41 protein-coding genes and 1 pseudogene (2 of these 42 only partly in view) are annotated in these 57,671 nt (G+C 61.0%); 13 read left to right on the forward strand and 29 right to left on the reverse strand.

Annotated features, from left to right (window positions below; genetic code table 11):
* Both AB4N82_RS22730 and AB4N82_RS22735 read right to left on the reverse strand, forming a co-directional pair.
* Nucleotides 1-2,519 carry the 5' portion of a hypothetical protein gene (locus tag AB4N82_RS22730; RefSeq protein WP_460103121.1) on the reverse strand. It extends 2,374 nt beyond the left edge of the window, so the window shows 2,519 of its 4,893 coding nt (coding positions 1-2,519); it begins with the start codon at nucleotides 2,517-2,519; its stop codon lies off the left edge, out of view.
* Between the two features lie 114 nt (nucleotides 2,520-2,633).
* Nucleotides 2,634-7,253 carry a hypothetical protein gene (locus AB4N82_RS22735; RefSeq protein WP_163034957.1) on the reverse strand — a complete coding sequence of 1,540 codons (4,620 nt, stop codon included), beginning with the start codon at nucleotides 7,251-7,253 and terminating at the stop codon, nucleotides 2,634-2,636.
* A 208-nt stretch (nucleotides 7,254-7,461) separates the two neighbouring features.
* On the opposite strand from AB4N82_RS22735, the gene AB4N82_RS22740 reads away from it, so the two are divergent.
* From AB4N82_RS22740 to AB4N82_RS22750, 3 genes are all read left to right on the forward strand, one after another.
* The gene (locus tag AB4N82_RS22740; protein ID WP_122765408.1) at nucleotides 7,462-7,752 is read left to right on the forward strand and encodes a DUF5629 family protein; all 291 of its coding nucleotides are present in this window, start codon (nucleotides 7,462-7,464) and stop codon (nucleotides 7,750-7,752) included.
* A complete protein-coding gene (locus tag AB4N82_RS22745) occupies nucleotides 7,739-8,914 on the forward strand; it encodes a lactonase family protein (RefSeq protein ID WP_032887222.1) in 1,176 nt (391 codons plus the stop codon). Before AB4N82_RS22740 ends, AB4N82_RS22745 begins: the two co-directional genes overlap by 14 nt.
* Nucleotides 8,915-9,070: 156 nt before the next feature.
* Nucleotides 9,071-9,250 carry a hypothetical protein gene (locus AB4N82_RS22750; RefSeq protein ID WP_032887221.1) on the forward strand — a complete coding sequence of 60 codons (180 nt, stop codon included), beginning with the start codon at nucleotides 9,071-9,073 and terminating at the stop codon, nucleotides 9,248-9,250.
* A 33-nt stretch (nucleotides 9,251-9,283) separates the two neighbouring features.
* Here AB4N82_RS22750 and AB4N82_RS22755 read toward each other — a convergent pair whose 3' ends face one another.
* The 12 genes and pseudogenes from AB4N82_RS22755 to AB4N82_RS22810 all read right to left on the reverse strand — a co-directional run bounded on the left by AB4N82_RS22755 (nucleotide 9,284) and on the right by AB4N82_RS22810 (nucleotide 25,728).
* Nucleotides 9,284-9,877, reverse strand: a complete 594-nt coding sequence (locus AB4N82_RS22755; RefSeq protein ID WP_122765407.1) for a glutathione S-transferase — start codon at nucleotides 9,875-9,877, stop codon at nucleotides 9,284-9,286.
* On the reverse strand, nucleotides 9,874-13,512 hold the full coding sequence (locus AB4N82_RS22760) for an AAA family ATPase (RefSeq protein ID WP_460103127.1): 3,639 nt from the start codon (nucleotides 13,510-13,512) through the stop codon (nucleotides 9,874-9,876). The genes AB4N82_RS22755 and AB4N82_RS22760 overlap by 4 nt, the downstream gene beginning before the upstream one ends.
* On the reverse strand, nucleotides 13,509-14,750 hold the full coding sequence (locus AB4N82_RS22765; protein ID WP_122765405.1) for an exonuclease SbcCD subunit D C-terminal domain-containing protein: 1,242 nt from the start codon (nucleotides 14,748-14,750) through the stop codon (nucleotides 13,509-13,511). Before AB4N82_RS22765 ends, AB4N82_RS22760 begins: the two co-directional genes overlap by 4 nt.
* Nucleotides 14,751-14,917: 167 nt before the next feature.
* Nucleotides 14,918-15,454 carry a hypothetical protein gene (locus AB4N82_RS22770; protein WP_032887214.1) on the reverse strand — a complete coding sequence of 179 codons (537 nt, stop codon included), beginning with the start codon at nucleotides 15,452-15,454 and terminating at the stop codon, nucleotides 14,918-14,920.
* Between the two features lie 181 nt (nucleotides 15,455-15,635).
* Nucleotides 15,636-17,275: pseudogene (locus AB4N82_RS22775) on the reverse strand (BatD family protein).
* On the reverse strand, nucleotides 17,272-19,011 hold the full coding sequence (locus AB4N82_RS22780; protein ID WP_032887211.1) for a tetratricopeptide repeat protein: 1,740 nt from the start codon (nucleotides 19,009-19,011) through the stop codon (nucleotides 17,272-17,274). The pseudogene AB4N82_RS22775 and the gene AB4N82_RS22780 overlap by 4 nt, the downstream one beginning before the upstream one ends.
* Entirely contained in the window at nucleotides 19,008-20,096 is a 1,089-nt protein-coding gene (locus AB4N82_RS22785; RefSeq protein ID WP_122765403.1) for a vWA domain-containing protein, read from the reverse strand. Before AB4N82_RS22785 ends, AB4N82_RS22780 begins: the two co-directional genes overlap by 4 nt.
* Entirely contained in the window at nucleotides 20,089-20,583 is a 495-nt protein-coding gene (locus AB4N82_RS22790; protein WP_032887208.1) for a DUF4381 domain-containing protein, read from the reverse strand. Before AB4N82_RS22790 ends, AB4N82_RS22785 begins: the two co-directional genes overlap by 8 nt.
* Complete coding sequence (locus AB4N82_RS22795; RefSeq protein WP_032887206.1) at nucleotides 20,580-21,512, reverse strand: DUF58 domain-containing protein; 933 nt, start codon at nucleotides 21,510-21,512, stop codon at nucleotides 20,580-20,582. The genes AB4N82_RS22790 and AB4N82_RS22795 overlap by 4 nt, the downstream gene beginning before the upstream one ends.
* A gap of 5 nt (nucleotides 21,513-21,517) precedes the next feature.
* Nucleotides 21,518-22,477, reverse strand: coding sequence for an AAA family ATPase (locus AB4N82_RS22800; RefSeq protein WP_017739127.1), 960 nt, complete (start codon nucleotides 22,475-22,477; stop codon nucleotides 21,518-21,520).
* Nucleotides 22,478-22,663: 186 nt separating this feature from the next.
* Nucleotides 22,664-25,237: a S8 family peptidase gene (locus AB4N82_RS22805; protein ID WP_122765402.1), complete on the reverse strand. Its 2,574-nt coding sequence runs from the start codon at nucleotides 25,235-25,237 to the stop codon at nucleotides 22,664-22,666.
* Nucleotides 25,238-25,374: 137 nt separating this feature from the next.
* Nucleotides 25,375-25,728: a hypothetical protein gene (locus AB4N82_RS22810; protein WP_122765401.1), complete on the reverse strand. Its 354-nt coding sequence runs from the start codon at nucleotides 25,726-25,728 to the stop codon at nucleotides 25,375-25,377.
* A gap of 501 nt (nucleotides 25,729-26,229) precedes the next feature.
* On the opposite strand from AB4N82_RS22810, the gene AB4N82_RS22815 reads away from it, so the two are divergent.
* Nucleotides 26,230-31,098, forward strand: coding sequence for an NAD-glutamate dehydrogenase (locus AB4N82_RS22815; protein ID WP_122765400.1), 4,869 nt, complete (start codon nucleotides 26,230-26,232; stop codon nucleotides 31,096-31,098).
* A gap of 196 nt (nucleotides 31,099-31,294) precedes the next feature.
* On the opposite strand, the gene AB4N82_RS22820 is transcribed toward AB4N82_RS22815, so the two are convergent.
* From AB4N82_RS22820 to AB4N82_RS22830, 3 genes are all read right to left on the reverse strand, one after another.
* Entirely contained in the window at nucleotides 31,295-31,981 is a 687-nt protein-coding gene (locus AB4N82_RS22820) for a GntR family transcriptional regulator (protein WP_032887200.1), read from the reverse strand.
* A gap of 16 nt (nucleotides 31,982-31,997) precedes the next feature.
* Nucleotides 31,998-32,699 carry a FadR/GntR family transcriptional regulator gene (locus tag AB4N82_RS22825; RefSeq protein WP_095184588.1) on the reverse strand — a complete coding sequence of 234 codons (702 nt, stop codon included), beginning with the start codon at nucleotides 32,697-32,699 and terminating at the stop codon, nucleotides 31,998-32,000.
* Nucleotides 32,700-32,846: 147 nt separating this feature from the next.
* Nucleotides 32,847-34,172, reverse strand: a complete 1,326-nt coding sequence (locus AB4N82_RS22830) for a C4-dicarboxylate transporter DctA (RefSeq protein WP_177326439.1) — start codon at nucleotides 34,170-34,172, stop codon at nucleotides 32,847-32,849.
* A 217-nt stretch (nucleotides 34,173-34,389) separates the two neighbouring features.
* Here AB4N82_RS22830 and AB4N82_RS22835 point away from each other — a divergent pair, with 217 nt between their 5' ends.
* Nucleotides 34,390-35,019 (forward strand): DNA-3-methyladenine glycosylase I, encoded by a 630-nt coding sequence (locus tag AB4N82_RS22835; protein ID WP_122753040.1) that lies wholly within the window; start codon nucleotides 34,390-34,392, stop codon nucleotides 35,017-35,019.
* 151 nt (nucleotides 35,020-35,170) lie between these two features.
* Here AB4N82_RS22835 and AB4N82_RS22840 read toward each other — a convergent pair whose 3' ends face one another.
* From AB4N82_RS22840 to AB4N82_RS22865, 6 genes are all read right to left on the reverse strand, one after another.
* Entirely contained in the window at nucleotides 35,171-35,572 is a 402-nt protein-coding gene (locus tag AB4N82_RS22840) for a cupin domain-containing protein (protein ID WP_122753039.1), read from the reverse strand.
* An 84-nt stretch (nucleotides 35,573-35,656) separates the two neighbouring features.
* A complete protein-coding gene (gene pdxR, locus AB4N82_RS22845) occupies nucleotides 35,657-37,090 on the reverse strand; it encodes a MocR-like pyridoxine biosynthesis transcription factor PdxR (RefSeq protein ID WP_032887192.1) in 1,434 nt (477 codons plus the stop codon).
* 70 nt (nucleotides 37,091-37,160) lie between these two features.
* Complete coding sequence (locus AB4N82_RS22850; protein ID WP_032887191.1) at nucleotides 37,161-37,928, reverse strand: SDR family oxidoreductase; 768 nt, start codon at nucleotides 37,926-37,928, stop codon at nucleotides 37,161-37,163.
* Nucleotides 37,929-37,951: 23 nt separating this feature from the next.
* Nucleotides 37,952-39,019: a phosphotransferase family protein gene (locus AB4N82_RS22855; RefSeq protein ID WP_095184592.1), complete on the reverse strand. Its 1,068-nt coding sequence runs from the start codon at nucleotides 39,017-39,019 to the stop codon at nucleotides 37,952-37,954.
* 129 nt (nucleotides 39,020-39,148) lie between these two features.
* Nucleotides 39,149-40,102 carry a 2-hydroxyacid dehydrogenase gene (locus AB4N82_RS22860; protein WP_122765399.1) on the reverse strand — a complete coding sequence of 318 codons (954 nt, stop codon included), beginning with the start codon at nucleotides 40,100-40,102 and terminating at the stop codon, nucleotides 39,149-39,151.
* Between the two features lie 139 nt (nucleotides 40,103-40,241).
* Nucleotides 40,242-40,436 (reverse strand): hypothetical protein, encoded by a 195-nt coding sequence (locus tag AB4N82_RS22865; protein ID WP_032887188.1) that lies wholly within the window; start codon nucleotides 40,434-40,436, stop codon nucleotides 40,242-40,244.
* 237 nt (nucleotides 40,437-40,673) lie between these two features.
* Here AB4N82_RS22865 and AB4N82_RS22870 point away from each other — a divergent pair, with 237 nt between their 5' ends.
* Nucleotides 40,674-41,951 (forward strand): serine/threonine transporter, encoded by a 1,278-nt coding sequence (locus AB4N82_RS22870; RefSeq protein WP_032887187.1) that lies wholly within the window; start codon nucleotides 40,674-40,676, stop codon nucleotides 41,949-41,951.
* Nucleotides 41,952-42,095: 144 nt separating this feature from the next.
* The gene (locus AB4N82_RS22875) at nucleotides 42,096-43,745 is read left to right on the forward strand and encodes a SulP family inorganic anion transporter (RefSeq protein ID WP_122765398.1); all 1,650 of its coding nucleotides are present in this window, start codon (nucleotides 42,096-42,098) and stop codon (nucleotides 43,743-43,745) included.
* A gap of 643 nt (nucleotides 43,746-44,388) precedes the next feature.
* On the opposite strand, the gene acnB is transcribed toward AB4N82_RS22875, so the two are convergent.
* Complete coding sequence (acnB, locus tag AB4N82_RS22880) at nucleotides 44,389-46,998, reverse strand: bifunctional aconitate hydratase 2/2-methylisocitrate dehydratase (RefSeq protein WP_032887185.1); 2,610 nt, start codon at nucleotides 46,996-46,998, stop codon at nucleotides 44,389-44,391.
* Nucleotides 46,999-47,394: 396 nt separating this feature from the next.
* On the opposite strand from acnB, the gene AB4N82_RS22885 reads away from it, so the two are divergent.
* Nucleotides 47,395-47,865 (forward strand): DUF1289 domain-containing protein, encoded by a 471-nt coding sequence (locus AB4N82_RS22885; RefSeq protein WP_122765397.1) that lies wholly within the window; start codon nucleotides 47,395-47,397, stop codon nucleotides 47,863-47,865.
* 72 nt (nucleotides 47,866-47,937) lie between these two features.
* Here AB4N82_RS22885 and AB4N82_RS22890 read toward each other — a convergent pair whose 3' ends face one another.
* A complete protein-coding gene (locus AB4N82_RS22890) occupies nucleotides 47,938-48,801 on the reverse strand; it encodes a universal stress protein (RefSeq protein WP_032887183.1) in 864 nt (287 codons plus the stop codon).
* Between the two features lie 150 nt (nucleotides 48,802-48,951).
* Between AB4N82_RS22890 and AB4N82_RS22895 the strand changes: the two genes are divergently transcribed.
* Nucleotides 48,952-49,554, forward strand: coding sequence for a MiaE family protein (locus AB4N82_RS22895; protein ID WP_032887182.1), 603 nt, complete (start codon nucleotides 48,952-48,954; stop codon nucleotides 49,552-49,554).
* Here AB4N82_RS22895 and AB4N82_RS22900 read toward each other — a convergent pair.
* Nucleotides 49,510-50,709, reverse strand: a complete 1,200-nt coding sequence (locus AB4N82_RS22900) for an MFS transporter (RefSeq protein WP_122765396.1) — start codon at nucleotides 50,707-50,709, stop codon at nucleotides 49,510-49,512. The two genes, AB4N82_RS22895 and AB4N82_RS22900, sit on opposite strands and share 45 nt — an antisense overlap.
* 157 nt (nucleotides 50,710-50,866) lie before the next feature.
* Between AB4N82_RS22900 and AB4N82_RS22905 the strand changes: the two genes are divergently transcribed.
* The gene (locus tag AB4N82_RS22905) at nucleotides 50,867-51,574 is read left to right on the forward strand and encodes a winged helix-turn-helix domain-containing protein (protein ID WP_095184596.1); all 708 of its coding nucleotides are present in this window, start codon (nucleotides 50,867-50,869) and stop codon (nucleotides 51,572-51,574) included.
* Nucleotides 51,575-52,852 carry an ATP-binding protein gene (locus AB4N82_RS22910; protein WP_122765395.1) on the forward strand — a complete coding sequence of 426 codons (1,278 nt, stop codon included), beginning with the start codon at nucleotides 51,575-51,577 and terminating at the stop codon, nucleotides 52,850-52,852.
* An 89-nt stretch (nucleotides 52,853-52,941) separates the two neighbouring features.
* On the opposite strand, the gene ampC is transcribed toward AB4N82_RS22910, so the two are convergent.
* Complete coding sequence (ampC, locus tag AB4N82_RS22915; RefSeq protein WP_163034958.1) at nucleotides 52,942-54,096, reverse strand: class C beta-lactamase; 1,155 nt, start codon at nucleotides 54,094-54,096, stop codon at nucleotides 52,942-52,944.
* A gap of 204 nt (nucleotides 54,097-54,300) precedes the next feature.
* Between ampC and AB4N82_RS22920 the strand changes: the two genes are divergently transcribed.
* Complete coding sequence (locus AB4N82_RS22920) at nucleotides 54,301-55,485, forward strand: DUF2252 family protein (protein WP_460103147.1); 1,185 nt, start codon at nucleotides 54,301-54,303, stop codon at nucleotides 55,483-55,485.
* Nucleotides 55,486-55,943: 458 nt separating this feature from the next.
* Here AB4N82_RS22920 and yghX read toward each other — a convergent pair whose 3' ends face one another.
* Complete coding sequence (yghX, locus tag AB4N82_RS22925; RefSeq protein WP_122680887.1) at nucleotides 55,944-56,831, reverse strand: YghX family hydrolase; 888 nt, start codon at nucleotides 56,829-56,831, stop codon at nucleotides 55,944-55,946.
* Nucleotides 56,832-56,875: 44 nt separating this feature from the next.
* Nucleotides 56,876-57,364: a PaaI family thioesterase gene (locus tag AB4N82_RS22930; protein ID WP_122765392.1), complete on the reverse strand. Its 489-nt coding sequence runs from the start codon at nucleotides 57,362-57,364 to the stop codon at nucleotides 56,876-56,878.
* 86 nt (nucleotides 57,365-57,450) lie between these two features.
* Here AB4N82_RS22930 and AB4N82_RS22935 point away from each other — a divergent pair, with 86 nt between their 5' ends.
* Nucleotides 57,451-57,671: the 5' end (the start) of a YceI family protein gene (locus AB4N82_RS22935; protein WP_032887173.1), read on the forward strand. The gene runs 337 nt beyond the window's last position; 221 of the gene's 558 nt are visible here — the first part of the coding sequence; the start codon lies at nucleotides 57,451-57,453; the stop codon falls past the right edge of the window.

Consider the following 57,671-nt stretch of genomic DNA (forward strand, 5'->3'; position numbering starts at 1 on the left):
CCGCCGGGCGGTTCGGCAGGCAAGCCGATAATGCCCCGTTGCACCACGGCCGGGGTCGAGATGGCCTGGCCCTGCGGGTGTTGCAATGGCAACCGTGGGATCTCCGCTTGCGCAGGGGCCTGCGCTACGTGGTCGCGTATCCCCAGGTGAATCAGAACCATGCTGGTGTTGAGCAGCAGGTCGACCCACGCCAGTTCACGGGCAATCGGGTCTTGGCTTTCCAGGGCTGGTATGTCCTGCTTGAGGCTCAGGGCCAACTGCATGAACCAGCCCACCGCTGCCAAGGGCCCACGCACCAGCATCAGCAAGGTGTTGAAGCCCAGTTGCACGCCTTCGAGAATCAGCGCCCAGCGGCTTTCGGCGTTGGAGGTCGAATCACGGTCGGCTTGCTCCTGCAGTTGCCGCGCTTCGCACTCGTACAGGTAGTCCATCAGTTGGTTGTTGCCCAGCGCCTGGAGGATTTGATCGCTGCTTTCATCACTCGGCGGGGCCAGCGTCGCGGGGCGTGGAATGGACGGCAAGGGGTCGAACTCGGAACCTATGCCGCTGACACGCACGTAATGGGGTTCCCGGAACCCGCCGTTGCTGTACACCGCTCTGGCAGGGTCTTCCATCCAGGCCAGGACGCTGTCCTGCAGCTCGCCGGGCTCGGCGATGGCGGCCAGCAGACTGGCGCGGTCGGTGAATTCCAACAGCGAATCCCGATACGCCGGGCGATACAACAAGCGCGGGCCCGGCTGCCCGTTGCGCGGCTCGATGATGAACATATTCTGCACCCCGTCCGCCTTGGCGCCGGGCTTGCGTTGAAAGGCGAGCACACGCATGACCACTTCATCCATGCCCGCCCAGCGCTCGGTACTGTGGGTGCCCAGCACTGCTTCGACATAGCGCAGTCCTCGCGACGTAAGCCCGGCTTGGCCTTTGATCTTGTATTCCAGGGCCTGGGTTTTCAGGTCGATGGGACGCTGCACAAGGAACAGCCGCTTGCGCTCTTGCGCCTGGGCGTCCTCGCCGAGCAGTGACTGGTGAAGGTAAGCCGGGTAGTTGCGCCCGACATCGATGCGCTGCACCAGCGCGAGCAGGTACTCCGGGGTCAGGCTGCTGTCGACCGGCTGGCCATCCGCATGGCGCACCGTCATGCGGCCGGCAGGTTTACCTGAAAGGTTCTTGAGCGCCAGGTCGACCAGGCTCATTGACACGCGGTCGATGTAGCCACTTTGCAGGGTGCCCACCGGCACTTCGAAGGTCAGTTGCAGTGCTTCGGCCCGGTAGGCGCCCTGGGCAAGTTCCTTGCAGCTGCGTTCGCCGTGTTCGGTGGCGTTGCGGTCCAGGCACAGTTGGTGATCCAGATGGCTGGCGGCATAGCTGCGAATATCCTCGAGATCATCGAGGTAGTGTTTGCCTTGATTCAGACGCCGAAGGCTGGCCTGTTCGAGCAGGCACTGAGAAAACGCGAAACGATCGGCCGCCGAGGCGTTTTGCAGCCAGCCGGGCAGGGCCGCCTCGATCGCCGGCGCGGGATGGCTGGCGATGGCGGGGGAGTCGGTGAACAGGCTCGCCAGGTCGGTGATTGCCGCAAACTGCTGTTCCAACGCCTTGACGCTGGTGCCCGCAGGCAGGCGCAGACTGGCCAGGTTCTCCAGTTGCCGATCCAATACCAGCGCCGCCTGCACTTCGAAAATATCGCCATCGGGCTCGTACAGGCGCCAAGTGATGGTGTCGGCCATCTCCTCTGCCTGGATGTGTTTACCCCATGCCTCGCCGAATGCATCCAGGCTGGCGTAGGAATCGATCCGGCCGGACAAACCGCACAGCAGCACGCGCGTGCCGCTGACCAGCAGAATATCGCTGGCCTGCTGCGTCAGTGATGTGCTGCCTTGTACAAGCTGGGTTTCCAGGGTGTAGGCGTGGATCGCATTGGCAGGCCATGGCTGCTCGGTCCTGGTTTCTCGGCTGGGATAGTCGGCCAGGGTGCTCAGTATCTGCAGTTGCTGGGTGTCGTCCCCCGATTGACGGACGGCGCTGGCCCTGAATGCGCCGCGCAGCACTTCGGCCAACCATTGCCAGCGACTGACGCCGGTATCGCTGTCCTGTTCCCAATACGCGGCCAGCGCCTCTTGGGCCCCGACAAACAGGATCAAGGGCAGTTCCCGTATCGCGTTTTCGAAGACGTTCAGGTCGTAGCTGCGCTCGCCATCGGCTTGAAACGTGAGTCGGCTGCCGGTGGCGTCGCTCAGGTAGGCGTCCAACCCGTAACTCAATGAAAGGTCGGGGAAATGGCCGTCGGCAAGGAATTGCAGCGCCACATCCAGCAGCGGCCGCAGTGCCCGGCCGCCCCCCTCACGGGGGAGCGCCATGTACAGATCCGAAGGGGCGATGGACAGGGGCGGGTAGTGTTCTTTCAGGGTGCGGGCCAGCATTTCTGCAACTACCGACCGCAGGGCGGGGCGCGTTGAAAACTGCCCCTTTATCACGGCTTTCAGCATGTTTTCCGCCGGGATCGGCGTGACGATTGGCATGAAAGGTATTCCTTTACGTTGGATAAGCGAATGCCCGTCTAACCTAACGCCAACGCCATGCCTGATGCGGTAGCCCGATAGTGCACACGTGCGCGAACGGCTCGGGCCGGTTTATTACGGGAACGATAAGAACCAGCGCTGCGCCAGCGCCTCGCCAATCAAGCCTCGGTGTACGTCGACCACTGCCTGCGGGCCCTGCGCCTTGGCGAGCAACGAGTAATAGCTTTGCTTGCGCTGTTCGCGGGTTTTCATGTGCGCGGCGGTGTAATCGGCCCCTGCGGTGTCTGCGGTGGGGTAGTGAAAATGCGCATACCACACCGGGTAGCCTTTGGGATCATTGATCGCGTACTCCTGGATGAAGTCCTGGCGCTCACCCTTCAATCGGGTCCGCCCGCCCAACTTGGCCACGTTGACCTGGCGCTGGTTGAGCAGGTATTCCAGATTGCCGTGGGTGGGCGGCAGTTCCAGGCTCAGTTGGTGCCGCAATGTCTGGCCCAAGGCACTCAAGCGTTCACCGGCCTTACGCATGTCGCTGGCCAGTGCCTGGTCAGCGGTGGTCCTGGCACTCTCGGGCTGAGCGGCGATGGCCTGGTCCAACTCGGTGGCGAGTTTGTCATAGCGAGCCGCTTCGTAATCCAGGACCTCCTGGACCTCCTGGGGGTGCCTGCTGCTTTTTTTGTAATGCTCGGCCCTGCGCAGATGATCATCCAGCATGGCCAGCAACTTGCGCGCTTCACCCTTGACCTGGCTCAGGCTGCGCGGTGGGACGGGCGCCTGGGGCGGCGTCTGCACCACATACTCGACCCATACATCGCCCTGCTGTGAATAGCTCTCGACCACTTGCCGGGTGTTCTCGTTGCGTACTTCGACCACTTCAACGTTGTGCACCCGCTGCACGTCGCCGATCAGCGTGCCCCTGCGCCGGGTCTTGATTACCCGTTTCGCCGATGTGGCCGCCGGGGCCTGAGCCGGCACAGGCCTGGGCGGCTGGCTGCTGGTGTGTGCAATCGGTCTGACCTCCCTGAACAGACGTTGTGTTACCTCGTCGTAAAGCCCGCGGACCAGGTTCAGCAACCGGCCGCTGAACGTCACGTCCAGGCCCTCGACGTCGACAATTTCCAACCCGAGCAACCCATCCAGCGCACGGCCGTAATGCTCCACCAGACTTTCCAACACACTCAGCCGATCACTGGATGACAGCACCAGGCCGTTGAGTTCGGCGTGGGTGCGTACCTGCTGCTGCAGCGGGCTGACAATGTTATCCATCGCCTTGAACAGCGGGTGCCCGAAATCCTTCACGCTCAGGTATTTCAAGGTGCGCAGTTGCAAGTCCTTGATGGACAGCGCGCTGATCTCGTTCACCCGATTGGCAGTCATCTCGTTGAATCGTTTGGCGCCGCTGGAGCCCATTGACTGCATGTGTTCAAGGTGGCGCGCCTGGCGTTCAAGCCAGCGGATACTGCGCTCATTGATGTCTGCCAGCTGGGACGTGAACTGGCGATAGCGGTTGCGTTCAAGCACGACTGCCACATTGAAACCGGGACCTTCACGCCGGAACTGCGGGTGGGCGCGGTACAGGTCTTCTCTGTCGAGCTCGGCAATGGCCACATGTTTACGGGCATTGAGAACGGCGTCGTGCAACAGGTCCAGGGTTTTTGTCAGCGATAAGGGAACGTTTAAGGCTTCACGCTCCTTGAGGCTGTCCAGGATCTGCTGCTGGTGCAGGCTTTGTTTCTCAAGGGCGGCATCGTACTGCTGACGTGCCTCTGCCAGTGGCTTGCCGCTTAAACCGGTCTGCCGGGCTTCTGCCTTGTCGACCTCGGGCTGAGTTTGCAAGTAGGCCTGAAGGTCATCTTCCAATGCCTTGACGCGGTTGGCCTTGCGCTCGCGCTCGGCAGCAATGCGCTTTGGCGGCATGCCACCGCGCAGGCGCAGCCGGGAGTCCACTGACCAGATGCCCTGGCCGTCGTCGCGCAGGTAAGGGCCAGGCCGTTGGGCATCGGTGGGGTCGGTAATTCGCACGCTGCCATCGTCCTCCAGGTTGACGCGGAACAGGTCGCTGTCGACCTGCGCATGCCAGCGGTTATCGATGAGGTACAAGCCCTTGCGGGGGCCATTCAAGACCGGCTGTGGCAGGTCACCCGGCATCGGCACCTTGAGTGACGCGAGGTTGGCGCGCTGGCTGGGCGTAAGGCGATAACGGGCCTGGGCGTAGCTGAAATCCACGGCGGTGTGCAAGCCTTGTGGCTGCACGCCGGGCAATGCAACGGTGCCTTGGCGAATCCGTGCAGGTGCGGGCGCCGGCCATGTCTGCAGGCGTCGCTGCGGCACGCGTAGCGCCACGGCTGGGGGCGGGGCAGTGGGGGCCAGCGGGGATTCCAGCAGCAGTGTTGCGACAGTGAGCAACAGGTCGATCGCGCCTTGCTCGCGAGACGTGGCGGATGAACTGTCGAGCAACTGAATGTCCTGGCTGAGGCTGCTGTACAGCGCCAACAACCATCCCACTATCATTGACGGGCCTGACAAAAGTGGTTGCAGCAAGCTGCCGAACAACAAACTCCCGCCCTCCATCAGCACCTGCCAGCGACTTTCACTGTTGGACGTGGACTCGCGCTCGGCCTGTTCAATCAAGGCCCGGCTGTGGTCGCTGAACAGGTAAGTCATCAGCCGCCCGGTGACCAGGCACTGGTGCAGTTCGTCGTTGGCGCCGTCGCTGGCGAATGTCGCCGGTGGCGGCGTGCGGCGCGGCGCGAACTCATCGCCCTGGCCAAAACGCAGATAATGGGGCTCCTGAAAACCGCCGTGGTCGTAAATCGGTCGGGCGGTATCGGATAGCCAGGTCAGGAGACTGGTTTGCAATTCACCCGGTTGCGCAATGGCCTGGAACAGCGCCGCTCGGCTGGAGAACTCCTGCAATGCTTGGGCATACAAGGGCCGGTAAAGCAGATGCGGGCCGCGTTCACTGTTCTGGAACTCGATCAAGTACATGGCGCTGACCTTGTCGGCCTTTGCGCCGGGGCTGCGCAAAAAGGACAGGTGACGGATCACCACCGGCTTGCCGTCGACCTTCTGTTCAGCGCTGCTCCCTTGCATCAACGCCGCCACCATACGGGCGCCTTGTGGCGTGATGCCGGCTTCGCCCTTGAGGCTCAGTTCCAGCGCCAGCAAGCACAGTTGCATCGGCTGCTGAGCGGCGAACAGTGTTTCCCGCTCCCGCGCCTCTGGGGTGTCGCTCAACAGCGCTTGCTTGAGCAACTCGGGGTAGTGCTTGCCGATGTCGACGCGCTTGATCAATCCGTTGCCGCCAATCACCGTTTCGCGGGTCAACCAGGCCGGTAATAGTGTGCCCTGGCGATGGGCTATGGATAACTCGCCGCTGGGCAGGCCTGCCAGGTTCTTGAGCGCCAGTTCCGTCAGGCTCATGTGGACACGTTCGACAATACCCACGGTGCCTGGGTAGCCCGCGGCAACGACGAACGTCAGTTGCAGGTCATCAGGGTGGAGGGCCACTTGCCCGGCGGTGTCACCGGCAGCGCTCGCCTCATGGTCAAGTGCTTGCTGCAGGGCATGCACGGTGTAGGTGTGGATATCGTCGATGCCGGTGAGAAAAGAGCGCCCACGCGCCCACTGTTTGGCGGTGGCCAGGGCCAGGCTGTATTGCCGGTATCGCTCGCGGTATCCGGGGGCCGCATCGCGCAAGGCATCCGGCAACCGAGCGCGCACGGCATCGAGGGTGCGGACGGCGCCGTCTTGCGCATCCAGGAAAAACTCGCCGGGGTCGGTGAGCCGCAGGTACAGCGCCTGCAGGGTTTCCTGGCGTTGTTCCAGGGGCAGTTTCAGAGCGGCCAGGCGTTCCATTTGCAGGTTAAACAGCGTCGTGGCCTGGTAATCAAAGATCGAGCCCTCGGGCTCGTAACGATTGCAGGTGATCGTCTCTGCCTCGTACTGGGCTGCGGCGCGCTCGCCCCAGGCAAGGGTGAAGGCATCCATGGACGAGAACCCCTCGACACGCCCGCCGGGGGAACACAGCAGCACCGGCGCTTTGCCGTTGATGGCACGCGTCAGTAGCAACTGCTCTGACAACACGCGCGTGGTTTGGCCTGCGTTATCCAGTTGTGTCTCCAGGCTGTAGGCGTATACCGCATGCTCACCATATCGCGCGATCCGCTGTTCGCGGTCCGGGGTGCCAATGAGTTGGTCAAGGGTCTGCCGCACGTCCGCATCCAGGTCGGTCTGACGCAAGGCGCTGGCTTGCAGGGTGGTCATGAGCATGTCGCTGAGCCAACGCCAGCGGCTGCCGCCCGTGCCCGAGGGCTCATTCCAGTAATGGGCCAATGCGTCCTGTGCGGCAATGGGCAGTGTCGAACACAGATCCTGGATCAGCGATTGGACCACCGTCATCTCCAGCTTTTCGCGGGTCAGGCCCGGCAGTTTCAGGCGTTTGGGCGGTACGTCCGAGAGGTAGTGATCGATACCGTACGCCTCACTGAGATCCAATGGCCCGATACCGGCGAGGTAATTGAAGATGACGTCCATCAATGGCTGAAACGTCCAGCCCTTAGTCGCTTGCGGGATTGCCAGGTGCGTAAGGGCCAGGTCAATGCTCAACGAGGGGTAGCGTTCGCGCAGGGCGTTGCCGAGCAGGGTCTGGACCAAGGGCATGAGGCTGGGGCGGGTGGCGAACTGGCGGCTGACGGCCTGGACGGTTAGGGGAGGAGACGATAACGGTTGCATAGGGATGAAAATCCTTTTCGTGCGGATGCGGGCTTCAATCGCAGTGGCCGGGGTGCTGGTCGGTGGGCCATGCGCCACGGATGTGGACCAAGAATGGCAAGTCGGCGCACGCGCTGGCGGTATCCGGATATCGTTGGGCAACGCGATGGGGGAAGGGCGTGAGGAATTGGCTTATCATCACGCTCTTTTCTTTGCGTGAACGATCCCGATGACTGCCGCTAGCCTCATTACTGAACTTGCCAACACCGATATGCTCGAAGTCGATGGGTTGCACGCCTTTGATTTCACCCTCGACGATCAGGCGCTGGTGATCACCTGCATCGACGGACGCGCTGAAAAGCGCTGGTCCTTCAGCGTGGCGCAAGTACAGGCCGCGACCTTTGATGAAACGTTGCAAAGCTGGACCCTCACCGGTGACTCGGGCGAGCACCGTCTCGTGTGCATGAGTGCTTTCACCGGCAACAATAACGACGAGGAAGACGAGCATGATGATGCGTAAATTCTGGCCCCTGTTGATGGCGGGCAGTGTCGGTGCGATGTCGGTACAGGCCGCGCCGGCCGAGACCTATGAACTGTTGGTAGGCAGCTACACCGCCGGCAGCAGCGAAGGGATTTACCGCCTGCAATTCGACAGCCGCACAGGCCGGTTTCAGGGCCAGCCGGTGTTGGCGGCCAAGGCGGACAATCCGTCGTGGCTGACCCTTTCCAAGGACCAGACCCATCTGTTCGTAGTCAATGAAAACGGCCCAGGCCAGAAAGACCCGGTCGGCCGCGTGAGCAGCTATCGCATCGACCCGAAGAATCAGCAACTGACCCTGATCAACCAGGTGCAGAGCCTGGGTAATGAGCCGACTCACTCCAGCATTGCCGCCGATGGACGTTACTTGTTTGTCGCCAACTATTCAGTGAAGGAGGATCCGGGCGGCAGCCTGGCGGTGCTGCCGGTGGATGCCGAGGGCAAGCTGTCGGCACCGGTGCAGTTGAGCGGACACCCCGCCAGCCGGGTCAACCCCGAGCGTCAGGCCTCCAACCATGTGCACTCGGTGGTGTCGGCGCCGGATGGCAAGTACGTGTTCGTGCAGGACCTGGGGGCAGATAAAGTGTTTGCTTACCGCTATGACCCCAAGGCCAACCACGAGCAACCACTGACGCCGGCTTCCCCGGCCTCGGTGCAACTGCCACCGGGAAGCGGGCCGCGTCACTTGCTGTTCAGCGCCGATGGCAAGCACGCCTGGCTGACGACCGAAATGAGCGCCCAGGTCGCGGTGTTCGACTACCACGACGGCACACTTACGCAGACCCAGTTGGTAGATTTCGCCGCCGGGCAACCGGTGTCGGACAAGGCCGGCGCAGCGTTGCACGCATCCAGCGACGGCAAATTCCTGTACCTGAGCAACCGCGGCACGGCCAATCAGCTGCTGGTATTCAGCATCGACCCGGCGACCGGGCACCTCAAGGAACTGCAGCGCCGTTCCGTAGAAGGCGACCATCCGCGCGAATTCAGCCTGGACCCGAGCGGCAGGTTCCTACTGTTCGCCAACCAGAAAAGCAATGAAATCGTGGTCGTCGAACGCGACCCCAAGACCGGCCTGCTGGGTAAAACCGTGCAGAAATTGCCGATCGATGCGCCCAGCGACCTCAAGTTCCTGGTGCGTCAATAAGCCACAGGCCCCGCAGTGCGGGGCCTGAGCCTTTGTATTAATTGCATTAATAGCGGCTAATGTTTCAAAGCATTTCTAAGGTTTAACCCTCGGGCGTAAGTTGGGTTCCAAGGCCTTCCCAGGCCACTCAACCAAACGAATACAAGGGCTACCGACATGAACTTCAATCTCTTCTCGATCATCGCCGCTTCCGCCGTTTCCGCCACCGTTGCCTTGCCTGCCGCCGCCAGCGTGGAAGTCAGCGGCAAACAGTCCGGCACCACCGCGTACACCCAGAAATACCTGCAACAAAGTGCCAACTTCTATGCGGCGCTGGATCACAAAACCCAGCACTGAGCGACAGGTGTGTGAGATCTGATGTGGTAGGGCTCAGGGTTTGGCCATCACCGCGATAAACAACGGCGATTCCAGAAAGCGTTGCAGCCAGGCCTGAAGCCGGTGATACGGCGTCCCCGCAAACCATTCCCGATCCACATGGGCAAACTGGCGCACAAACGGCGCCAGTGCCACATCGGCAAGGCTTAGGTGATCGGCCAGCAAGTAATCTCGCTGCGCCAGCAATCCTTCCAGCTTTTGCAAGAACACCTCACCCTCGGCCCGATAATGTTCCATCGGCTGCTCGGGGTAGCGTTCGGGGTACTTGTATCGATTCAAGTGCTGTTTGAACCCCAGATCATTCTCGGCGATCAGTGCCAGCGTGGCCGGGTTGCCCTGTAGCAACCAATCGTCAGGATCATGCTGCGCCAGGGCCCATTGCATGATCGCCAGGCTCTCGTCGATGACCACGCCATCCACCACCAGCACCGGCACCGTACCCTTGGGCGAAAGCGCCAGCATCTCGGCCGGCTTGGCCTTGAGGCTCACCTCGACAATACGCATCGACACCCCCGAGTAGCGCAGCGCCAGACGAGCGCGCATGGCGTACGGGCAGCGCCGAAACGAATACAGCAACACTTCGCTCACTTGACCTCCAGCGTGCTCAAACCATTGCCCTGGCGCATGACCTGGATCTGCACCGGGATGCGCTCGTGCATTTCCTGTACGTGGGAAATCACCGCCACCTTGCGACCTTGGGCCTGCAAACCGTCCAGTGCATCCATCGCCAACTGCAATGACTCGGGGTCCAGGCTGCCGAAACCTTCGTCGATAAACAGCGACTCGATTTTCAACGTGCTCGACGCCATCGATGCCAGGCCCAGGGCCAATGCCAGCGACACCAGGAACGTCTCGCCGCCGGACAACGAGTGCACAGAGCGAAGTTCATCACCCATTTCCGTGTCCATCACCAGCAACCCCAACATGCTGCCGCCGCGCTTGAGGCGATAGCGGCGCACCAGTTGGCGCGATTGCACGTTGGCGTGATGCACCAGCAGGTCGAGGTTGTAAGCCTGTGCGAGCTTGCGGAATTTGTCGCCGCTGGCCGAGCCGATCAGCGATTCTAGACGTGCCCAACGCTGCCATTCCTCATAGGCGTTGGCGGTGGTCAGCGCCAGCGCCGCGTTGGCTTCTTGGCGCCGCTGGTCTTCGGACTGGCGCGCGCGTAATTCAGCGACCTGTTTTTCGCCCTCGGCCAATTGCTGGTTGAGGGCGGCGAGGGTGCTGTCCAGTTGTTCGGCGTCGAGGTTGCCGTTGTGCAGGGCCTGGTGCTCGGCAAGGCGTTGTTCGCGCTCCAGCAGCAACACCTTGGCTTGTTCGACGGCCTTTTCGCTGGCCTGCAGATGCTGGCGCAGGGCGTTGACCTGAGCGTCGTCGAAGGCCAGCAGGCGGGTGAGGCCAGTGTCGTCGAGTTCCGGGTGCTGGGCACGCCACTCAGCCAGGCGCGTATCAAGGGCCTGTTGCTCGGCTTGCAGTGCTTGCGCACGCTCCTGTTGAGCCTTGAGATCGGCCGCCAGTTGGATCAGTTCGTTGTGCAGGACCTGCAACTGTTGGTTGGCGTCGGTTTCGCTCTGGCGCGATTGCACCACGGCCTGTTCCAGTTGCTGCTGCCACTGTTCGGCGCTGGCGTACTCGCCCAGCAAGGTGCCGAGAGTTTCCTGGGCGGCCTGTTGTTGCGCTGCCAACTCGCTGACTTGTTGGTTCAATGTCTCGAGCTGCGCCAGACGATGTTGCTGATGGGTGTGCTCTTTCTCGATGGCCTGCTGGCGTTCCTGCTGCTCGACCAGCTCATCGCGTTGTTGGCCCAGTTGTTCAAGGCGCTGACTGACCTGCTGGTCGAGCAGCATAAAGGTCGCGGCCGGTTCGCTGCGCAAGCCTTCAAGGGTCTCGGCCGGCAAGAGGCTGGCGAAGGCGTGTAGTTCTTCTTCAAGACGCTCGCGGTCGTTGGACAGTTCGCGCTGCTGATCCAGCATCAATTGGCGGGCCTGCTGGCTCGCATCCTGAGCGATCTGCAGTTGCTGCTGCAGGCGTCCGGCATTTTGTTGCAGGTTGAGCAGGGCGCTCTGGCGTTGCTCGTCCTGGGTGGTGCGTTCGGTCAGTTGGCTCAGTTGCTGGGTCAACCAACTGCTTCGCTGGGCCACGTCCTGGTTGAACAGCGAGGCGGACAATGGGTGCGCCTCAAGGCTGGGTGTGAGGCCCTGCTGCTGGTTTGCCAACTGCTCCTGCTGGTGCAGGAATTCCTTTTGCTGGGCGATCAAACCGCCCACTTCACCACGCAGTTCGTTGAGTTTTTCCTTGAGGGTATCGACGGTTTTCTGCGCGTTGGCCTCTTCGTTTTCATCATGGCGGCCGAGACTGTGCAGCAACGCTTCGGGCTGATGATACGGGTGCTCATGGCTGCCGCACACCGGGCACGGCTGGTCATCCTGCAACTGTGCGCGCAGTTCCTCGACGCTGGCACTGCGCGCCAGGCGCTGGCGTTCCAGCAGGTGTTTGGTCACCGTCAGGGTCTGTTCGGCAACGGCCAGTTCGGCCTTGGTTTGCAGGCCTGTCTGGTTCAACTGCTCCCGTTTCTGCGCGGCATCGGCGAGCTTTTGCGTGAGCGCAGCCGCTTGCTGGTCCAACTGCTGCTGGCTGTCCCACAGGCGTATCAGGTCTTCGAAGGCACGTTGTTGTTTGCGGTTGTCGTGCAACAGACTGGCCAGCAACTGCACCTGTTCGGCCACGGCGTGGGGTTCGGCGCCGGCTTCTTGATAGAGCAGGTCGAGGGCTTCGCGTTGCTGGGAAAATTTCTCTGCGGCCGTGGTGGCGCGCTGTTCCAGTTGAGGCAGTTCGGCCTGGCCTTTTTTCAGGCGGTTGCCGATCAGCATCAGCTGTTGCAGGCGGTCACGGTAGGCGTTCCAGGCATCGCTCAGAGGGGCGAGTGCGGCATTGCGCTCAAGCTCGGCCGACAAGCGTTGCAGCCGCTCGGCGACGTGGGTGTGTTTGTCTTGCAGGCCCTTGAGCAGGGCGTGGCCTTCGGTGCAGGCGTGTTCCTGCTGCTGTTTTTCCTCGGCGCGCTTGCTCAAATCCCGAGTCAAGTGAGCCAGGGTGCTTTGTGCTTCAAAGGCCTGGCGCAATAGCGGGACGGCGTCTGCCTGGTTTTTCAAGGCCTGGGCCAGGGCCGTTTGCGCGTTCGATTGTTGCTGTTGGGCTTGTTGCTGACGGCTATGCAGGGCGTTTTGCTGCTCGATATGCTGCTGAATCTGCACGGCCAATGGCTGAAGCAACGTGTCGAGTTCACTCAAGCGTGCGAAATGATGGCGCTGCGGTGCCAATTGCTCCAGGCGATTGAGGTCCTGGCGCTCTGAGCCCTGGTTAGCCCAATCTGTCTCTGCGCGTTGCAACTGCTCGGTGGCAGCGCGTTGGCGATCCTGCCACTCACGCAACTCCTTAAGCCAAGTGTGCTGCAACTCCAGTTGCTTGAGCTGGGCCTGCTGGGCCTTGAGGTGTTGCTGGGCGTCGGTCAGTTGCTGATCCAGTTCGGCGCGCGCTTCAGCGGCCAGGGGCACTACGCCGGTGGCCTGGTCCTGCAACTGTTTGTGCGCGTCCTTGGCCTCCTTGGCCTTTTCGAAGGCGCGACGGCCGAGTTGGGTGTACAACGCGGTATCGGTGAGCTTTTCCAGCAGTTCGCTGCGCTCGTTGTCGTTGGCCTTGAGAAACGCGCTGAACTCACTTTGCGCCAGCAGCACGGCGCGGGTGAACTGCTCGAAATTCAGGCCCAGGGCCAGTTCCAGCTGGGTCTTGTATTCGGTCTTCTGGCTGGCCAGCAGTTGGTCGCTGTCCAGGTCAATCAGGCTTTGACGGCTGTTTTGCAGTTTGCCACTGGCTTTGTCGCGGGCACGATTGGCTTCCCAGCGCGCGCGATAGCGACGGCCGCTGACACCGACAAAATCCACTTCGGCATAACCGCCGCCGGTGCCGCGACGGATCAGGGTGCGCGGGTCGCCGATGGAAATATCGCTGTCGGCATCCGGCATTTTCGCCTGGCCGGTATCGCCCAGCCGTGGCACGGCGCCGAATAGCGCCAGGCACAGCGCATCGAGCAGGGTACTTTTACCGGCGCCGGTAGGCCCGGTGATTGCGAACAAGCCCGCGCTGGCCAGGGGCTCGGCGGTAAGGTCGATCTCGAATGGGCCGGCCAGGGAGGCGAGGTTCTTCAGGCGGATGGCGAGAATTTTCATGGCTGTTCCTCCTGCTGTTGCACTTCCTGGAGCAGCACGGCGAAGTCCTTTAAGGTCTGCTCATCCACGTCGCTGCCGTAGCTGTCCTGCCAGGCGCGGCTGAACAGCTCTTGCGGCGTGAGTTGGTCGAGTTCGATCAAGCGTTCTTCGTCAGTGGCATCGCTGCCGCGTTTGCCTGCGTATTCAGCGGCGATGCGCACCAGGCGCACGGCCTTGCCTTGCAGGGCGCTTTCGATTTGCTGGCGCAGGTCAGGCTGCGGCTCGTCAAGGCGCACACGTACTTCGAGCCAGGGGTGGCGCTGGGTTTCGGCGAGCAGGTCGACATCGGGCAAGTCCGCCAAGGCTTTGAGGATGTCGGCCAAGGGCGCGGCCTCCAGCCGTTGCAGGTTGACCGAGCGCGGGATCAGGAGCGGTTCAACGCTGACCAGTCGTTCGCCCTGGAACGTCACGTCGAGAATCTGGTGTTTGTAGCCGATCTCGGAAAACGACAGCGGGATCGGCGAGCCACTGTAGCGAATGCGTTCTTCGCCGTTCACCTTTTGCGGCTTGTGCAAGTGGCCGAGGGCAACATAGCCGACACTTTTGTCGAACAGGTTGGCGGGCAGCGCCTCGGCATTGCCGATGATCAGGCTGCGCTCGGAGTCTTCCGACACTGAACCACCGGCCATATGGGCGTGGCTGATGGCAATCAGCGCCTGGCCTCTTTTGCGTTTGGCGTTGGCGGCGGCGATCAACCATTCATGTACCTGGCCGATACCGCGCAGGTAGTCGTCACCCAGGTGCGCGCCGGTCACTTCCGCCGGGCGCAAGAAGGGCAATGCCAGGCACCACGCGGCGATCTTGCCTTTGGCATCCGGCAGTGGAATCAGCAGGCGTTCGGCGTCCAATTGGCCGTCATCGAGCCACAGCACGCGCCCGAGGGCATGGGCGCGCAAACGGCGCATCAACGGTGCAGGCAACTCGATGCGCGAACCGGAATCGTGGTTGCCGGCGATCATCACAATGGTCAGCTTGGGGTTTTGCTCGTGGGCGCTGATGATGAAGTCATACAGCCGCTCCTGTGCCTTGAGCGGCGGGTTGACCGTGTCGAAGATATCGCCGGCGATCAGCAGCACATCGGGATGTTGGGCGCCGATCTGGCGCAGCAGCCATTCCAGGAAACAAGCGTGTTCGTAGTCGCGTTCCTGGCCGTGGAGGTTTTGGCCAAGGTGCCAGTCGGAGGTGTGGAACAAACGCAAGGCGAACTCCGTGAAAAAAATACAAAAGTGAATGGCCGCCGTATACAGAGAATGGCGGTGAAAAGGAGGGGAGTTTACCTTACAGAGCAGTGAACCTACTCAGCCAACGACGCAACTTTGTCGACTGAGTGAGGTGTCTGGCGGGGGCGGGCAGCTTGCTGGCTGGCTTACGCCGGAGTGAAGGGGGAAAACGGCAAACTTTCATTCAGGACATCCTTGCCTGTTCGCGTTCCTACAATGTATTGCGCGGGAATCGCCGTCAGGAAGGTGGCCTCCCGGGTATGTACCGGATGACAAAGCGCGATAATCGTTGCCGTCTCATAGGTGTTGCCGTTGTGAATGATGCAGTATTTGCGGGTGGTTCCGACGTTCGACAACGGTATCTGTCGTTCTCGATCGCCTTTGTTGGTCAGTTCCCACGCCATGAGCTCACGGTCGGGGATTGAAATCTTGTAGAAATAGCTTTTCGCGAATGCGCCCTCCTGCGTTTGAGCGGTGGCCACCAGCCCGCCAGGGGTTTGTTCGCGCCACGTCATGCCCACGTCATGGCATGAAAGGCGCATATTTCCTTTCATGAATTGTTGAGCGAGATATAGACGTGCCTGGTTGCCGTTCATGGTGGGGATAGGCGGTTTTGCGGTGAACCCTTGTTTACGAATCACGCTGTCCGCTGGGTTGCGGTCGTCACCTCGGTAAAAGTCCATCCAATAAATCCTCTGATTTCAAGCGTACGGCAGGTATTGCCGACCGCTGCAGAAGTTTGACTGGCGGGGAGGTATTTGCTGAATCGGACTAATCTGCTGGTTCAGAAAGCGTCAACTCCCGTGTAGGAAATTGACTGGCGTGTGGGCTCTCAATCGCGAGTTTTTTTTGCTGGGCAATGGCCTACTTGGGATAGAGCGGCGGCAGGCTGGTGGTGTCGGTCGTTGAGTCCAGCTCGCGTTCGGCGATTGGGATGGCTTTTATCGCGCGCCATAGGTCTTCGCCCAGCCAGTATTGGCCGCTCTCGCTGTACAGCGCGCCGTTGAGTCCATCCAACGCATCCGACAACGGCACAAACCGCGCCGCCATGTCGGCCAGGGTTTCCGGCTGTTGGCGGGCCCAGGCGTCGAGCGCCTGGCGGGTGGCCTGGGGGTCGTTGGCCTGGGTCGCGCGTTTGAGGTCGTCGAGCAAGGTGCGCGGGCTCGGGCCGGTTTGTGCAGCGCGCAGTACCGCCGGTTGCCTGCGCGCACGCCACCACAGGCCGAAGCCCAGCAGCGTGGTGCAGGCTAGGATCAGCGTACTCAGTTGCCACAGCCACAAACGGCTGTCGTCCGGCGCGGTGATGATGGTCGGCGTGGCGGGGGTGTCCACCACCAGGCTGGGGTTGTTGGCCACTTGCAGCGTGCGGGCGGGCAGGCTGGTGCGTTCGAGGTGGTCTTCGTGGGTGTTCCACCACACCACTTCCACGGACGGCAGTTCCAGCGGGCCAACACGGTTGGGCACCAGGGCTTCGCGGTCTTCGCGGCTGCCGATCAGGCCACGGTCGCTGGTCTGGTTGCCGAGCACCGGTTGGTCGGGATAGCGGCGCAGGCCATTGATGTCGGTGCTGGGCAAGGCTGGCAGTTGGGCACTGGACAGGCCCTCGGCCTTGACCGTGAGGCTGCGGGTCAAGGAGTCGCCGACTTGCACATGTTCAGGTTCTGGGTTCCAGGCCTCGGTCAGCGTCAGGCTGCGCGCCGGCAACCAGGGCGTGTCGGCGGGATACAACTCGGGCTTGGGTTTGACCTGCAACGTCAGCGGCGCCGAGCTCACGTGGATCAGCTTGCCGGGCTTGGTGCCCTGAAGGGTGTTTTCCTGAGGCGGGCGCGATTCCACCAGCGTGGCGCTGAAGGTCTGCGTCGGCAGTTCCAGGGCGCCGCTGTGCTGTGGGTAGATCGCATAGCGGGTTTCGATCACGCCATGGCGGATGCTGTTGATGACTTTTTCGTACGTGCGCGACTCGCCCAGTTGCTCCACGCGGGCATCCGGAATCTGCAACGGCGTGAGGCTGCTGTCGTCATACAGCGACACCGAGTGGTAAACACGCACGGTCAGCAGCGCCTGGGCCTGCACGTACACGCTGGTCTGGTCGAGGTTGGCTTCGATAAAGACGGGTGCCAATTCGGCATTGCTGTTCTGGCTGGCGGTTTCCACCACTTGCAGGCTGATGGGTTGGGTCGTGTAGTCGCCCACTTGCAAGGGGGGATCACCACCGTGCCGTTTTCCTTGGGCAGCAGGGTAATGATCCAGCGCGTGGTGGCGTGGTTATCGCCGCCCAGGGTGGTGAGCTGGTTGAGCTGGCGGGTGCCGCTGACTTCAAACTGCGCTTCCAGGGGCGAAAGGTCGGGCTTGCCGAATTGGGTGACGTCACTCGATTCCACCGTCAGTTCCACCGTTTCCCCGGAATTGAGGCGGCTGCGGTCGACGCTGGCGACCAGGTTCGCCGCCTGGGCGTGGCCTGCCGTCAACGCGAGCAGAAGCAGAAGGGTGGTGCGGCGGCTCATCGAGTCTTGTCCTGATGTTGTTGCTGTTCGTACCAGAATTTGCGTCGCAGCAGTTCGCCGGGGTTGTCCGGGATCTCCTGCAGCCATTGTTCCAGGGCTTGGCGACGTTCACCGTCGAGGCTTGCGTCGTTAGGGCGCAGCGGCGGGGTGGTGGTTTGCTCGTCGCCCAGTTCGCTGCCCGGCACTTCGTTGCCGCCGGTTTGCGGTGTGGCGCCAGTCTGGGTATCACCGGTGCCTGCTTCGCCTTGGCCCTGGGACGACTGCTCGCCGCCAGTGGCATTCTGCCCGCTGGCGCCCGGTTGCGCAGTTTGGCCGGGTTGGGTGGATTCGTCATCCTCGTTTTTTGCCGGCTGTTCTGGCTCGGGCTTTGCCTGTTCCTGCATCAGGGATTCCACCAGAGCCTTGTTTTTCAGGGCCGGTTGCAGGTCAGGTTGGGCTTCCAGGGCTTGTTCGTAGGCGTCGATAGCCGCTTCCAGTTCGCCGGATTTGGCCAGCGCGTTACCGCGATTGTAGTGAGCGTAGGCGTCATTGCCTTCGGCAAACCGCTTGATGGCTTCGGCATAGTTGCCAGCTTCGTACAGGGCAACGCCTTGCCATTGCACGTCCTGAAAGTGTTCGGCGGCTTCGGCGGGGCGTTTTTTCTTCAGCAGGTATTGGCCTTGCTGGTCGGGACGCAGCCACAAATCCTGGAGTTCAAAGGCGTAGCTCGGCTGCGGCGCTGCCATTAGCAGCAAGGGCAGGCAGAACAACCAGCCACGGCGCCCGGCGCAAGCGGCGAGCAGCAGCAACGGGAGGAGCAGCCAGTAACCCTGGTCGGCCCAGGTGTCGAGGTGCAGCAACTGGCCGTCATTGCGCAGGGCTTGCGGCGGGTCGAGTACGCCGAGCTGGCGCAGGTCTTTATCGTCGAGGCGTGCGGCACGGTAACGCCCGCCCATTTCACTGGCGAAGGCTTTGAGCGTGGGGCTGTCGAGGCGTGGTACCAGAATCGCACCGTGTTCGTCCTTGAGAAATTCGCCGCTTTCCTGGGTGACCGGCGTGCCTTCGCGGCTGCCGATGCCGAGGATCGACAGGGGTGGCGACTGGTTACTTTGCAGCAGCAGGCGAATGCCTTGGCGCTCCTGCTTGGACAGGGATGAACCGATCAGCAGCAGGCGCCCTTGGCCGAGACCGCTGTGCTTGAGCAGGTCGAGGGCTTTCTGTACTGCCAGGTCGGCGCGGTGACCGGGTTCGGGCATGATCGAGGGGCGCAACGCTTCGAGCAGGTTGCGGCTTGTGCCCAGATCGTCCGAGAGTGGCACCAGGGTGTGTGCGCTGCCGGCATACACAACGATGGCGGTTTGCGCGTCGGTGCGCGCTTGCAACAAGTCATACAGCTTGCGGCGTGCCTGTTCCAGGCGGTTGGGCGGGCTGTCGGTGGCGAGCATTTCCGGGGTCAGTTCCAGCAGTACCACCAACGGGTCGGACGGCTTCTGACTGGTCTGTTCAACCCGTTGCCAACTCGGGCCAAGCAATGCCAGCACGGCCAACAGCCAGGCGATACCGAGCACCACCCACGGCGATTTACTTTCGCGGCCGTTGCCACCGCTGAGTAGCACGGCGTGGAAGGCCGGCGGCAGGATCATCTGCCAGCGCCCGGCGCGTTTTTGGCGGTGCCACAGTTGCCACAGCAACCAGCCGAGCAACGGCAACAGCAACAGCCACCAGGGGCGGAACCAGTGCGGCCAGAGGTCGATCATCGACGCCTCCGCAAACGCAGGCGTTTAAGGCGCTGGCGCCATTCAGGGCTTTGTTGCAGGAAGATCCCCTTGCTCGACAATTTGCTGAACCAGCGTTGCATGGCGTTGTTCGGCCAGCGTTCCTGGATCACCAGCAACATGCTCAGGAGCAGCGCCAGGGCCAGCGGGCCGCTGTACAACGCCAGCGCCGGGCGCGCTTGGGTTGGTTGCTGTTCGACGGGCTCCAGTTGGTCGAGGGTTTCCTTGATGGTTTGCAGTTCTTCGCCGTCGCGGGCACGAAAGTATTGCCCGCCGGTGGCGTTGGCAATGGCCTTGAGCGCCGGTTCGTCGAGGTCCAGGCTTGGGTTGACGCCGAGAATGCCCAGGGATCCGGTTTGCTCAGGGTCAGCGCCGATACCGATCGGGTAGATCTTCACGCCTTCTTCGGCAGCCAGGCGCGCGGCGGTCAGTGGATCGATTTGACCCGCGTTGTTGGCGCCGTCCGTGATCAGAATCAGCACACGGCTTTGCGCCGGGCGCTGGCGCAGGCGCTTGAGGGCCAGGCCAATGGCATCGCCAATGGCGGTATTTTTGCCGGCGATGCCGATGCGCGCTTCATCCAGCCAGGTGCGCACGGTGCGGCGGTCAAACGTCAGCGGCGCTTGCAGGTAGGCTTGGCTGCCGAACAGGATCAGGCCGACACGGTCGCCGTCGCGATGCTCAAGGAAGTCACCGAGGAGGTTCTTGACCAGGGTTAAGCGGCTCACGTCCTCGTCCCGCCAATGCATATCGGGGAAATCCATGGAGCCGGACACGTCGACCGCCACCAGCAGGTCGCGACCACTGGCGGCAATCGGCAGTGGTTCGCCGAGCCACTCAGGACGTGCGGCGGCGGTCAACAGCAGCAGCCACAGCACCACAAAAGGGGCTTGTTGGCGCCAGCCCGGCAAGTTGACGCGGGCGCGGCGCTTGGCCAGCCCTTCGAGATCACTGAGGTAGCTGACTTTCAGTGCCGGCTCGCCGCTGTCGGCCACAGGCAGGATAAGCCGCATCAACCAAGGCAACGGCAACAGGACGAAGATCCACGGCCACGCGAACTCAAACATGTTTGCGAATCCAGGTGTCGACGGCTTGGGTCAGGCCGGCGATGGCCTTGTCGTCGAGTTTGCATTCGGGTTTATAGGCGCCTTCCACCAGTACCATCCAGCGGGTGAGGCCGGCAGCCGGGCAGCGGTTGTCGAGGAACGCCAGCCATTTGCGCCCATTGAGGGTGTGGCTCTGGCTGTAAGGGTAGTCGTTGCGGCACAGGCGCTTGAGCAGGCCATTGAGTTGTTGCAGCCAGGCACCGGCGGGCGCGCCGTCATAGGGTTTGGGCATGAGGGCCAGTTCTGCCAGTGCGGCGATGCGCAGCGGGTCCAAGGGTTGTTCGGCGCGTGCCACTGGGCGTCGCGCAGGGAGGAAGCGGCGCAAGGACCAAAGCCCCCAACCCAGCAACGGGATCACCAGCAGCAACAGCCACCAACCCGGTGCAGGCGGCCAGAAGCCGATGCTTGGCGGGGCGATCAGCGGTTGCAGTTGGTCAAGGCTGCTCATTGTTTTTTGGCCGGGCGTTGCGGGTTGAGGTATTCGCGCAGTTGCTCGACCATTTCGCTCTGGGTGCTCAAGGGCATCAGCAGTATTCGCAGTTTTTGAGCGAGCAGTTCCCAACGGGCGATGCGTGCTTCAGCTTGGGCCTTGTAGGCCTGGCGCAAGTCGTAATTCAGCGTGTCCAGTTCCAGTTGCGCCCCTCTTTGCGCAAAACGCAGCAGCCCCGCGGCGGGCAGGGCGTGGTCCAGCGGGTCGGAAATCGGCAACAGCAGCAGGTCGCAATGGCGTGACAGTAGGCTCAACTGTTGCTCGGCGCCCTCAGTGAGGGCGCGTTCATCGCAGATCACAATCACCAGGCTGCCAGGGCGCAGCACTTCGCGGCCACGGCGCAGGGCCATGCCCAAGGCATCGGCTTCGGGGCGGCTTTCGGTGTCCAGGCTCTGGTTGACGCGCACTAGGCGGTTAAGCAGTTGCAATAGGCTTTGTTTGCTGCGCCGGGGTTTGATTTCGTAGTGCTCATTGTCTCCAAACACTAGCCCGCCGACCCGGTCGTTATGCCCCAGCGCGGCCCAGCCGATCAGGCTCGCCGCCTGGGCCGCGAGCACGGATTTGAACATCTGGCCCGAGCCGAAAAACAGCCGGCAGCTTTGCTCGACCATGATAAAAATCGGTCGCTCGCGCTCTTCGTGGAACAGTTTGGTGTGTGGTTCCTGGGTGCGGGCAGTCACGCGCCAATCGATGGTGCGCACATCGTCGCCAGCCTGGTATACGCGCACCTGGTCGAAGTCGACTCCGCGCCCGCGCAGTTTGGAGTGATGCAAGCCGATCAGCGGGCTGCGCTGGCTCGGCGTGGAAAACAGCTGCACTTCGCGCACGCGGTGGCGCATCTCAATCAACTCGCTGAGCGTGACGCGGATTCCATCGCTGGCATTCATCGAGTTCAAGCGACGGCAACGACGTCGAGGATGCGTTGCACCACACGGTCCTGGTCGATGCCAGCCGCTTCGGCCTCGAACGACAGGATGATGCGATGGCGCAGTACGTCGAACAACACCGCCTGGATATCTTCCGGGCTCACGAAGTCCCGTCCGGCCAGCCAGGCATGGGCGCGGGCGCAGCGGTCGAGGGCGATGGAACCGCGGGGGCTGGCGCCGTAGGCGATCCACTCGGCCATCTCTGGGTCGAACTTGGCCGGGGTGCGTGTGGCCATGACCAATTGCACCAGGTATTCCTCCACCGCATCGGCCATGTATAGGCCGAGTATTTCTTTGCGCGCGGCAAAAATCGCCTGCTGGCTGACGCGGCGTTCGGGCTTGGTTTCACCATTGAGGGCTTCGCCACGGGCTTGTTGCAGGATGCGCCGCTCCACGGCGGCGTCCGGGAAGCCGATCTTGACGTGCATCAGGAAACGATCGAGCTGGGCTTCGGGCAGCGGGTAGGTGCCTTCCTGCTCGATGGGGTTTTGCGTGGCCATCACCAAAAACAGCGGCGACAGCTCGTAGGTGCTGCGTCCTACGCTGACTTGGCGCTCAGCCATGGCTTCGAGCAAAGCCGATTGCACTTTGGCCGGGGCCCGGTTGATTTCGTCGGCCAGGACCAGATTGTGGAAGATAGGCCCTTGCTGGAATACGAAGCTACCGGTTTCCGGGCGATAGATCTCGGTGCCGGTGATGTCGGCGGGCAGCAGGTCTGGGGTGAACTGGATACGATGGAACTGCGCTTCGATGCCTTCGGCCAGCTCTTTGATGGCCTTGGTCTTGGCCAAGCCTGGCGCGCCTTCGACCAGCATATGGCCGTCGGCGAGCAGGGCGATCAGCAGGCGATCAATGAGTTTTTCCTGGCCGAGAATCTGCGTAGAAAGAAAGGTTCGCAGCGCGAGCAGCGCTTCACGATGTTCCATCGATGACGGTTCCTGGAGAGATGAGCCTCTACGTCATGCAGCAAACGTCGGGCTGGGGCGACTACTTTAATGCATGGCGGGGGGTGGCGACTAACGGCGCGCGGGGTATTTTCAGGAAAACTTGTAGGAATTTTGTTTAGGAAGCAGGAATGGGGTGAGCGGGCTTGTCCGCTCACCCCGGATGCTTCAAGGGCATGGCACCCCGATTTTCCATTCTTTGCCCCATTGTGCGGAGTAAAGGTCTGGCGGCTTGTTCTGGCTATAGAAGTTATGTTCGTAGACCTTGTCTTTGTACAAGACTTTCTCCCAGGCGGTCTGGTAGGTCTTGGTCGGCGACCACGCCGGGGTGTTTCTGCAGTCATCGGAGTCCGATGCTGCTTTGACGGTGATCGGCCGGTCCAGCCTTAGCGTACCTCCGCGCCCGTCACTGACCGCCACGCTGATGGTCGCGCGGGTGTCGCTGCTGACCGGGCGGGCCGTCACGCTGATGGTGCGGGTATTGAGGGCGGTGGCGGTGAGGACGGTTGGGAGCGTCCAAGCGTACGTCATGGGGTCGCCATCCGGGTCGCTGGTGTTGGCGGTGAAATTCGCGGTTTTGCCCGATTCGACCGTCTCATCGCCCAGCAGGCTGCCCACCGGCGGCCGGTTGACGGGGGCGCTGGCGTTCACTTTGACAGTGTGGCTGGCACTGGCGCTGGCGCCGCGTGCGTCGGTGACGGTCAATGTGATGCTGCGCGTACCGTCCGTGTTTGGCGCGACGAGCGTAGCGGTCGGCTGCGTCGACGTTGACGGGGTAAAGCCCGATGCGGTCCATGCATAGCGCAGGTCCCGGCCGGTGGACGAAACGCCCGACACTTGCAGCTGCTTGCCGGCTTCAACCGTGGATGGCGCGGTGATCCTGGCGACAACGGGTGATTCGCCACCACAGGTGCCCAGGCGACGCCAGGGTTTGGCGGCGCCGGTTTCAACAAAATTCAGGTCCGGGCGTGCGCCCTGGGACCAGTGCGCGACCTGATAGTTGTAACCGCTGTAGGAGACTTTTTCGCTGACATTGGAGTACGCCTTGGTGGCGACCCACGCGGCGACGCAGTCACCGACCGGTGGCGTTTCGGTGGCTTTGATCGTGAGGTTTTCGACCAGCGTGATGCTGCGTGTGCCATCGGACACCAGCACTGATATAGACGTGCGGGTGTCGACGGGCATCACGGGTGCCGCCAGTGCAATGGTCGGCCCCTCACCGGTCGCGGGCGTGAAACCCGTGGCAGTCCAGCGATACGTCAGCGGTTTGTTAGTGGGTGATTCGGCGTAGACCTGCCCGGTGAATGCCGCACCCGACTTAACCTCTTCGGGCAGGGCCAGGCGGCCGGTGGGCGGCTGGCCTGCGCCGTCGGCGAGCAGTTTCTTAATCGCTAAATCCAGGTCGGGCTGCACGCCGATCTCGGTGCGATTGCCGTTGGCCTGTGGGTAGCCGGTTTCGACGAGGATTCTGCGCAGTTCCTTGGGCGGGATGTTGCCCAGCCCGTTGGCTCGCGCCACGCCTTGTAACGACGCCATCACCCCGGCAATGATCGGGTTGGCTGACGAGGTGCCGCTGTACGTGTGGCTATAGCCGGTGGTGGGGTTGGAAGCACTCCACGTGGTCGTGGTCACGGAACCGCCCCAGCTGAACACGTCCACCCGGCTGCCGTATTGAGAGAAATACGACCTCAATCCGGTCTTCGGCTCGACGGCGCCGGCATAGACACTGCCGGAGTCGAATATGTTGCGATCGAACCAGCCGTTGAAGTAGGGGTGATCAAGATTGATGTTGCCGTTCGCCGCCGCCAATACCACGTGCAAACCTTTTTCCTCTGTCATGAAGGTGATGATGTCACGGACGGCCTTGCTGTACTCAAGGGGCATGAAGCAATCGGCTGCGCAGCCTACGCCGGGCAATGTCGCATATTTGAAGTGCACGCCTAACTGTACGACGTCGCCTGGACGGGAGCGCTCGGCCAGTTGCAGCAGTCGTGAGTCGCCATATTGGGTGTAGCCCAACTGCGTCTCGGGGACGATGCCGGTGGTTCCGAATCCATTTTCCCTGGAGGCGATGGTGCCGACGCTGGCCGTGTCATGGGCGCCAACGACGGCACCCTGGCTGATTTCCAGAAAAGGCTTAGGCAAGTCCAGATGGTTGTAGGACCAATGACTGATTTCCGAAGAAACTACTCGCATGTTTTCGCCCTTGCCGCCAGGAATTTTCCAGGCTTGCGTAGCATTTACACCGCCTATTCTGTAGGGCGCTAGCGCAGTCCTGTCATACAGATAGCCTTGGCGAGCAGTGTGGTCCGGAATGTCATTACGCAGGCTTTCCATCGCCGGCGTGCCGTTATCGTTTTCCATTCCATCGACCTGCGGCTCGAAGTCGACGTCTTCAATCGCCGGGTCCTGCTTGAGCTTCGCAGCCAGTGCCTGGGCCTGGTCAGGTGTCAGGTGCTGGGTGTCGATAATGTAATAGCGGTCCAGCCGATGCCGCTGCAAGGCCTGAAATCCCTCCAGCGTACGCGTCTTGGAAGGCGGCACCAGCGCCTTGATGTTGGGTACATGGGTCTGGAAGGTACTGGACGGGTCGTAGGTGTCCTGGAAATGCCTCGACGTCGAGCCATCGTCCTTGAGCAGCAGGACCAGATGTGAATAACCAGCGTTGGCAGGCGCTGCCGACAACGCCGAGGAAGCCGCGCCCAAAAGGACGATGGCGAGAAGCTTGCTGATGGATTTCATCGGAGCACCTGTGCAGTCACCGTGATTTCAATCAGCTAAGGCGCAAAACCGAAGGCGGGATACTGTTAGAAATAACAGTCACGACAAACGGTCAAGGCCCTCGATCTTGACTGCGCATGGGGTTGAAGGCCCCGGTTTCAGGCGCGAACGTAGGTGCCAGTGCCCTTGAGGATGTTCTGCAGGGTTGCTTCCACTTCTGCCATATCTGCCACTGCTGTGGCGTGGCTGATCTCCAATTTATCCTTGCCACCGAGGGCGTCGGCATCGCCGGCGGCCAGTTCCACGGTCAGGGTCGTGTCGCTCAGGGTGATTTTCAGGCCATCGAGGGTTGAAGGCCCGTAGTCCCAGGTGAGTTCCACTTCGTCTTCATCGGGGTAGCGGGTCAACATGAACATTTCGCCGTTCTTGCCGTGGCAGCAGAGCATGGCCATGTTGTCTTCTTCGTCGTCGCACGGTGTGGCCATCAGGGCGTCGGTTTTGATTTTCAGCATGGGGAATCCTGTCTGGGGGAGGGCATCGCGTGGGCAATTGTGCCATTGCCGCGAATTTTGTGCTTCTTCCTGTGTCAGACTCAGGGCATGACCTGGCATGGAGAATCAGTCATTTTCGACACTCACCCCCGAACAATCAGGCGGTTTTTTCACCCGAAATCACGGGTTGCCCAAGTTGCAACCGCGAGCCTGCTTACCGATGACCGAATATGTCGCAGCTTCGCAAGCAGCGCGCTTCCCTCAGTCGTTAAGCTGCGCAACGGATGCAGCTCTCGTTCCACAGCCTGCCAGGCGTCTGACCTGCCCGTCGTACCGTCACCCGGCAAGGTGCGCATCTTATGGAAGTTGTATGTGACCTCATTGTCTTGTCCAGCTTCACCCTCCTGTCATCCTGATTCGTCTATGGTGCTTTAGTTACCGGCGAACAGAGCTGACGGTCTCCCCGCAAGGGGATAACACGCGACGCTTCCATCAATAACAAGCCCAAGCGGAGTACCACAGATGGCGTTCTTCACCGCAGCCAGCAAGGCCGACTTCCAGCATCAACTGCAAGCGGCACTGGCGCAGCACATCAGCGAACAGGCACTGCCACAAGTGGCGCTGTTCGCTGAACAATTCTTCGGCATCATTTCCCTGGACGAACTGACCCAGCGTCGCCTTTCCGACCTGGCCGGTTGCACCCTGTCTGCCTGGCGCCTGCTTGAGCGCTTTGATCATACCCAGCCACAAGTGCGGGTCTACAACCCCGATTACGAACGTCATGGCTGGCAGTCGACCCATACCGCGGTCGAAGTGCTGCACCATGACCTGCCGTTCCTGGTGGACTCGGTGCGTACCGAGCTGAACCGTCGCGGCTACAGCATTCACACCCTGCAAACCACCGTGCTGAGTGTGCGTCGTGGCAGCAAAGGCGAGTTGCTGGAAATCCTGCCGAAAGGCACGCAGGGCGACGACATCCAGCAAGAATCGCTGATGTACCTGGAAATCGACCGCTGCGCCAACGCCGCCGAACTGAACGTGCTGAGCAAAGAGCTTGAGCTGGTTCTGGGTGAAGTGCGCGTGGCCGTGGCCGATTTTGAACCGATGAAAGCCAAGGTCCAGGACCTGCTGGCCGGTATCGACGCCAGCCAGTTCGGCATCGATGGCGAAGAAAAAGCCGAGATCAAGAACTTCCTGGAGTGGCTGGTGGGCAACCACTTCACCTTCCTGGGCTATGAAGAATTCGTGGTACGTGACGAGGCGGACGGTGGTCATATTCAATATGACGCCAGTTCCTTCCTCGGTCTGACCAAGCTGCTGCGTGCTGGCCTCACCGCCGATGACCTGCGCATCGAAGACTACGCTGTGTCTTACCTGCGTGAACCGACCGTGCTGTCGTTCGCCAAGGCTGCGCACCCAAGCCGTGTTCACCGCCCGGCCTACCCGGACTACGTGTCGATCCGCGAGATCGATGCCGACGGCAAGGTCATCAAGGAACATCGCTTCATGGGCTTGTACACCTCGTCGGTGTATGGCGAAAGCGTGCGAGTCATTCCGTACATTCGTCGCAAAGTGGCCGAAATCGAACGCCGTTCGGGCTTCCAGGCCAAGGCGCACTTGGGCAAGGAGCTTGCCCAGGTCGTTGAAGTACTGCCCCGTGACGACCTGTTCCAGACCCCGGTCGACGAGCTGTTCAGCACTGTGATGTCGATTGTGCAGATTCAGGAACGCAACAAGATCCGTGTGTTCCTGCGCAAAGACCCGTACGGTCGTTTCTGCTACTGCCTGGCCTATGTGCCGCGCGACATCTATTCCACCGAAGTGCGCCAGAAGATCCAGCAAGTGCTGATGGATCGCCTGAAAGCCTCGGACTGCGAGTTCTGGACCTTCTTTTCCGAGTCCGTACTGGCCCGTGTCCAGTTGATTCTGCGGGTAGACCCCAAGAACCGCCTCGACATCGACCCGCTGCAACTGGAAAAAGAAGTGGTGCAGGCCTGCCGCAGCTGGCAGGACGACTACTCCAGCCTGGTGGTGGAAAGCTTCGGCGAAGCCCAGGGCACCAATGTGCTGGCGGACTTCCCGAAAGGCTTCCCGGCCGGCTACCGCGAGCGTTTTGCCGCGCATTCAGCCGTCGTCGACATGCAGCACCTCAACAGCCTGACCGAAGCCAACCCGCTGGTGATGAGCTTCTATCAGCCACTGGGCCAGGTCTCCGGCCAACGCGAGCTGCATTGCAAGCTCTACCACGCCGACACTCCGCTGGCGCTGTCCGACGTACTGCCAATCCTGGAAAACCTCGGCCTGCGCGTTTTGGGTGAATTCCCTTACCGACTGCGCCACGCCAATGGCCGTGAGTTCTGGATCCATGATTTTGCGTTCATCGCCGCCGAAGGCGTGAACCTGGATATCCAGCAGCTCAACGACACCCTGCAAGATGCGTTCGTGCACATCGTCCACGGCGATGCCGAGAACGATGCGTTCAACCGTCTGGTATTGACCGCCGGCCTGCCATGGCGCGACGTCGCGCTGCTGCGTGCCTACGCCCGTTACCTCAAGCAGATCCGCCTGGGCTTCGACTTGGGTTACATCGCCAGCACCCTGAACAACCACACCGACATCGCCCGCGAGTTGACCCGGTTGTTCAAAACCCGCTTCTACCTGGCGCGCAAGCTCACCGCCGATGACCTTGAAGACAAGCAGCAACGGTTGGAGCAAGCGATCCTCACGGCCCTGGACGACGTTCAGGTACTCAACGAAGACCGCATCCTGCGTCGCTACCTGGACCTGATCAAGGCCACCCTGCGTACCAACTTCTACCAGACCGACGCCAACGGCCAGAACAAGTCGTACTTCAGCTTCAAGTTCGACCCGCGCGCCATTCCCGAGCTGCCTAAGCCGGTGCCGAAGTTTGAAATCTTCGTGTACTCGCCACGGGTCGAAGGCGTGCACCTGCGCTTTGGTAACGTCGCTCGCGGCGGCCTGCGCTGGTCCGACCGTGAAGAAGACTTCCGCACCGAAGTGCTCGGCCTGGTAAAAGCCCAGCAAGTGAAGAACTCGGTGATCGTACCGGTGGGCGCCAAGGGCGGCTTCCTGCCGCGTCGCTTGCCACTGGGCGGCACGCGGGATGAAATCGCGGCCGAGGGTATTGCCTGCTACCGCATCTTCATTTCGGGCCTGTTGGACATTACCGACAACCTCAAGGACGGCGCCCTGGTGCCGCCGGCCAACGTCGTGCGTCATGACGACGATGACCCGTACCTCGTCGTCGCAGCGGACAAGGGCACCGCGACCTTCTCCGACATCGCCAACGGCATCGCCATCGACTACGGCTTCTGGCTGGGTGATGCGTTCGCATCCGGTGGTTCCGCCGGTTACGACCACAAGAAAATGGGCATCACCGCCAAGGGCGCGTGGGTCGGTGTGCAGCGTCATTTCCGTGAGCGCGGCATCAACGTGCAGGAAGACAGCATCACCGTGGTGGGCGTCGGCGATATGGCCGGTGACGTGTTCGGTAACGGCCTGTTGATGTCCGACAAGCTGCAACTGGTCGCAGCCTTCAACCACCTGCACATCTTCATCGATCCAAACCCGAACCCGGCGACCAGCTTCGTCGAGCGTCAGCGCATGTTCGAGCTGCCGCGTTCGGCCTGGACCGACTACGACACCAGCATCATGTCCGAAGGCGGCGGTATCTTCTCGCGCAGCGCGAAGAGCATTGCCATCTCGCCGCAGATGAAAGAACGCTTCGACATCTCGGCCGACAAGCTGACCCCGACCGAACTGCTGAACGCCTTGCTCAAGGCGCCGGTGGACCTGTTGTGGAACGGCGGTATCGGTACGTACGTCAAGGCCAGCACCGAAAGCCACGCCGATGTCGGCGACAAGGCCAACGACGCGCTGCGCGTCAACGGCAACGAACTGCGCTGCAAGGTGGTGGGCGAGGGCGGTAACCTCGGCATGACCCAGCTGGGTCGTGTGGAATTCGGCCTCAATGGCGGCGGTTCCAACACCGACTTCATCGACAACGCCGGTGGTGTGGACTGCTCCGACCACGAAGTGAACATCAAAATCCTGCTCAACGAAGTGGTGCAGGCCGGTGACATGACCGACAAGCAACGCAACCAGTTGCTGGCGAGCATGACCGACGAAGTCGGCAACCTGGTGTTGGGCAACAACTATAAGCAAACCCAGGCCCTGTCCCTGGCTGCCCGCAAGGCTTACGAGCGAGCAGCCGAGTACAAACGCTTGATGAGCGACCTGGAAGGCCGTGGCAAGCTGGACCGCGCCATCGAGTACCTGCCGACCGAGGAGCAGCTCGCCGAGCGCGCCGCCAACGGCAAGGGCTTGACCCGTCCGGAACTGTCGGTGCTGATCTCGTACAGCAAGATCGACCTCAAGGAAGCATTGCTCAAGTCCCTGGTGCCGGATGACGAGTACCTGACCCGTGACATGGAGACCGCGTTCCCACCGAGCCTGGTCGCCAAGTTCGGCGAGGCCATGCGTCGTCACCGCCTGAAGCGTGAGATCGTCAGCACCCAGATCGCCAACGACCTGGTTAACCACATGGGCATCACCTTCGTTCAACGACTCAAAGAGTCGACCGGCATGAGCCCGGCGAACGTGGCCGGCGCTTATGTGATCGTGCGCGACATCTTCCACCTCCCGCACTGGTTCCGCCAGATCGAAGCCCTGGACCACCAGGTCTCCGCTGACGTGCAGTTGCAGTTGATGGATGAGCTGATGCGCCTGGGCCGTCGCGCTACGCGTTGGTTCCTACGCAGCCGTCGCAACGAGCAGGACGCTGGGCGTGACACCGCGCACTTCGGTCCGCACCTGGCCGCACTGGGCCTCAAGCTCGACGAACTGCTGGAAGGACCGACCCGCGAAGGCTGGCAGAAACGCTATCAGGCTTACACCGAAGCGGGCGTGCCGGAGTTGTTGGCGCGTATGGTTGCAGGCACTACTCACCTGTACACCCTGCTGCCAATCATCGAAGCCGCTGACGTAACCGGGCATGACGCCGCCGAAGTGGCCAAGGCCTACTTCGCCGTAGGTAGCGCTCTGGACTTGCCATGGTACCTGCAGCAGATCAGCGATCTGCCAGTGGCCAACAACTGGCAGGCTGCGGCTCGCGAAGCGTTCCGCGACGACGTGGACTGGCAGCAACGGGCGATTACCATTTCTGTCCTGCAAATGGCCGACGCGCCACAAGACATGGAAGCCCGCGTGGCCCTGTGGCTTGAGCAGCACAAGGACATGGCGGATCGTTGGGTGGCCATGATGGTGGAGATTCGTGCTGCGGTCGGTACGGACTACGCCATGTATGCGGTCGCCAACCGTGAGTTGCTGGACTTGGCCTTGAGTGGGCCGTCGGTGCTGCAACCGGCTTGATTTAGCGCCTGAAACAAAAGCCCCTGCATTGTGAGATGCAGGGGCTTTTTGTTGGAATGCCCTTTATCAAACACCCCAAAAACTGTGGGAGGGGGCTTGCCCCCGATAGCAGAGTGTCAGCCAGCCTCTTTATGACTGGCCCACCGCTATCGGGGGCAAGCCCCCTCCCACATTTTGATCTCGTTTTATCTGGAGATTAATGGTGTTTCAGCAACTTGGCTTCCAGGTGATCCAGGTGTTGGGTCATCAGGGTCACTGCGGTGCTTGAGTCGCGTTGCTCCACCGCATCCACAATCGCCACATGCTCCTGCCACGCGCAATACGTGCAGGCTTTTGCTTCGAATTGGGCAATGATCAACGACGTCAACGGCACCAGGCTGTTGAGGAACTGCGCCAACGGACCATTCCCCGCCATCACCGCCAGTTGCAGGTGAAACTCCCCCGACAAGCGAATCGCCGGCCCACGCTGGTCGCGTTCAATGCACTCGCGTTCGCGAGCAATCAACTCGCGCAGTTGGCGTATCTGCGTCGCCGTGGCCTGGGCACACGCCAGTTGCACCACGGTGATTTCGGTCATGCGCCGTGCTTCGAGGATCTGCCGCGTCTGCTGTGCGTCCGGTGCCGCTACTTGAGCGCGCTGGTTGGGACGCAGGATGATCACTTGCTGATGAGACAGCTTGGCCAATACGCGGCGAATCACACTGCGGCTCACGCCAAAGGTTTCACCCAGGCTTTCTTCTGTAAAGCGGCTGGCCGGGGCGATGCGTTGTTCGAGGATCGCGTCGAACAGCCGTGGGTAGATGTCATCCACCGTTGGCTTTTTACCGGCTACCAGGCGCAGGGCGGGGAGGAAGGGCTCGCGGTGCAGGGCGTGGGCGGTCATGGTCGTCTCCAAAAAGTCAGCTGCCCAGATGGTCGTCCGGGATGTTCAAGCGAATGCCCATGCGCAGGCCTTCCTGGAGGATGTGCTTGCGCATTTCTGCGCTGGCCAGGGCGCTGTTCTTGTTGCGGATGGCACGCACCACCGCGTCGTTTTCCTGCAGGCGTTCGGCCAGGTGTTCAGGAGAGTTGCGCAGAACCTGGGCGCTTTGCTTGAGGGCGTTGCTGGTCTGTTGCACCACGTTCTGGAAAATCGGGTTGGACGTGAGCGCAAAGAGTTCTTCGTGAAAGCCGATGTAGGCGTTCATGCCTGCTTCGGCGTCACCAGCGTCGAGCGCCTCGCGCATGTCCATTAGGGTCAAGCGCAATTGGCCGACTTCCTTGCTGCTGATGGACTGGGCCACAAGGCCGACGATGAAGGGTTCGAGGGTGTAGCGCAGTTGCAGGAGGTCTTCGAGACTGGCGTCGGCCACTGCGTCGCTGGATTGGGGCTCACTGACGCTGGTTTCGAGCACGACCACGCCTTTGCCGGGCATGGAGCGCACCAGGCCGAGGGTTTCCAGCACGATCACCGCTTCGCGCAGGCTGGGGCGGCTGATGCCCATCTGTTCGGCCAGTTCGCGCTGGCCGGGCAACATTTCGCCCCGGCGCCACTGACCTCGCGCCAGGGCGGCGCGGAGTTTTTCTACGACTGAATTGACGACCGTTGAGGTGCTGATCACGTCGATACTTCCTTAATGTTGCTAATACAGTCATGTGGGAGGGGGCTTGCCCTTGATGGCGGTGGATCAGTTGCAGATCTATCAACTGACCGTCCTCATCGGGGGCAAGCCCCTCCCACATTAGCCAGTGTTGCCCATGAGACAGCGTTAGAATTCCTGGTGGGCCGGCAGCACCGGTTTCTTGGCCTGGAAGGCATACCCTTGCTGGCCGTCCAACACCTTGTTGGCGCGCTGGATATCGATGTCTTTTTCCCAGCGTGCGATGGCCACGGTGGCGACGCAGTTGCCGATCAGGTTAGTCAGTGCGCGGCCGATGCCCATGAACCAATCCACCGCCAATACCAGCACCAGGCCCACTACCGGAATCGCCGGGATTGCTGTCAGCGTTGCCGCCAGAATTACCAGCGCAGAGCCGGGAATCCCGTGGGCGCCTTTGGAGGTGATCAACGACACGAGCAGGATGGTCAGCAAGTCAGTCATCGACAGCGGCGTGCCGGTGGCGTTGGCGATAAACACGATGGCCAGGGTCAGGTAGATCGAGAAACCGTCGAGGTTGAACGAATACCCCGTTGGAATCACCAGGCCCACGGTGGAGCTACCAATGCCCAGGTGTTCGAGTTTGCGCATGACCTGCGGCAGCACGGCATCGGAGGAGGCGGTCCCCATCACGATCAGCAGTTCTTCGCGCAGGTACTTAAGCAACGGCAGCATGCGCAGGCCCGACAGGCGCATTACCAGGCCCAGGATCAGTCCGACGAAGGCAAAGCAGGTCAGGTAGAACAGGCCAACCAGGCTGCCCAGGTGTTGCAGGGAGTCCAGGCCGTAAGTGCTGGTGGTGAAGGCAATCGCGCCGAACACACCGATTGGCGCCAGGCGCACGATCATGCCCATGATGCGGAAGATCACGTGGCTAAGTTCATTGATCAGCCGTGTGATGCCTGAGGCCGCTTCGCCCACCAGGTTCAGCGCGCTGCCAAACAGCACCGAGAACAGCAGCACTTGCAGCACGTTGTTGTCGGCAAAGGCGCCGATCACCGAGTTGGGGATCAGGTCCATCAGGAACTGGCTGGTGCCCTTGATGTGCTGGCCCTTGTCGGCCAGTTCATTGAGGCCGGCGGAGGAGAGCTGCTCCAGGTGGATATTGGCACCTTGGCCGATACCGGTGCTGAAGGCCATGACCAGGCCGATCACCAGGGCGATGGTGGTGAGGATTTCAAAGTAGATCACCGACTTGAGGCCGATTCGTCCGACTTTCTTCAAGTCGCCGGCGCCGGAAATGCCACTGACCACGACGCAGAACACGATCAGGCCAATCAGCATTTTGATCAGCTTGATAAAGCCGTCACCCAGGGGTTTGAGTTGCGAGGAGAATTCGGGAAGGGCCAGGCCGCAGATGATGCCAAGCATCAGGCCAATTACGACTTGCAGGAAAATCGAACGCGAGCACCATCTGAGCATGGGAGGGATCTCTATTCGGTGCCCTGGTGGTTCCAGGGCTTAATTGTTGTGGTCATACCGGTAAGTCCAGTGCGGGGCCAGTCTACGCCGGGTTTTTTCGAAATCACAAGTCATTATTGGTTGATTGACAAGTCCCGGTCTGACCAGTTGGTCGCTGAGGGCGATGCTTGAGCGGTTGGCGGGCTGGAAAAATTTTCGTCTATCATCCGCCGCTCGGCTTATGAGGTGATGGATGGACACTCCAGGATTGACCACTGACGCAGCGGGCCACGTTCATTGCAGCTGGCGCACCTCGGCGCCGGAATATCCGCGTTACCACGACCATGAATGGGGTGTGCCGGTGGCGGACGATGTCCAGCTGTACGAGAAAATTTGCCTGGAAGGCTTTCAGGCGGGGATGGCGTGGATCACCATTTTGCGCAAGCGCGAGCAGTTTCGTGCGGCATTCGAGGGCTTTGATTTTCGTCGGGTGGCGCAGTACGGCGAGGCTGATATAGAGCGGCTGATGCAGGATCCGGGGATTGTGCGTAATCGGGCCAAGATCGTGTCCACCATCAACAACGCGCGCAGGGCCTGTGAGCTGGTGGATGAAACCGGATCGCTGGCGCGGTGGTTGTGGGCGTTCGAGCCGGGTGATGAAGAGCGCCCGGCGGTGGTGGACCTGGCTTACTGGACGGGCAACCCCACCTCACCGGCCTCGGTGCGACTGTCCAAGGCCCTTAAAAAACGTGGCTGGACCTTTGTAGGTCCGACCACGATGTATGCGCTGATGCAGGCGATGGGGATGGTCAATGATCACCTTGAGGGCTGTGCGTGCCGGTCAAGAATCGAAGAACTGCGCTGCCTATTCAAACGCCCCTAGTCCCTGACTCAACGCGGTCAAAACTGTGGGAGGGGGCTTGCTCCCGATAGCGCTAGTTCAGCCAAATGGGTGTCGTGACGCACTGCTATCGGGAGCAAGCCCCCTCCCACATTTAGCGCCCGCCCATACTTCTGATAGATGTCTTAGCTGATCATTTTGGAAGAGGGGTCAGCACCTCGGCCTTGTCATCCAACACCATCACCACCAGCAACTTCGCCGGCTGGGTCTGGCTGGCATTGCTGGATTCAAAGTGCCGCGAACCCGCGGGCTCGTAGAACGATTCGCCGACCTTGTAGGTTATCGCTTTCTCATCATTGACCCGCGAAGTGATCGCGCCCTCCAGCACATAGGCCACCGCCGTCCCCGTATGGCTATGGGGAACGGTGGCCTGGCCGGGGGCGTAATCAACGGTGAGCATGATGGTTTTCTTGCCGGGCACGTTGGTCAGGGCGTGCTCCTGCAGCACCTTGATCGACTCTTGGTTGTACACCGGTTCGTGGGCAAAGGCGCTGAGTGAGGCGAGCATCAGGGTGGTGGCGAGCAGGCGTTTCATGTTCGGGTTTCCGAGTAGTTCGAGACCTGTCCACCCTACGCCGCAGAACCTGGCCGACCAATGACCAATCCGCCGGAAAAGCCCCTAGCCAATCTGTTTGAGAATGTCGCGCACCTTGTCCAGCGCCGGGTCTATATCCAGGGTTTCGATGGCGCCGAATCCAATAATCAGCCCAGGGCGCACCGGTGCGTCGTGGAAGAACACATCAAGCGGGTATAAACCCACTTCGGCCTCACGTGCCAATGTCATCAGCAACGGAATGCTCACCGGCACCTTGCACAGCGCCGCCATATGAAACCCCGCCACGGTGGGCACGGCTTCGAACCACGGCGACAAATCCCCGGCCAGTCGTTGCAGGATGCGCTCACGACGCCCGGCATATACGGAGTGGCAGCGGCGGATGTGTTTGAGCAGGTAGCCTTCGCTGATGAACTTGGCCAGCGCCCATTGCGGCAAGGTGGAGCTGTGCTGGTCGGTCAATTGCTTGGCCTTGAGTACCGCGCCGTGGATCGCCGGCGGCAGCACCAGATAGCCCAGGCGCAGTTCGGGCAGCAGGGTTTTGGAGAAGGTGCCGACGTAAGTGACTACGCCGCGGGTGTCCATGCTTTGCAGGGAATCGGTGGGGCGGCCTTCGTAGCGGAATTCACTGTCGTAGTCGTCCTCGATGATGATCGCCCCCAAGTCGAAGGCGCGGACCAGCAAGGCTTCACGGCGCGCCAGGCTCATGGGCATGCCGAGGGGGAACTGGTGGGAGGGGGTCACATAGATCAAGCGGGTGCCGTCGGGGATCTGATCCACCTGAATGCCTTGGTCATCCACCGGCACACTGGCGACCCGGGCGCCCATCGCCTGGAACAACTGGCGTGCGGGGCTGTAGCCAGGGTCTTCCATGGCGACGATGCTGCCTGGTTCCAGCACCACGCGGGCCAGCAGGTCCAGCCCCTGTTGCGCGCCATTGGTGACCACGATGTCGTCATCGCGGCATTTGACGCCTCGGGAAAAGGCGATATGCCCAGCGATGGCACTGCGCAGTGCCGGCAAGCCTTCGGGTTGGCTGTAGAAGCCGCTGTTCTGGGCAATGCGGCGCAGCGCGTCCTGGGTGCAGCGTCGCCATTCGTCTTGTGGGAACTGATTGCGGCTAGTGGCGCCGCCGAGAAATTCGTAGCGCAGGAGGTTGTCGCGTGTGGGGTGGCGCATCGGCGAGGGCAGCGCCTGCCATTTAGCCAGGTTGTTGGCGCAGGCCAGGTCGGTGGCAGTTTGCAGGCGATCCGCAGGGGGTGCCCAAGCGTTAACGAAGGTGCCACGACCAATCTTTCCCACCAGCAAGCCTTCATAGGTCAACGTGGCGTAGGTATCGGACACGGTCTTGCGCGATACGCCCAACTGCTCGGCCAGCAGGCGGCTGGGCGGCAGTTGCGCGCCTGCAGCGAGACGCCCGGACGCAATGGCCTCGCGCAATTGCTGATAAAGCTGGGCTGCCAGGTCCTTGCGGCCTTTGATGACGATGTGCAGTTCCATGTTTCACTCTGAGACAAATCGATCTACGCCAAGGTTACGCGTAAATCGATCTGTAGAAACCCGGGCGAAGTCAGGAGAGGAAACCACCGTCTACATTCAGCGACACACCGGTGGTGTAGCTGGACGCGTCACTCGCCAGAAACAGCACCGCGCCGGCCATCTCGCTTGGGTCGGCCACACGCTTGAGCGGGATCTGCGCCAGGGCCATTTTCAGGATCGCATCGTTCTTCACCAGCGCCGAGGCGAACTTGGTGTCCGTCAGGCCCGGCAGCAGGGCGTTGCAACGGATGCCGAATTCAGCGCATTCCTTGGCGAACACTTTGGTCATGTTGATCACCGCGGCCTTGGTCACCGAGTAGATGCCTTGGAAGACACCCGGCGAGATGCCGTTGATCGAGGCCACGTTGATGATGCTGCCGCCGCCGTTTTCGCGCATCAGCTTGCCGGCTTCCACCGACATGAAGAAGTAGCCGCGAATGTTCACGTCAACGGTCTTCTGGAACGCGCCCAGATCGGTGTCCAGCACGTTGCAGAACTGCGGGTTGGTGGCTGCGTTGTTGACCAGAATATCCAGGCGGCCGAACTGCTCGCGAATGCCGGCGAACACCTGGCTAATCTGCTCCATTTCACCAATATGGCAGGCAACCGCAGTGGCCTTGCCGCCGTCGGCGATGATTGCGTCGGCCACATGCTGGCAGCCTTCTAGCTTGCGGCTGGAGACGATCACATGGGCGCCTTGCTGAGCCAGCAACTTGGCGATGGCCTCACCGATGCCACGGCTGGCGCCGGAGACAAACGCAATTTTGCCGTCGAGGTCGAACAGATGAGTCTTGGACATGGGGGTTCCTTGTTTTTGTGCGATCAGAGGGCTGATTTAGCGATTACCTTCAGGCTCATTTGCTCCAGCAGTGAGTTCATGTGAATGAACTGAGCAAAGCGTTTGTCCTGGGTCTGGCCATGGAAGAAACGGTAGTAGATCTGCTGCACGATGCCGGCCAGGCGGAACAGGCCGTAGGTGTAGTAGAAGTCGAAATTATCGATCTGGATGCCCGACCGTTCGGCGTAGTAGTCGACGAACTCGCGGCGGGTGAGCATCCCGGGCGCATTGCTCGGCTGGCGGCGCATCAGTTGCACCGGCGCGGGGTCGGCGGCCTCTATCCAGTAGGCGAGGGTGTTGCCCAAGTCCATCAGCGGATCGCCGAGTGTAGTGAGCTCCCAGTCCAGTACGCCGATGATCTGCATCGGGTTGTGTGGGTCGAGGATCACGTTGTCGAAGCGGTAGTCGTTATGCACGATGCTTGATGTCGGGTGGTCGGCCGGCATCTTGTCGTTGAGCCAGGCCCGCACTGCCTCCCATTTGGGCGCATCGGGGGTCAGGGCCTTTTCGTAGCGGTCGCTCCAGCCGCGAATCTGGCGTGCCACATAGCCTTCGGGTTTGCCCAGGTCGGCCAGTCCGCAGGCGGTGTAGTCGACTTGGTGCAGCTCGACGAACTTGTCGATAAAGCTTTTGCACAGTGCTTCGGTCTTGGTTGCATCCAACCCCAGCTCAGGCGGCAGGTCGGAGCGCAGGATGATGCCCTTGACGCGTTCCATCACGTAGAACTCAGCGCCGATCACCGACTCATCGGTGCAATGCACATAGGCTTTGGGGCAATACGGGAAGCCATCTTTTAGCTGATTGAGAATGCGGAATTCACGGCCCATGTCATGGGCTGACTTGGCCTTGTGACCGAAGGGCGGGCGGCGCAGGACGAATTCCTGCCCAGGGTATTCCAACAGGTAAGTCAGGTTGGACGCGCCGCCGGGGAACTGGCTGATCGCAGGCGTGCCGCTCAGGCCCGGGATATGGGCCTTGAGATAGGGATCGATCAGGCCAGCATCAAGTTCTTCGCCTGGGCGAATCTGGGTCGATTGGTCGTTCAGCGCCATGCTTATCCCTTCTGCTTATTCTAAAGGCCTTGGACTATTTCCTAATCTAATGCGCACGACCGCCCAGCGACAAGGTCGGGGCGGCTTAATAGGTTAGCGTGTTGGATGATGATCAGCGTGCCTGATTGGTCATTTTACGGGCGCGGGTAACGCGACCGGCGTGAGCACTGGTCGGCCGGCGAAGTACTCCACCAGATTGTCGGCCACCCGTTGCACGGTGTCGTGAGCGGCTTCCGGTGAAAGGCCGGCCACATGGGAGGTGAGTACGGTATTGCTCAGGTGCTTGAGGGCATCGGGCACTTTGGGTTCGTCGTCGAATACATCCAGCGCAGCCCCACCAATGCGGCGCTGTTCAAGGGCGGTGATCAGGTCGGCGGTAACCACCACGCTGCCACGGCCAATATTGACCAAGTAGCCATTCGGCCCCAGAGCATCCAGGGCGTGACGATCAATCAGGTGACGGGTGCTCGGGCCACCGGGCGTGGCCAGGATCATGAAGTCCGAAGTGCGCGCCAGCTCCACGGCGCTGGCGCAGTAGGTGTAGTCCACATCATCACGGGGCTGACGGTTGTGATAGCTCACTTCCATACCGAATCCGAGGGCGGCGCGCTTGGCGATTTCCAGGCCCACGGCGCCCAAGCCAAGAATGCCCAGTTGCTTGCCGCCCAGGGAAGGGCGCATCACCTTGGGCCATTCACCGCGCCGCACGGCGACGTCGGTCTGCGGGATGCCGCGCACCAGGGACAGCAACAGCGCCATAGCGTGGTCCGCCACCGACGGCGCATTCACCCCGGCGCCGTTGGTCACGACAATCCCACGATTGCTGGCGGCCTGCAGGTCAACATGTTCGTAACCGGCGCCGATCACACAGATGATTTCCAGCAGCGGCAGCGCGGCGATTTCGTCGGCGTAGAGGCCCAGGGGGCCGCGGGTCAACACGGCGTTGATCTGGCCGCCATAGCGCTTGATGGCTTGGGCTCGTTCGGCTGGAGTTGGCGCCAGGATCACATGAAAGTCATTGCTCTCGATGATTTGCAGGTAGTCGTTGATGGTTTCAACCAGGACCAGAACAGTGGTGGTCATCGGACGGCTCTTCCTTGTGGGGCGGGATGGAAGAGAGAGTATGCGACATTTTATAGGGCGGTGATGCAAGGTCCGCAGGGGGCGGGTAGAGGGCAGTGAATCCATAGCATGGATCCACGCCCTGGTGAGTCGCGCAGTCTTAGCCGATGCGAGGCATTGGGATCATTGTGTTGTTCGGTTTGGGCGCAGCAGCGTATTCAATGCCGTTAAAAGGGAAGCTGGGAGGCTGCTGTGGCTTGGGCTTATCTTGTGCCGCGATTTGATCGGCAATATGCATCGCCACGCTGTCGACCAAGTGGCCTGCGTGGGACAGATTGAGGTTTGAAATCGTCATGGTTGAATCTCCAAGGTTCGTGATAAGGCTCCCTCTGAGTGGGCGAAACAGGCGTCACGTTCCTGACTGGAACAAATTGTCGTCAATTGGATTAATCTGCTTCGTACAACCATTCCTCAGCTAAGTCTTTGCTTATTCAGAAGAATCCCGGACAATCCGGCCCCTTCTATGGTCGGGGCGCTGCCTGTCAGGTTTTTCTGACTCGTCCCGGCCGTGTAAATGCGGAGATCCGACCGGATGAATGATCAGGCCAATAGCGTCGACGAACGCTATGCAACGACACCTGCAACCCTCACAAGCTGGAGCCGCCAGGACACCACCTGGATGCTTGGCCTGTTCGGCACCGCCATTGGCGCCGGTACCTTGTTCCTGCCAATCAACGCCGGCCTGGGCGGTTTCTGGCCGCTGGTGATCCTGGCAGTGCTGGCGTTTCCGATGACCTTCTTTGCCCACCGTGGGCTGACCCGTTTTGTGCTCTCCGGCCGTGAAGGTTCGGACATTACTGATGTGGTCGAAGAGCATTTCGGTATCAAAGCGGGTGCACTGATCACCTTGCTGTACTTCTTCGCGATTTTCCCGATCCTGCTGATCTACAGCGTGGCCCTGACCAACACGGTCAGCAGCTTTATGGAACACCAGTTGCACATCATGCCGCCGCCACGGGCGCTGCTGGCGTTTGTGCTGATCCTCGGCCTGCTGGCGGTGGTGCGTTGCGGCGAACAAGTGATCGTCAAGGCCATGAGCATGATGGTGTACCCGTTTATCGTCGCCTTGCTGTTCCTCGCGGTGTACCTGATCCCGCATTGGAACGGTGGCATCCTCAGCACCGCGAGTGTGGTCCCGGCGCCTTCGGCCTTGCTCAATACCCTGTGGCTGGCGATTCCGGTGATGGTGTTCTCGTTCAACCACTCGCCGATCATCTCGGCGTTTGCGGTTGACCAGAAGCGCCAGTACGGCGAACACGCCGATGAGCGCAGTTCGCAGATCCTGTCCCGCGCGCACCTGTTGATGGTGGTGATGGTGCTGTTCTTCGTGTTCAGCTGCGTGCTGACCCTGTCGCCGGCCCAGTTAGCTGAAGCGAAGGCGCAGAACCTGTCGATCCTGTCGTACCTGGCCAACCACTTCAACAACCCGACCATCGCGTTCGCTGCACCGTTGATCGCGTTCGTGGCGATTGCCAAGTCGTTCCTCGGTCATTACATCGGCGCGAGCGAAGGCCTCAAGGGTCTGGTGCTCAAAAGCGGTCGCCGTCCAGCTGCGAAGACGCTGGACCGTATGACTGCGGGCTTCATGCTGGTGGTGTGCTGGATCGTTGCCACGCTGAACCCCAGCATCCTCGGCATGATCGAGACCCTGGGCGGGCCAATCATTGCGTCGATCCTGTTCCTGATGCCGATGTACGCGATCCGCAAGGTGCCGGCCATGGCCAAGTACCGTGGGCACGCGTCCAACGTGTTTGTCACCGCAGTGGGCCTGGTGGCAATTACTGCATTGATTTACTCGCTGCTGTCCTGAACCCAGGGCTCACGCAAGCAAGCCGATTCGCGCATAGCGCGAATCGGCTTTTTTTTGCCCGCGCAAAAGCTGATGCGGCTCAACCGCAGCCGAGCAATGAGGGCTAAGCTTACGCACGCTTTTTGCCAGGATGGGTTGGGCCGATTGAAGACTGAAACCGATGCACCCGTTGCCGTACCGTCGAACCGCATCCAAGACCTGCTGGCTGGCTTATCCATCGCGGGTTTGCTGCTGCCGGAAGCCGTCGCCTATTCCAGTATCGCCGCGCTGCCGCCCCAGGCCGGGGTGATCGCTTTATTTGCAGGCCTGGTGTGCTACGGCCTGTTCGGCACTAGCCGCTTTGCGATTGTTTCGGCTACCTCGTCGTCGGCGGCCGTTTTGGCGGCGGCGACGGCGAGCCTGGCGGGAGATGACCCGGCACTGAGGCTTTCCCTGGCCTTCGGGCTGGTACTGCTCACCGGGGTGTTTTTCCTGTTGGCCGGCCTGTTGAAACTTGGCGGCGTCACTTCGTTTATCGCCAAGCCCGTGTTGCGTGGCTTCGCCTTCGGCCTGGCGCTGACCATCATCCTCAAGCAATTGGCCAGTGTGGTGGGCGTGCACCTGACCGATAACAACCTGATCCGTTTTCTGCCGCAGTTGCTGGAGCAGCTACCGCGTTGGAACTGGTCTGCGGCACTGGTGGCGGGGCTGGCGTTGCTGGTGTTGTGGCTGTGCGCACGCTTCCCGCGTCTGCCGGGTGGTCTGGTGGTCGTGGTGCTCGGCATCGCTGCCGGGCAGTACCTGGACCTGCAGGCCTATGGCGTGGCGCAGATCGGCATGATCGACCTGCGCCTGGAGCTGGGGCATTTGCCGGTGCTGCCGTTTGCCGACTGGCTACGCCTCGGGGAATTGGCGTTTGCGCTGGTGATGATCCTGTACGCGGAGTCCTACGGCTCTATCAGTTCGTTCGCGCTCAAGCATGGCGACCGCGTGTCCTCCAACCGTGACCTGCTTGCGCTGGGAGTGGCCAACCTGGTCTCCGGTCTGTTCCACGGCATGCCGGCCGGTGCCGGGTATTCGGCGACGTCGGCCAACGAGGCGGCCGGCGCCTATTCGCGCCTGGCGGGGATTGTCGCGGCGCTGGTGATATTGCTGATCGTGCTGACGGTGCTGCCCTATGTCGCGCTCACGCCGGAGCCGGTGTTGGCGGCCGTCGTCATCTATGCCCTGGGTCGAGGCTTGAGTTTGCAGCCGCTGGGGCGTTATTTCCTGTGGCGCCGCGATCGCGTGCTGGTGATTTGTGCGGTGGCGGCGGTGCTGGTGCTGGGCGTGCTGGATGGTTTGCTGCTCGCGGTCGCAATCAGTGTGATGTTGATGCTGCGCCAGATGTCGTCAGCCGACATTCAAGTGTTGGGCCGCCTGGGTGACAGCCATGATTTTGTCGACCGCCTGCACCATGCCGATGCCCTGGCCGTCCCGGGGGTATTGATCGTGCGGCCCAGCGAAGCGCTATTTTTTGCGAACGCCGAGCGCATCCTGGGCGCGGCCTTGCGCCTGATGCGTCATTCCCAGGCGCAGGCGGTAGTGTTGAGCCTGGAAGAATCGCCGGACCTTGACGGCACCAGCATCGAAGCGCTGGCGGCTTTTTTTGCGCAAGTACACGGGGAGGGCAAGCGCCTGGTACTTGCCCGCGTGCGGCATGACGCGCGCGAGGTGTTGCAGGGGCTGCCCGAAGCATTGGCGTCCCATGTGCTGCTCAGTGGCTTGAGCGTCGATGGCGCGGTGCAGCTGGCGCTGGAGGTGAGCAAGGCGTGACGCGTGGGGATTGCTCCAAATAGCGGTGGGTCAGTGGCAGATGCATCAACTGACACTCCCCCATCGGGGGCAAGCCCCCTCCCACATTTGGATCGGTGTCTTCAGCCAGTCCACCTTGAGGATCAGGCGGTGGTGCGGTTGAAGGTATAAGGTCGTTCGTCGCGGTCAAAACTGTGGGAGGGGGCAAGCCCTCTCCCATATTTGGAACGGTGTCTTCAGCCAGCTCACCTTGAGGATCAGACGGTGGTGCGGTTGAAGGTATAAGGTTGCTCGTCGCGGCCAAAACTGTGGGAGGGGGCAAGCCCCCTCCCACATTTGGATCGGTGTCTTCAGCCAGCCCACCTTGAGGATCAGACGGTGGTGCGGTTGAAGGTATAAGGTCGCCCGTTGCGGTCAAAACTGTGGGAGGGGACAAGCCCTCTCCCACATTTGGATCGGTGTCTTCAGCCAGCTCACCTTGAGGATCAGACGGTGGTGCGGTTGAAGGTATAAGGTTGCTCGTCGCGGTCAAAACTGTGGGAGGGGGCTTGCTCCCGATAGCGGTGGGTCAGTGACAGAGGGATCAATTGAATGTGTTTGTATTCCAGGCATAAAAAAACGCCGCGTATCTTGCGATACGCGGCGTTTTTGTTACATCAACACCTTAGGCTTGAATCACCGGGATGTTGGCGCTTGCTGCGATCTTGCGGAACTCAGCGATCTGGTCGAAGTTCAGGTAGCGGTAGACGTCGCTGGCCATGGTGTCCAGTTTCGCCGCGTAGCCCATGTACTCTTCGACGGTCGGCAGGCGACCCAGGGTGGAGGCTACTGCCGCCAGCTCAGCCGAGGCCAGGTAGACGTTGGCACCATCACCCAGACGGTTAGGGAAGTTACGGGTCGACGTCGACACAACAGTCGAGTTCGGTTCTACACGTGCCTGGTTACCCATGCACAGCGAGCAGCCCGGCATTTCCATGCGCGCGCCAGCCTTGCCGTAGATGCCGTAGTAGCCTTCTTCGGTCAGTTGGTGAGCGTCCATCTTGGTCGGCGGCGAGAGCCACAGACGGGTAGGCAGCTGACCCTTGACCTGCTCCAGCAACTTACCGGCAGCGCGGAAGTGACCGATGTTGGTCATGCACGAACCGATGAACACTTCGTCGATCTTCTCGCCGGCAACACTCGACAGCAGACGAGCGTCGTCCGGGTCGTTTGGTGCGCAGAGGATCGGCTCGTTGATTTCGGCCAGGTCGATCTCGATGATTTCGGCGTATTCCGCGTCGGCATCGGCTTCCATCAGCTCTGGGTTGGCTACCCAGGCTTCCATCGCTTGAGCACGACGTTCCAGGGTACGTGCATCGCCGTAGCCTTCGCCGATCATCCAGCGCAGCAGGGTGATGTTGGAGTTCAGGTACTCGGTGACGGACTCTTTCGACAGCTTGATGGTGCAACCGGCAGCGGAACGTTCGGCCGAGGCGTCGGACAGCTCGAAAGCCTGTTCCAGCGTCAGGTCGTTCAGGCCTTCGATTTCCAGGATGCGGCCGGAGAAGGCGTTTTTCTTGCCTTTCTTCTCGACAGTCAACAAACCGGACTGGATCGCGTAGTAAGGAATGGCATGAACCAGGTCACGCAGGGTGATGCCAGGTTTCATTTTGCCTTTGAAGCGCACCAGGATCGATTCCGGCATGTCCAGTGGCATTACGCCAGTGGCTGCGGCGAACGCGACCAGACCGGAACCGGCTGGGAACGAGATGCCCATCGGGAAGCGGGTGTGGGAGTCACCACCGGTACCGACGGTATCCGGCAGCAGCATGCGGTTCAGCCAGCTGTGGATGATGCCGTCGCCTGGACGCAGCGATACACCGCCACGGGTCATGATGAAGTCAGGCAGGGTGTGGTGGGTGGTCACGTCGATCGGCTTTGGATAAGCCGCGGTGTGGCAGAAAGACTGCATTACCAGATCGGTCGAGAAGCCCAGGCACGCCAGGTCTTTCAGTTCGTCACGGGTCATAGGACCGGTGGTGTCCTGGGAACCCACGGTGGTCATCTTCGGTTCGCAGTACGTACCTGGACGAACGCCTTTGCCTTCCGGCAGGCCGCAGGCCTTGCCGACCATTTTCTGGGCCAGGGTGAAACCCTTGCCAGTGTCGACCGGTGCTTCAGGCAGCTTGAACAGGTCGGTAGGGCCCAGACCCAATTCGGCGCGAGCCTTGTCGGTCAGGCCACGGCCGATGATCAGCGGGATACGGCCGCCGGCACGAACTTCGTCCAACAGGACCGGGGTCTTCATTTCGAAGGTGGTCAGGACTTCATCGGTGCCGTGTTTGCAGACTTTACCAGCATGAGGATACAGGTCGATCACGTCGCCCATGTTCATGTTGGTCACGTCGAATTCGATTGGCAGTGCGCCAGCATCTTCCATGGTGTTGTAGAAGATCGGAGCGATCTTGCTGCCGAAGCAGAAACCGCCGGCACGCTTGTTCGGTACGTAAGGTACGTCGTCGCCGAAGAACCACAGTACCGAGTTGGTAGCGGATTTACGCGAAGAGCCGGTACCGACCACGTCACCGACGTAGGCGATCGGGAAGCCTTGGCCGCGCATTTCTTCGATCTGCTTCATCGGGCCGGTCTTGCCTTGCTCGTCCGGCACGATGCCTTCGCGAGCCATTTTCAGCATGGCCAGGGCGTGCAGCGGGATGTCAGGGCGGGACCAGGCGTCCGGAGCAGGGGACAGGTCGTCGGTGTTGGTTTCGCCGGTGACCTTGAATACGCGCAGGCTGATCTTGTCGGCCAGGGTAGGGCGGTTGCGGAACCATTCGCCGTCAGCCCAGGACTGGATTACGGCTTTAGCGTGCTCGTTGCCGTTGCGGGCTTTTTCGGCGACGTCGTGGAACGCGTCGAACATCAGCAGGGTGTGCTTGAGTTGGGCCGCGGCGACAGGCGCCAGCTCGGCGTCGTCCAGCAGCTCGACCAACGTCACGATGTTGTAGCCGCCTTGCATGGTGCCGAGCAGTTCAACAGCGCGTTTCTTGTCGATCAGGGGGGAAGTGGCTTCGCCCTTGGCCAGGGCAGACAGGAAACCGGCCTTGACGTAGGCAGCTTCGTCAACACCAGGTGGAATGCGGTTGGTGATCAGGTCAACGAGGAATTCTTCTTCGCCGGCTGGAGGATTTTTCAGCAGCTCGACCAGGCCTGCGGTTTGTTCGGCGTTAAGCGGCTGGGGAACAATACCCAGGGCTGCACGCTCTTCGATATGTTTGCGGTAGGCTTCAAGCACAGTTATTACCCTCATCAGTGGTCCCACGGGACGCTCATCCAGAAATGAACGGCACGCATGCGCTCGGGGGCTTTTTGGGCCGCAAAGCCAGCGCTGCCGGCATTCCTCACAGAAGCTGCTTTCAAAGTTTTACGCCTGCAGAACGGAGCTGATGAGGGTTGGCGCGGTTGTTGACCTACCGGGGTCAAGTCCGCGCCAACACCGTTCTGAAGGAACGACTGTGCTCGTGACGCTTTGAAAACAGCTTCCAGCGGATTATTGGCGCCTTACAAGGCCGGATGATTCTACGGCAAAAAATTTCTAAAGGTAAGTTGCCATGGCAAGTTTGCTGGGTGATCAACCTTAGACAAAGGGCTAACATGGCGCACTGTTTCGCTGATTTGCGTGTCGTTGCCCATGTCCAACCAAACCATCAAGACCCCCTGCGTCGGCCTGTGCTCCACGGTTTACGGCGATCTGGTGTGCCGTGGCTGCAAGCGCTTCCACCACGAAGTAATCCTGTGGAATGGCTACAACGAAGAAGAAAAACGCGCGGTATGGCTGCGCCTGGAGCAACTGCTGGTGCAGGTGATGGCCGGCAAACTGGAGATTTTCGACCCCAAGACCCTGCGCGGTCAGTTGGAGCAGCGCAAGATCCGCTTCGTGCCGCACCAATCCGAGTACTGCTGGGCATACCAGTTGATTGCGCGCGGGGCGCGGGTCATCAATAACCTGGAGGCTTACGGCATGGTGCTGTTGCCGGAGTTTCGTGATTGGGCGTTGCCGGAACTGCGCGATGCCATCGACCGTGAGTTCTTTATCCTGTCCGAGGCCCACTACCAGCGCTATATCGCCCCAGGGTTCCTCAAGGATGCGCTCTCTACCTGACGGCAAAAATCGGAATGTGGGAGGGGGCAAGCCGCCCCCCACATTGGACGTCGGTTATCGGGAGGATAGGCGTCAGGGTTTGGTGACCAGCTCTTCCAGGTGATCCATCAATGTCTGCGGCTTGAGCACCAACACATCACTTTCCACAGCATCCAGCACCACCTCCGCCGTGTTGCCGATCAGTGCACCGGAAATTCCGGTGCGCGCTACGGTACCGATGATGGTCACTGCTGCCTGCCACTTGTGCGCCGCGAATGGAATCAGCACATCCGCCGGGCCTTCCTCGATATGCAGGTGCGCGTCGTCCACGTCGAACTCAGCCTGGAACGCCTGGCACTGCTCGCGGTAGCGCGCTTCGATGGTTTCCTTGAGTTGGAACGTCGGGTCCGCCGCTGACAGCATCGGCGACGGATGGGCGCTGATCACATGCAGCTGCGCCTTGGCGAGGCTGGCGATGTCGAAGCCATGATCAATGATCGAATTGTGCAGCGAACGGTGCTCGCTGTCGGTATTGCCGACATCAATTGCTGCCAGGATCACCCCGCCAGCCCATGGCGTGGACGTCTTGACCAGCAACACCGGTGTCGGGCAAAAGCGCAGCAGCTTCCAGTCCGCCGGTGTCAGCAGCGCCTTCTTCAGCGGGCTGTCGGGAAAATGTTGCTTGATCACCAAACCGCAGCCCTCAGCCTGCTGCACATCAATGATGGTTTCATGCAGGCTGGCATTCCACGCCTGTTCGGTGGTCACGCTGTAGCCATCCTCCTGCAATCCCGCCTTGAGCAGGCTCAACAGCGCCGAATGCTCATGGTTTTTATCGCAGACCAGCAAGTGCAGGTGCGCGCCGGTAACCTCGGCGATCAGCTTGGCGCGCTTGAGGGCCAGGCTTTCCGAATGCTCGGGCTCGATGACCACCAGGATGCTGCGGATGGCTTGCATGGTCGGGATCTCCAAAAGAGTGGGCGTGGAATAACTATAGTTGCTGCCCGGCAGCCGTCATGTTGATGCACATCAAGGCCGGTGGCTGGTGGTCTGCGGTGTGGTCGGTATAATCGCCGGCCTTTTGTGATCCTTTTGCCCGTGAGCCCGATGAACCTGCCAGAAATCCACGAATTCCTCGGTTGCCGCACCCCCGACGCCTGGGTCCAGGCCGCGTTGGCCGATCAGGAAACGCTGCTGATCGACCACAAGAACTGCGAATTCAAGGCCGCGAGCACCGCCTTGAGCCTGATCGCCAAGTATCACGGCCATGTCGACCTGATCAACATGATGTCGCGCCTGGCCCGCGAAGAACTGGTGCACCACGAACAGGTCATGCGCCTGATGAAAAAGCGCAAGATTGAACTGCGCCAGTTGCATGCCAGCCGGTATGCCTCGGGCTTGCGCAAAGTCGTGCGCAACCATGAGCCAGTGAAATTGGTGGATACGTTGGTAGTCGGGGCGTTTATCGAGGCGCGCAGTTGCGAGCGTTTCGAAGCGTTGGTGCCGCATTTGGACGAAGAACTCAGCAAGTTCTACTTCGGCCTGCTGAAAAGCGAGGCGCGGCATTTCCAGGGTTACCTGAAGCTGGCCTACCAGTATGGCGATGCAAAGGATATCGCCCAGGTGATCGAGCGGGTGAGGGCGGCCGAGCAGGAATTGATTGAGTCACCTGACGTCGAGTTTCGCTTTCACAGTGGTGTGCCGGCCTGAGGCGACGGCCATGCCGATCAGCGCGGTGATCCCGGTCAGCAGCAGGATCACCGTTTGCGTGCCCAAGGGTGCTGCCAGCACGGCAATCACCAGGCCGGCCAAGGGCTGTGGCAGGTTATTGAGTAAGGTGATCATGCCGACGGTCTTGCCAAAGTCCTCTACCGGGATGACCTGCTGGCGAACGCTGCGCATATACACGCTGTACATCTTGTCGAAGCCTATAACCAGCAGGAAGCCAAGACTGTAGACCCACAGGTTGGGGCTGACCGCCATGATCAGCGCGCCCACAGTGATCAGTCCGTAAGACACGCCGCCGAGGCGTTTTAACGGCAAGGTCGTGCGCGACAGGTAAAACAGAATCACGATAGTCACCAGCGCACCTGCCGCTTGCAGCAGCGCGTAGGCATCCTTGTCGGCGTTGAAATCGCCAATGACCATGGCGGCGGAAGTGGCCAGGGTGGCGCCAATGAGCAGGTTCACGCCCACCGTCAGCGCAATCAGGCGTTTCAACCCCGGCAGGTTGCGGATATGCGCGACGGCGATGCGCAGCGGTTGCAGCCAGATATCACGGTGCTGCTGATGGGGTTGCGGGTTGACTGAGGTGTTACGTTGCCACGCGCGCATCGCCAGGTCTGCCAACACGAACAGCCCTGCAACCCCCAGCACTACCCAATGCCAGGCCCACACCTCCAGCATCAGCGCGGCCAACAACGGCCCCAGTACCAGGCCGGATTGGTCGGCGATCTGGGAGTAGGACAACGTCTTGGCATAGCTGTATTGCGCAAAGATATGCGGCATCAGCACCTCCCGGGCCATGATGCCTTGGGTGGTCAGCACCCCACATAGCGCGGACAGCAGCACCAGCCAGTAGATACCGTCGAACATCCCGTAAAGCGCCACAGCCACCACACAGGCCAGCGCCCGGTAGACCTGGCTGATATGCAGGATACGCACGGGCGAATACTTGTCGCACACGGCGCCGCACACCGGGAAGGCCAGGAAGCGTGGCAGCGACTCGATAAAAAAGGCCAGGCCTGCCCACGACGCACTTTGGGTGGTTTGAAATACGATCAGCGGCACGATAAACAACAGGATCTGATCCGCCAGACGCGACAGGAACAGCGAAACAAAGAACGCCAGGTAATCCTTACGCATACAACTCCCTGTGATTGGCGTTAAAGAATGCAGGCTATTTGTAAAAAACTCTTAAAAACATGAAGCTTCAGCGACGCCCGTTGGCTATCTGCTTCAGTTGCCCAGCTTGCCACCTATAATGCCGCCTCTTCAATCCGCGTGCGCGCACTGAGAACGTATGGAAAACCTGGGTCAGGGTAAGGTTCTGCTTGTTGAGGACGACGAGAAGCTGGCGGGGCTGATCGCGCATTTTTTATCACAACATGGCTTCGAGCCTCGCGTGGTACACCGAGGTGATGAAGCCTTGGCGGCGTTCCTGGCGTTCAAACCGAAAATGGTCGTACTCGACCTGATGCTGCCGGGCCAGAGCGGCCTACAGGTGTGCCGCGAGATTCGCAGTGTGTCCGACACTCCCATCGTGATCCTTACCGCCAAGGAGGATGACCTGGACCATATCCTCGGCCTGGAATCCGGCGCCGACGACTACGTGATCAAACCGATCAAACCGCCGGTGCTGCTGGCGCGCCTGCGTGCGCTGCAACGCCGCCAATTGCCGGAGCCTACCGTACGCGGGGCGCTGGCGTTCGGTCGGTTGGCCATCGACCGCAGTTGCCGGGTCGTCAGCCTGGGGGACGACAAGATCGACCTCACCACCATGGAGTTCGAATTGCTGTGGTTGCTGGCCAGCAACGCCGGCACCATTCTTTCTCGCGATGACATTCTCAACCGCATGCGCGGCATCGCGTTCGACGGCCTTAACCGCAGCGTCGACGTCTACATCAGCAAACTGCGTGGCAAACTCAATGACAACCCACGTGAGCCGGTGTGTATCAAGACGATCTGGGGCAAGGGGTATCTGTTCAATCCGTTTGCTTGGGAGGTCTAGATGCTGCGCTTATACATGCGCCTGTACATCATCCTCGCGCTGGGGTTGGCGGGGGCGATTTGGCTGGTCAACTACACCTTTGATGAACTGCTGCCCGAAGCCAACGAAACCTATAATCGCGAAGCCATGCGTGGCCCGGCGTACGGTCTGGTGGAGCAGTTGCGCCCGTTGCCGGCCGATGCGCGTCCGGCGCGGCTGGCCCAATTGCAGCCACATTATGGTTTGCTGCTGAAACTGGTCCAGCGTGATGAATTGGCCCTGACCCCCCGTGAACAACAATTGTTGGCGGCCGGCCACTTGGTAGTGCGTGGCGATTTCATGGAGTTCATCGCCTCGGTCGACAGCGGTCCACAACTGCTCGAAATCAAACTGCCGGCAGAGCCGAAATGGCTATACCTGTGGGCCTACAGCCTGCTGGGTCTGTGCCTGGCGGTAGTGCTGTATTTCTGGGTGCGTCCGCATTGGCGTGACTTGGAGCACATCCGTCTTGCCGCACAACGTTTTGGCGACAACGACCTCGGCTCGCGCATCCTGCTGCCGCGCCGCTCCACCGTGCGCGAACTGGCCGGGCACTTCAATCAGATGGCCGAGCGTATCGAGAGCCTGATCGCCAACCAGCGCGAACTCACCAATGCGGTGTCCCATGAGCTGCGTACGCCAATTGCACGATTGTCGTTTGAACTCGACCAACTCAAGCAGCAGGCCGACCCGCGTCAGCGCAGCGAATTGATCGCCGATATGTACGCCGACCTGGGCGAGCTGGAGGAAATGGTCTCCGAACTGCTGACCTACGCCAGCCTGGAACGCGGCGCGACCCAGGTCACTCGCGAGCGCATCGAAGCCCATAGCTGGCTCGACAGCGTGATCGGTAGCGTGGCCCTGGAGGCGGAGGCGGCGGGCATACACCTGTCGTTGCGCACCTGCGAAGTGGACGTGATCCAGATCGAGCCGCGTTTCATGGCGCGAGCGGTGATCAACCTGCTGCGCAATGCCATCCGTTACGCAGAGCACCGTGTGGACATTTCACTGATCAAATTCGGCAACGGTTATGAAGTGCGGGTATGTGACGACGGCCCGGGTGTACCCGAGGAGAGCCGGGCGAAGATCTTCCAACCGTTTATGCGCCTGGATGCCAGCCGTGATCGCCGTACCGGCGGCTTCGGCCTGGGCCTGGCGCTGGTGCAGCGAGTGTCCCAATGGCATGGCGGGCAGGAGCATGTGCAGGATTCGGAGCGGGGCGGGGCGTCGTTTCGGATGACGTGGGCGAATACTGAATAACGTTTATGAACACGATGAAGGTCAAATGTGGTGGAGGGCTTGCTATGGCTGAGCAAGCCCTTCATCACAGGGTGGGCTCGTGTCCGGCTTTAATGGTCCAGCGCACTCAACACTGCATGGGCGACTTTCACCCGCTCTGCATTCGGGTAGTTCTTGTTCGCCAGAATCACCACCCCTAATCCCTTGCTCGGCACGTAGGCCACATAGGCGCCAAAACCATTGGTGGAGCCGGTCTTGTTCACCAGCGTGTTGGCGTGGGGCGTCTGGGCAGGGGTTAGCCAGTTCACCTTGTGCGGTTCCATGGCCATTGGTGTGGAGTTGCCGTCAGTCAACGCATCGAGCGTGATGGGATAAGGGTACATTTCCCAGCCCAGCCCTTGGGTCATGCCGTCGACGGTGTAGTAGCCGGTATGAGTGATGCTGACCGCGCGTTGCACGGCGCTTTCCAGCTTCGCCGGGTTCATGTTGGCTTGCACATAACGCAGCAAGTCCGAGGCGCTGGTCTTGATGCCGTAAGCCTCACTGTCCATGGCGCCGGGGCCGACGCGCACCGGTTTGCCATCCTTGCCGTAGCCTTGTGCGTAGAGGCTCATCTGACTCGGCGGCACCTTGACGAAGGTGTGCTTGAGCCCAAGTTTGGGCAGCAGGGTTTTTTCCATCGCCTGATCGAACGGTTGCTTGAGGCTCTGCGCCGTCAGGTAGCCGAACAGTCCCAGGCTCGGGTTGGAATACAACCGCTGGGTGCCTGGGGCGAAGTCGGGTTTCCACTGCTGGAAGTAGCTGATCATGTGCTGAGTGTTGTCAGCCTCCGGTGGAAATTGCAGAGGCAGGCCGCCGGCGGTGTAGGTGCCGAGGTTAAGAATGCTGATGTGATCAAACTTGCCGCCACCCAAGGCTGGCAGGTAGTCGCTGGCCGGGGCCGAAAGCTTGAGTTTGCCGGTGGCCGCCGCATAACCGGCGAGGGTGGCGGTGAAGGTTTTGCTCACCGACCCGACTTCGAACAGGGTGTTCTCGCTGACGGGCTGCCCCGTCTCCTGGGAGGCGACGCCGTAGTTGAAATAGTGCGCTTTGCCGTCCTGAACCACGCCGACCACAAGACCGGGAATGGCCTGTTGCTGCATCAGCGGCTTGACACTCGCGTCCACCACCGCCTGCAGATCGGTCGCGGCCAGGCAGTGGCCGGTAGCGACAAGGGCGGCTACCGCCGTGAGATTGCGCATGCCTGAGAACATAGATAGGGGCATGAGAGTGTTTCCATGAAAGTGATCGATTAAAAAAAGACCCTCGCGGGGGAGGCAAATATAGGCAGTTCGCCTGCTCTGGGCAAACGATGAAGTCTCTTGCCTGGGTATAACGGGAGAAGGCCAACGTGATAAATTTTTTAGAAACATAATGAAACATTCTCCGAGGCGCACCGCTCTACCGCTACACCTGTACTGAGTTATTCCATGAAAACACCGCGCCCCTCCGCTCGTATGCCCCACCTGACCCAACTGCGAAACCTCAAGATGGCGCGCTCGGCGCACGCTTATGTGCGCGGCAGTACCGTTCAATTCTACGAGTGGCTGCACAGCTTGCCTGGACGCCGTTTGCCCCGCGGGCCAGCGATCTGGATCTGCGGCGACTGCCACGCTGGCAACCTTGGCCCCACTGGCGACACCAAGGGGCGCATCGATATGCATATCCGTGACCTGGACCAGGCAGTGATTGGCAACCCGGCCCACGACCTGGTGCGCCTGGCCTTGTCCCTGGCGACCGCCGCGCGAGGCTCGGACCTGCCGGGGGTAACCACCGCACGCATGCTTGAAGAAATGATGGTGGGCTACGAACAAGCCTTTAAAGACAAACCCGATGAAACGCCGCCACGCCCGTCCCAGGTCAAGGCCGGGATGCGCAACGCCGTGGCGCGCACCTGGAAGCACTTGGCCCGTGAGCGCATCGAAAGCGCCCGGCCGACCATCCCGTTAGGCAAGCATTTCTGGCCGTTGTCGCGGGCCGAAAAAAGTGCGCTGAAAGTCGTCTGCGCGTCGGACGAGATCCACCAGTTGGTCACTTCGCTCAAAGGCCGGCCCAAGGACGCCAAAGTCGAACTTTTGGATTGCGCTTATTGGGTCAAGGGCTGCAGCTCCCTTGGCTTGTTGCGCTACGCGGCCTTGCTCGGTGTTGGTGATAAGGATGATCAGGCGTATTGCCTGATCGATATCAAGGAGGCGGTCGGCGCCGCTGCACCCCGGGCCGCACGGGCGAAGATGCCGAGGGACAACGCCCGCCGGGTTGTGGAAGCTGCGCGTCAGTTGTCGCCGGGCCTTGGCGAGCGGATGGTGGCGACACGGTTTCTGGATCACGGGTTTTTTATTCGCGAACTGCTGCCTCAGGACATGAAGTTGGAGTTGGATGAGTTGAGCGATACTGACGCGATGCACGCTGCGGGTTATTTGGCTCGGGTGGTTGGCGTAGCTCATGCCCGGCAGATGGATCGGGCGACTCGTAAGGATTGGATGGCGGTTTTGCAGGAAAACCGGTCAAGGGAGTTGGATGCGCCTTCGTGGTTGTGGACCAGCGTGGTGCAGCTGGTGGGGAGTCATGAGCAGGGGTATTTGGATCATTGCCGGCGGTATGCTTTGGAGCATTGATGCTGAGGGTGGGATGGGTTTTGCGTAGGAGAGCTGGTACATGTCTGTTTCTGCGTCAACGGCGGCCAGGGTTACGCCATTTGACTGATGGTCCCCTATCCAAATGTGGGAGGGGTCTTGCTCCCGATGGCGGCCTGACAGTCGACTCATATATTGGTTGGGGTACATAGCCATCTCTGCGGTAACGGCGGCTTAGGGTTCCGCGCTTACAGCGGGTCACTTTTGGAAAGGTCGGAATGCCGGCCCAGCCAAAAGTAACCAAAAGGCCTTCGCCCCAACACTCGGTGCTTCGTCTGGAATCGGCATGCCCTCACTCCGGCTTGGATCTATGGCCCAGTGCGGCTAACCCGGCGTCCTGCCGGGTTGCCCACGGGTTCAAGCCTGCGTTCGGCCAGCGCGTCTGACGGGGCGCTTTGGATCAAGATCAAAAGCAGCAGCAACAGCCAGAGCAGCGCCAGTCATGCCAGGTATTTGTTGAACCACCCCAGTGTTCTTTCCCATGCCAGATTGGCGGCTGCTTCGTCATAACGTGGCGTCGAGTCATTGTGGAAGCCGTGATTGGCGCCCTTGTAGATGAACGCTTCATAGGTTGTGCCGGCCGCTTTCAAGGCTGCCTCGTAGGGCGGCCAGCCTTCGTTGATACGTGTATCCAGCTCGCCGAAGTGCAGCATGATCGGCGCCTTGATCCGCGGTACGTCCTTGGCTTCCGGTTGGCGGCCGTAGAAGGAGACGGCTGCGCCCAGTTCGGGGTAGGCCACCGCTGCTGCGTTGGTCACGCCACCGCCGTAGCAGAAGCCGGTGATGCCGACTTTTCCGGTGCTGCTGTCGTGGTGCATCAGCCATTCAATGGCGGCGAAGAAGTCGTTCATCAGTTTGGTCGGGTCGACGGTCTGTTGCAGCGCCACGCCTTTTTCGTCATTGCCGGGGTAGCCGCCGACCGAGGTCAGGCCGTCCGGGGCCAGGGCGATGAAGCCGGCTTTGGCCAGGCGTCGGGCGACGTCTTCGATATACGGGTTCAGGCCGCGGTTTTCGTGGACCACCACCACCGCCGGTAACTTGCCCGCAGCTTTGGCCGGGCGTACCAGGTAGCCGCGTACCGTGCCGTTGCCCTTGGGTGAGGGGTAGGTGATGTAGTCGGCGACGATGTCCGGGTCGGTGAATTTCACTTGCTCGGCCAGGGCGTAGTTAGGGCTCAGGGAGGCGAGCAGGGCGGAAGCGGTCAGGCCGCCAAACGTGAACAGCGCAGCGCGGTCGAGAAACTCACGGCGGTTGATCTTGCCGTGGGCGTAGCCGTCGTAGAGTTCCAGCAGTTCGGGGGCAAAGTCTTTCGCGGTGAGACGAGTCATCGGTGCAATCCTCGATTAGCGGTGACAGTCAATGTAGACCAGCTTCAGTCCTCGCGGCCATGGGCGGCAGCGGCCAGTTGCCCGGTGTCGACGCGCACGAACACCGAGTCGCCGATTGCCGTGAGCACGTCGCCGGCGTATACCTCGCAGACCACGCGGGTTTTGCGCTCCACGTTGCCTTCGACCCTGGCGCGCAAGGTGAGGGTGACACCCATGGGCGTGGGCTTGATGAATTTGATGCCGAGGTTGCCGGTCACGCAGTCGATGCGTGGCATGCTGCCGGGTTCGCGTTGCTCGGTGCGGTAGTGGTAGGCCATGGCGGTCCAGTTGGAATGGCAGTCCACCAGCATGGCGATCAGGCCGCCGTAGACCAGGTCCGGCCAGCCAGTGAAGTGAGCTTCTGGCGCGTGTTGGGCGATCAAATGGATGCCGTCTGCGTCCCAGCGGCTCTTGATGTGCAACCCGTGAGGGTTGCTGCCCCCGCAGCCGTAGCAGATGCCTTCCGGTGCGGTGATGTCTTGTAGCGCTTGCATGCAACGTCCTTATTGTTGTGGGCGACTATTCTGTTTAGCAGGACAAACGCGTGATGGGAATACATCCAGACTTTGCGGAGTGGTGCATGAAACGTGGATTTTTGCCGGTTGCGCTTGTCCTGGGCTTTATCGCCAGCGCCCAGGCGGTGGAGTACAAGGACGTCAATCACACTGCCAGCCAGATCAGTTTCACCTACGAACAACTGGGGCAGCGGATGTATGGGACGTTCAAGGAATTCGAGGGCACCTTGGCCTTTGATACGCAGGCGCCGGAGGCGGGACACGCGCTGCTCAAGATCCAGCTCAC

Source organism: Pseudomonas sp. H1_D04, from assembly GCF_054683855.1.

Coding starts and splice junctions, on each gene's coding strand:
- AB4N82_RS22905 (WP_095184596.1), top strand. CDS start 50,867: ATGGAAAACCTGGGTCAGGGTAAGGTTCTGCTTGTTGAGGACGACGAG.
- AB4N82_RS22850 (WP_032887191.1), bottom strand. CDS start 37,928: ATGTCCAAGACTCATCTGTTCGACCTCGACGGCAAAATTGCGTTTGTC.
- AB4N82_RS22870 (WP_032887187.1), top strand. CDS start 40,674: ATGAATGATCAGGCCAATAGCGTCGACGAACGCTATGCAACGACACCT.
- AB4N82_RS22810 (WP_122765401.1), bottom strand. CDS start 25,728: ATGCTGAAAATCAAAACCGACGCCCTGATGGCCACACCGTGCGACGAC.
- AB4N82_RS22800 (WP_017739127.1), bottom strand. CDS start 22,477: ATGGAACATCGTGAAGCGCTGCTCGCGCTGCGAACCTTTCTTTCTACG.
- AB4N82_RS22885 (WP_122765397.1), top strand. CDS start 47,395: ATGTCCAACCAAACCATCAAGACCCCCTGCGTCGGCCTGTGCTCCACG.
- ampC (WP_163034958.1), bottom strand. CDS start 54,096: ATGCCCCTATCTATGTTCTCAGGCATGCGCAATCTCACGGCGGTAGCC.
- AB4N82_RS22740 (WP_122765408.1), top strand. CDS start 7,462: ATGACTGCCGCTAGCCTCATTACTGAACTTGCCAACACCGATATGCTC.
- AB4N82_RS22790 (WP_032887208.1), bottom strand. CDS start 20,583: ATGAGCAGCCTTGACCAACTGCAACCGCTGATCGCCCCGCCAAGCATC.
- AB4N82_RS22890 (WP_032887183.1), bottom strand. CDS start 48,801: ATGCAAGCCATCCGCAGCATCCTGGTGGTCATCGAGCCCGAGCATTCG.
- AB4N82_RS22820 (WP_032887200.1), bottom strand. CDS start 31,981: ATGACCGCCCACGCCCTGCACCGCGAGCCCTTCCTCCCCGCCCTGCGC.
- AB4N82_RS22835 (WP_122753040.1), top strand. CDS start 34,390: ATGGACACTCCAGGATTGACCACTGACGCAGCGGGCCACGTTCATTGC.
- AB4N82_RS22840 (WP_122753039.1), bottom strand. CDS start 35,572: ATGAAACGCCTGCTCGCCACCACCCTGATGCTCGCCTCACTCAGCGCC.
- AB4N82_RS22920 (WP_460103147.1), top strand. CDS start 54,301: ATGAAAACACCGCGCCCCTCCGCTCGTATGCCCCACCTGACCCAACTG.
- AB4N82_RS22900 (WP_122765396.1), bottom strand. CDS start 50,709: ATGCGTAAGGATTACCTGGCGTTCTTTGTTTCGCTGTTCCTGTCGCGT.
- AB4N82_RS22780 (WP_032887211.1), bottom strand. CDS start 19,011: ATGATCGACCTCTGGCCGCACTGGTTCCGCCCCTGGTGGCTGTTGCTG.
- AB4N82_RS22745 (WP_032887222.1), top strand. CDS start 7,739: ATGATGATGCGTAAATTCTGGCCCCTGTTGATGGCGGGCAGTGTCGGT.
- AB4N82_RS22855 (WP_095184592.1), bottom strand. CDS start 39,019: ATGGCGCTGAACGACCAATCGACCCAGATTCGCCCAGGCGAAGAACTT.
- yghX (WP_122680887.1), bottom strand. CDS start 56,831: ATGACTCGTCTCACCGCGAAAGACTTTGCCCCCGAACTGCTGGAACTC.
- AB4N82_RS22785 (WP_122765403.1), bottom strand. CDS start 20,096: ATGTTTGAGTTCGCGTGGCCGTGGATCTTCGTCCTGTTGCCGTTGCCT.
- AB4N82_RS22865 (WP_032887188.1), bottom strand. CDS start 40,436: ATGACGATTTCAAACCTCAATCTGTCCCACGCAGGCCACTTGGTCGAC.
- AB4N82_RS22770 (WP_032887214.1), bottom strand. CDS start 15,454: ATGGACTTTTACCGAGGTGACGACCGCAACCCAGCGGACAGCGTGATT.
- AB4N82_RS22750 (WP_032887221.1), top strand. CDS start 9,071: ATGAACTTCAATCTCTTCTCGATCATCGCCGCTTCCGCCGTTTCCGCC.
- AB4N82_RS22860 (WP_122765399.1), bottom strand. CDS start 40,102: ATGACCACCACTGTTCTGGTCCTGGTTGAAACCATCAACGACTACCTG.
- AB4N82_RS22735 (WP_163034957.1), bottom strand. CDS start 7,253: ATGCAACCGTTATCGTCTCCTCCCCTAACCGTCCAGGCCGTCAGCCGC.
- AB4N82_RS22930 (WP_122765392.1), bottom strand. CDS start 57,364: ATGCAAGCGCTACAAGACATCACCGCACCGGAAGGCATCTGCTACGGC.
- AB4N82_RS22815 (WP_122765400.1), top strand. CDS start 26,230: ATGGCGTTCTTCACCGCAGCCAGCAAGGCCGACTTCCAGCATCAACTG.
- pdxR (WP_032887192.1), bottom strand. CDS start 37,090: ATGGAACTGCACATCGTCATCAAAGGCCGCAAGGACCTGGCAGCCCAG.
- AB4N82_RS22760 (WP_460103127.1), bottom strand. CDS start 13,512: ATGAAAATTCTCGCCATCCGCCTGAAGAACCTCGCCTCCCTGGCCGGC.
- AB4N82_RS22895 (WP_032887182.1), top strand. CDS start 48,952: ATGAACCTGCCAGAAATCCACGAATTCCTCGGTTGCCGCACCCCCGAC.
- AB4N82_RS22795 (WP_032887206.1), bottom strand. CDS start 21,512: ATGAATGCCAGCGATGGAATCCGCGTCACGCTCAGCGAGTTGATTGAG.
- AB4N82_RS22805 (WP_122765402.1), bottom strand. CDS start 25,237: ATGAAATCCATCAGCAAGCTTCTCGCCATCGTCCTTTTGGGCGCGGCT.
- AB4N82_RS22910 (WP_122765395.1), top strand. CDS start 51,575: ATGCTGCGCTTATACATGCGCCTGTACATCATCCTCGCGCTGGGGTTG.